Annotated in this window: 36 protein-coding genes (1 of these 36 running past the window's edge); 16 read left to right on the top strand and 20 right to left on the bottom strand. The window is 40.7% G+C overall.

What is annotated here, in order from left to right; genetic code table 11:
- The 7 genes from ACYQ3L_RS19695 to ACYQ3L_RS19725 all read left to right on the top strand — a co-directional run bounded on the left by ACYQ3L_RS19695 (nt 1) and on the right by ACYQ3L_RS19725 (nt 10154).
- A complete protein-coding gene (locus ACYQ3L_RS19695; RefSeq protein WP_379995340.1) occupies nt 1-891 on the top strand; it encodes a FimB/Mfa2 family fimbrial subunit in 891 nt (296 codons plus the stop codon).
- A 12-nt stretch (nt 892-903) separates the two neighbouring features.
- Entirely contained in the window at nt 904-2814 is a 1911-nt protein-coding gene (locus ACYQ3L_RS19700) for an FISUMP domain-containing protein (protein ID WP_379995338.1), read from the top strand.
- 66 nt (nt 2815-2880) lie between these two features.
- The gene (locus ACYQ3L_RS19705; protein ID WP_379995335.1) at nt 2881-5004 is read left to right on the top strand and encodes a fimbrial protein; all 2124 of its coding nucleotides are present in this window, start codon (nt 2881-2883) and stop codon (nt 5002-5004) included.
- Nucleotides 5005-5017: 13 nt separating this feature from the next.
- A complete protein-coding gene (locus ACYQ3L_RS19710) occupies nt 5018-5941 on the top strand; it encodes a peroxiredoxin family protein (RefSeq protein ID WP_379995333.1) in 924 nt (307 codons plus the stop codon).
- A 152-nt stretch (nt 5942-6093) separates the two neighbouring features.
- On the top strand, nt 6094-7218 hold the full coding sequence (locus ACYQ3L_RS19715; protein ID WP_379995330.1) for a clostripain-related cysteine peptidase: 1125 nt from the start codon (nt 6094-6096) through the stop codon (nt 7216-7218).
- 58 nt (nt 7219-7276) lie between these two features.
- Nucleotides 7277-7852: a DUF3575 domain-containing protein gene (locus tag ACYQ3L_RS19720; RefSeq protein WP_379995328.1), complete on the top strand. Its 576-nt coding sequence runs from the start codon at nt 7277-7279 to the stop codon at nt 7850-7852.
- 13 nt (nt 7853-7865) lie between these two features.
- The gene (locus ACYQ3L_RS19725) at nt 7866-10154 is read left to right on the top strand and encodes a tetratricopeptide repeat protein (RefSeq protein WP_379995326.1); all 2289 of its coding nucleotides are present in this window, start codon (nt 7866-7868) and stop codon (nt 10152-10154) included.
- Nucleotides 10155-10244: 90 nt separating this feature from the next.
- On the opposite strand, the gene ACYQ3L_RS19730 is transcribed toward ACYQ3L_RS19725, so the two are convergent.
- From ACYQ3L_RS19730 to ACYQ3L_RS19760, 7 genes are all read right to left on the bottom strand, one after another.
- A complete protein-coding gene (locus tag ACYQ3L_RS19730) occupies nt 10245-10841 on the bottom strand; it encodes a nitroreductase family protein (protein ID WP_379995324.1) in 597 nt (198 codons plus the stop codon).
- A gap of 101 nt (nt 10842-10942) precedes the next feature.
- Nucleotides 10943-11752 carry a DUF4249 domain-containing protein gene (locus ACYQ3L_RS19735; protein WP_379995322.1) on the bottom strand — a complete coding sequence of 270 codons (810 nt, stop codon included), beginning with the start codon at nt 11750-11752 and terminating at the stop codon, nt 10943-10945.
- A gap of 19 nt (nt 11753-11771) precedes the next feature.
- A complete protein-coding gene (locus ACYQ3L_RS19740) occupies nt 11772-14120 on the bottom strand; it encodes a TonB-dependent receptor (RefSeq protein ID WP_379995320.1) in 2349 nt (782 codons plus the stop codon).
- Between the two features lie 316 nt (nt 14121-14436).
- Nucleotides 14437-15105: a hypothetical protein gene (locus tag ACYQ3L_RS19745; protein WP_379995318.1), complete on the bottom strand. Its 669-nt coding sequence runs from the start codon at nt 15103-15105 to the stop codon at nt 14437-14439.
- A 399-nt stretch (nt 15106-15504) separates the two neighbouring features.
- Entirely contained in the window at nt 15505-16602 is a 1098-nt protein-coding gene (locus ACYQ3L_RS19750) for an ROK family protein (RefSeq protein ID WP_379995316.1), read from the bottom strand.
- A gap of 2 nt (nt 16603-16604) precedes the next feature.
- On the bottom strand, nt 16605-17765 hold the full coding sequence (locus ACYQ3L_RS19755; protein ID WP_379995314.1) for an MFS transporter: 1161 nt from the start codon (nt 17763-17765) through the stop codon (nt 16605-16607).
- An 18-nt stretch (nt 17766-17783) separates the two neighbouring features.
- Nucleotides 17784-19514, bottom strand: coding sequence for a class I mannose-6-phosphate isomerase (locus tag ACYQ3L_RS19760; protein ID WP_379995312.1), 1731 nt, complete (start codon nt 19512-19514; stop codon nt 17784-17786).
- Nucleotides 19515-19661: 147 nt separating this feature from the next.
- On the opposite strand from ACYQ3L_RS19760, the gene ACYQ3L_RS19765 reads away from it, so the two are divergent.
- On the top strand, nt 19662-20390 hold the full coding sequence (locus tag ACYQ3L_RS19765) for a GntR family transcriptional regulator (protein ID WP_379995310.1): 729 nt from the start codon (nt 19662-19664) through the stop codon (nt 20388-20390).
- A gap of 80 nt (nt 20391-20470) precedes the next feature.
- Here ACYQ3L_RS19765 and ACYQ3L_RS19770 read toward each other — a convergent pair whose 3' ends face one another.
- A complete protein-coding gene (locus ACYQ3L_RS19770) occupies nt 20471-21694 on the bottom strand; it encodes an IS4 family transposase (RefSeq protein ID WP_459952373.1) in 1224 nt (407 codons plus the stop codon).
- Between the two features lie 244 nt (nt 21695-21938).
- On the opposite strand from ACYQ3L_RS19770, the gene ACYQ3L_RS19775 reads away from it, so the two are divergent.
- Complete coding sequence (locus ACYQ3L_RS19775) at nt 21939-23510, top strand: sulfatase family protein (protein WP_380000097.1); 1572 nt, start codon at nt 21939-21941, stop codon at nt 23508-23510.
- A 74-nt stretch (nt 23511-23584) separates the two neighbouring features.
- Here the strand turns inward: ACYQ3L_RS19775 and ACYQ3L_RS19780 are convergent, their stop codons facing one another.
- The 5 genes from ACYQ3L_RS19780 to ACYQ3L_RS19800 form a co-directional block, all read right to left on the bottom strand.
- Nucleotides 23585-24346, bottom strand: a complete 762-nt coding sequence (locus ACYQ3L_RS19780; RefSeq protein WP_380000095.1) for a DUF3823 domain-containing protein — start codon at nt 24344-24346, stop codon at nt 23585-23587.
- A gap of 19 nt (nt 24347-24365) precedes the next feature.
- A complete protein-coding gene (locus ACYQ3L_RS19785; RefSeq protein WP_380000092.1) occupies nt 24366-26333 on the bottom strand; it encodes a RagB/SusD family nutrient uptake outer membrane protein in 1968 nt (655 codons plus the stop codon).
- Between the two features lie 12 nt (nt 26334-26345).
- Nucleotides 26346-29516, bottom strand: a complete 3171-nt coding sequence (locus ACYQ3L_RS19790; RefSeq protein ID WP_380000090.1) for a SusC/RagA family TonB-linked outer membrane protein — start codon at nt 29514-29516, stop codon at nt 26346-26348.
- A gap of 223 nt (nt 29517-29739) precedes the next feature.
- Complete coding sequence (locus tag ACYQ3L_RS19795; RefSeq protein WP_380000088.1) at nt 29740-32088, bottom strand: GH92 family glycosyl hydrolase; 2349 nt, start codon at nt 32086-32088, stop codon at nt 29740-29742.
- On the bottom strand, nt 32085-35594 hold the full coding sequence (locus ACYQ3L_RS19800) for a glycoside hydrolase family 38 N-terminal domain-containing protein (RefSeq protein ID WP_380000086.1): 3510 nt from the start codon (nt 35592-35594) through the stop codon (nt 32085-32087). Before ACYQ3L_RS19800 ends, ACYQ3L_RS19795 begins: the two co-directional genes overlap by 4 nt.
- Before the next feature lie 887 nt (nt 35595-36481).
- On the opposite strand from ACYQ3L_RS19800, the gene ACYQ3L_RS19805 reads away from it, so the two are divergent.
- From ACYQ3L_RS19805 to ACYQ3L_RS19825, 5 genes are all read left to right on the top strand, one after another.
- The gene (locus ACYQ3L_RS19805; RefSeq protein ID WP_380000084.1) at nt 36482-39667 is read left to right on the top strand and encodes a GH92 family glycosyl hydrolase; all 3186 of its coding nucleotides are present in this window, start codon (nt 36482-36484) and stop codon (nt 39665-39667) included.
- A gap of 498 nt (nt 39668-40165) precedes the next feature.
- Entirely contained in the window at nt 40166-41707 is a 1542-nt protein-coding gene (locus tag ACYQ3L_RS19810) for an alpha-N-arabinofuranosidase (RefSeq protein ID WP_380000082.1), read from the top strand.
- A gap of 7 nt (nt 41708-41714) precedes the next feature.
- On the top strand, nt 41715-42275 hold the full coding sequence (locus ACYQ3L_RS19815) for a DUF6144 family protein (RefSeq protein ID WP_380000080.1): 561 nt from the start codon (nt 41715-41717) through the stop codon (nt 42273-42275).
- Between the two features lie 177 nt (nt 42276-42452).
- Nucleotides 42453-45035 carry an alpha-L-arabinofuranosidase C-terminal domain-containing protein gene (locus ACYQ3L_RS19820; RefSeq protein ID WP_380000078.1) on the top strand — a complete coding sequence of 861 codons (2583 nt, stop codon included), beginning with the start codon at nt 42453-42455 and terminating at the stop codon, nt 45033-45035.
- Between the two features lie 533 nt (nt 45036-45568).
- Nucleotides 45569-47941, top strand: a complete 2373-nt coding sequence (locus ACYQ3L_RS19825) for a beta-L-arabinofuranosidase domain-containing protein (protein WP_380000076.1) — start codon at nt 45569-45571, stop codon at nt 47939-47941.
- A gap of 203 nt (nt 47942-48144) precedes the next feature.
- Here ACYQ3L_RS19825 and ACYQ3L_RS19830 read toward each other — a convergent pair whose 3' ends face one another.
- From ACYQ3L_RS19830 to ACYQ3L_RS19840, 3 genes are all read right to left on the bottom strand, one after another.
- Entirely contained in the window at nt 48145-50499 is a 2355-nt protein-coding gene (locus ACYQ3L_RS19830; protein WP_380000074.1) for a sodium-translocating pyrophosphatase, read from the bottom strand.
- 397 nt (nt 50500-50896) lie between these two features.
- Nucleotides 50897-51391: a GNAT family N-acetyltransferase gene (locus ACYQ3L_RS19835; RefSeq protein ID WP_380000072.1), complete on the bottom strand. Its 495-nt coding sequence runs from the start codon at nt 51389-51391 to the stop codon at nt 50897-50899.
- A complete protein-coding gene (locus ACYQ3L_RS19840; protein WP_380000070.1) occupies nt 51391-52281 on the bottom strand; it encodes a GumC domain-containing protein in 891 nt (296 codons plus the stop codon). Before ACYQ3L_RS19840 ends, ACYQ3L_RS19835 begins: the two co-directional genes overlap by 1 nt.
- Nucleotides 52282-52524: 243 nt before the next feature.
- Here ACYQ3L_RS19840 and mdh point away from each other — a divergent pair, with 243 nt between their 5' ends.
- Together mdh and ACYQ3L_RS19850 are read left to right on the top strand one after the other, a co-directional pair.
- Entirely contained in the window at nt 52525-53466 is a 942-nt protein-coding gene (mdh, locus tag ACYQ3L_RS19845) for a malate dehydrogenase (protein WP_380000068.1), read from the top strand.
- A 382-nt stretch (nt 53467-53848) separates the two neighbouring features.
- Nucleotides 53849-54421 (top strand): hypothetical protein, encoded by a 573-nt coding sequence (locus ACYQ3L_RS19850; protein WP_380000066.1) that lies wholly within the window; start codon nt 53849-53851, stop codon nt 54419-54421.
- 78 nt (nt 54422-54499) lie between these two features.
- Here ACYQ3L_RS19850 and ilvC read toward each other — a convergent pair whose 3' ends face one another.
- The 4 genes from ilvC to ilvB all read right to left on the bottom strand — a co-directional run.
- Nucleotides 54500-55546, bottom strand: a complete 1047-nt coding sequence (gene ilvC / locus ACYQ3L_RS19855) for a ketol-acid reductoisomerase (RefSeq protein ID WP_380000064.1) — start codon at nt 55544-55546, stop codon at nt 54500-54502.
- Between the two features lie 109 nt (nt 55547-55655).
- The gene (locus ACYQ3L_RS19860) at nt 55656-56390 is read right to left on the bottom strand and encodes an acyl-[acyl-carrier-protein] thioesterase (RefSeq protein ID WP_380000062.1); all 735 of its coding nucleotides are present in this window, start codon (nt 56388-56390) and stop codon (nt 55656-55658) included.
- Nucleotides 56391-56461: 71 nt separating this feature from the next.
- Nucleotides 56462-57013, bottom strand: a complete 552-nt coding sequence (gene ilvN / locus ACYQ3L_RS19865; protein WP_380000060.1) for an acetolactate synthase small subunit — start codon at nt 57011-57013, stop codon at nt 56462-56464.
- A 109-nt stretch (nt 57014-57122) separates the two neighbouring features.
- Nucleotides 57123-57671 carry the 3' portion of a biosynthetic-type acetolactate synthase large subunit gene (gene ilvB / locus ACYQ3L_RS19870; protein ID WP_380000058.1) on the bottom strand. The gene runs 1152 nt beyond the window's last position, so 549 of the gene's 1701 nt are visible here — the last part of the coding sequence; the start codon falls outside the window, past its right edge — the gene reads right to left on this strand; its stop codon occupies nt 57123-57125.

Consider the following 57671-nt stretch of genomic DNA (forward strand, 5'->3'; position numbering starts at 1 on the left):
ATGAAACTGTTGAAAGCTCTGCCTGTACTTATCCTATTGACATTCTTCTCCGGATGTATAGGCGACAACATGGACGACTGTCCTCCTCTTAATAATGTGATTTTGCATTTCAATTATTCCAGTTTTCCGGATCATATCAACCGGGTGAATGTCGGTATTTTTGATAAAGACGGTGTACATGTTCTCAATCAACAAGTTGACAAAGATGATCTTAATACATTCCAAGGAACTTATTTAACACTTAATACAGGAGAATATACTGCTATTTGTTGGGGAAATGCTTTCGATGATACCCGCATTACCTGCTTCGACCCCAATTCATCTATGCATGACGGGGAAGTTTCACATCCCAATTATGGAACATCCCTGCAAATTCCAACACATGATTCTCTATATTACGGGAAACACAATTTCACGGTTAAATCCAGAAATAAAGTTGAACATACTGTTCATTTCAAACCTTCACATATCAAGATACATGTATATGTGAAAGGCCTGGCTTCATTAGCTACAAATCTCCTGCCTTCAAATTATCCGGTAATAAGAATAAACAATCTCAATCCGGCCTGCAACTTCGAAATGCAAACAACAGGAATGAGCACGACTTACCACCCTACCGTAAAGATAGATAATACAGAAAAAACGGCCGTTGCTCGATGCAACACCTTACGATTTGAAAATGACAACCCTATAACGATAGAGCTTTTGGATAATGCTATAGGGAACAATATATTATGCACAGTAGGACTTCGTAAATTCATGGAAGATAACTCCATCACGGTTCAAGAAGGAGAAGAACTGACTATTCCAATACTGATTCAGTTTAAAAACGGAAATATAACGATAGAGCTTCTCAAATGGGAAGAGGTACCCGTTGAACCAGCAATTTAACATAACAGGTTAATGATGAAAAAAGTATTATTCTATATCATATTGATTCTCTTTACTCTGGGATTTTCCTGTCAGGATTATGATAAACCAAATAACATAATTAATGAAGGAAAAATGAAGAGCGTCACACTTTCATTGAAACTCCCCGGAGATATGCGGAAAGACGCATCATCCGCCACCAAATCGATGACGGAAGGAGAGGAACAGCATGTAAGAACAATTGAGGTACTTGCATTCATGGACGATGGCAGTGGAAATTATCTGTATGCATATAGGTCGAAAGGTGAAAATATATCTCTGCAAGATGGTGAAGGCACATTCAGAGTAACTCTTGCGGAATATTACAGACCTCAGGTCTTGATCATATTAGCAAACGCCTCTGTTGAATTAGATGCTGTTAATATTGCATTAAACGATAACATAAATTCTGTCATACCTCTTCTTACAGCCTCCAGCAGCACCGAATGGGATGCCAACAATAACAATTCAGGTATCCTACGCGATATTCCAATGTATTATAAGACAGCTCCTACCATAATCAGTAATACAACCTCTGCTTTGGGCACATTCGACCTAACACGGATGTTAGCCAGGCTGGACGTAAGGGCAAAGGCCGGTATCGCCGGCTTCCAATTGGTAAACGCGTGCATATTCAATCGAAAAGACAAAGGATATATCGCTTATAAAGATCATTACTGGGATGGGGCAAAAGTAATAAAGGCCGATGTGCCTGAAGATGCTGCAACAACAAAACTGAACAGCATCTTATACGAAGCAGATGCTTTTCATCAAATTATACAAAGTATATATACCTTCGAGACTAAAGGCGCAGAAAACAGAAGTGAAGCGACAGCTATTGTTGTCGGCGGTTATTATGGCTATCCTGCCAATTCATCCAAAGTAACATATTATCGTATAGATATTCCAACAACACTTAACGGAGATTTCAGCGGGGATATTCTCCGGAACCATCTTTATGACATAGAGATACAATCTGTAGATGACGAAGGAGCTGAAACCCCCGAGAATGCTTTTGATGGAGAAATAAAAATAACAGCGACGGTCACTCCCTGGAACCTGGCCAGGCAAAATGTAATATTCGAAGGCCAGTACAACCTGAAACTGGACAAAGCCTCTATTGATTTCAAAAACCATATTGAAGACCAGGAGATAGAAATAAGCACAACCCATCCGTCCGGAATCAGTATAAGCCCTATTACATACACTGACGAAAATGTGACCGGATGGCTTCAAATAACGCAGATAAGCACAAAAAAATGGAAAATATCCACTAATGGCGACAACTATCAGGCAAAAAGGCTGGCCCGGCTAACTGTAATCGCCGGTAATATGAATTATGTGGTAAAACTGGCTCAAAAAGGTTGTGGCAATAATGGAACGGCAGAATTGATGGAAATAACTGAAAATAGTGCCTACTATACTCATTTATACAATGGAAAATGCTGGATGGTTGAGAATTCAAGAGAAGAAAAACTTACCGGCAGTGGCGAACCGGGCTATGCTTCAAATAAATACGGAAGTATAGGGATAATCGTCGATCCTGTTTCCGAAATAAATAATTATCAACATTACTATACATGGGATCAGGCAATGCTTATCGACAATGCATGCCCCCAAGGATGGCATTTACCCACCCAGGCAGAATTCGACGCGCTTATCAGCGAAATTACATCACAGCCTTCTTTGGGTCAATTCTGGATCGGTCCAAATTACAACAACAGTATGTCCGGTTATTATTTAAATGCCAATAATGAATGGCATGATTGGGATATTAAAGGGCATTGGTGGAGCTCTTCAAATGACAATAACTCATATTATTATACAGGAAGTATCAACAATATGACTGGTCCGGCACTAACTGATGGAAGCAACTGGCTTTCGGTACGCTGTGTAAAAGACTAATATTCAATTCTATTATAATGACGATTTACATTCACATAGAAAATGAAAAATAAAAGATATATAAAAATGAGATACAGAATCCTTTATCTGCTGTTTATCTCTATATTGCCCCTGATATTCTCATGTCGCAGTGAAGAGACGGACTTTGAACCGGATGATATATCAAAGCATGCAATAAATTTTACTCTAAATATTCCGGGTCTGAATCTCCCATCCACATATTCCATGGACGAAACAAAGGAAAATGAAGTTAACGAAGTCGACGTGTTTATTTTTAAAGTAAATAATTTGGGCAACCAGACTTTTATCTATCATAAGAAAGCTACAAATATCAAAAATGCATATGGCACAGCAAAATTCCATGCTGTAATAGAGGAAGATACCGATTGCAATATATTACTGGTAGCCAATGCCCGGACAAAAGTAGATAATATTTCAAGTACCCTTACCGAGGGTGTATCTACAAAGGAGGAAGTATTATCTCTGCTGGAATATTCCAATGAGGGTAAATGGGAAGCCGACGGCTCCGGCATTTACAGGAACATACCAATGATAGCCGAAACCGGCAAAATAAATATCACAACAGGAATGCACATAACAAATGTATCCTTAGTCAGGATGCTGGCACGTATAGACCTAAAAATAAATGCATCTGTGACTCCTGCTACATTCAAATTGTCCAATATTTACCTTTGCAATTACAATACCAACGGATACATCGCCCCCACCTGGAACTCTCAGGGGGAACTTTCATCTGCTGCTGCAACCAGTCCAAACCTTCCGGCTTCTACCGGACGTAAGTTAGGAACAGGAAATGCGATAAAATATGAAGCCGGCGGATTAACCTCCTTCAATGGTGAAATATATGCTTTCGAGGCCGATGCCGCCAGCGATGATAATGGCTATGACCACGCCGACCGTAAAAATGCAACATGCCTGATCATAGAAGGAAAATACAACAGTGCAAGTAACTCGTCTTTCTACCGCGTTGACTTTACGTACCCCGAAACTGGTACAGGTATCGATAAAGGCGATTACATGCCTATTTTACGCAATTACAGATATGAAATAGAAATAAACGGCGTTACAGGCGCAGGACTACCCTCCCTGGAAGAAGCACTGGCGTCATATATGGTTCGTTCAAATCTGGATATTAAACCTATAATATATGATGAGGGACTCATAAAAGACATTGTTTTTAACGGACGATATATGCTTGGCGTAGATATAGGAGAGTTCTTGTCCTACTCAGGAAAAAATCTTAATGGAACAGAAGAAGCCTCAAAACTGGTAATAAGTACCGATGAACCAGAGGGCTGGAAAATAAAAATAAGTGACACGAATAATAAAACAAATCCGGACTGGCTAAAAGTAACCAATATACAAGGAAATACAGGCTCCACCCAGATAGGTTTGATCGTAAATACCTCAGCCGCAGATAAGGCGGAGGTCGGATATCTGGATATCCTTGCCGGAAACCTGGTAAAGAGAATAACCTATTATAGCGTCGACCCTCTTTTTGAATTCAAAGATCTCACAGATGGAGACATTATAGACTTCGGAGCTGAAAATCAAAGCCTGATTTATAATGTAAATATCAGGACAAATGCACGCTGGAAGTACTCGGCATCGGACGATACGAATAACAATGCCTTCCCTAACACAATTCTAAGTATGTCGCATCCGTTGGAAGCGCCGTACAATATAGGAGGGACTTCCGCCCAGGCAGCAGATATAACGTTCCACTTCATACCGTCGAGTGACGATACTCCTGTTGCGGGTACAAAGTTTGCCACAACACTGTCATTCTCTACGACCTTTACCGGCGATTCAGGAAACGATATTACGAAAACACTCACTTTCAAGAGAACAGTTCCGGCATACGTAGGTCTTTTCAGCATGGAACCCAACGACATAGATTTACCTTCAGCCAATTCTGTTGTAAAGATAACTGCTACAGCTAACGTAGCATGGAGCGGAATAGCCAAATACAATGGGACGATCGTATCTACTAACTCTACACCTGTTCCGGCAGCAACCAAAAGTTCCGGTTTTTCAAATGTTACAGTACGCGAGAATCTCGATTCTTATACCAAAGTCATTAATTTTTATATTAAATATACGGATACAAATGGTATATCTCAGGAATCGTATGTAGGCCAATTGATACAGAAAAAAGCCGGAGAATAAGATGAAAAAAAACATGATACATAATACCCTCGTATATATGCACACTATAGCGTTACTATCTGCTATTTCATGTTCACATAGCCAATCCCGGCCAATGGAGAATTATACTGAAATAGAACGCTGTTACTATCAGCTGAAATCGGTAAATACGGATGCTGACAAAGAAGCTATGAAATCATATGTGTGCGATTCCTTAAACTTCACGAAATTATACAATTCGCCCCTATGGGACACATTTATTGAAGACTGGATAAATCTCTTCGGAAACAATGTACGGTCTTTTCCGGCTGAAGAATTTACATATATTTCAAAGAGAATACTCGAACGTATTGCGATAGAAAGCCCTGAAGTCAGCAAACCATTGGTTCGTAAATCAGCCGATATATTAATGGAAATGGATCAGAAAAAAGTAACCGCCTGCCTGGCCGCATATTCCCATGGAATAAATATAAATGCAAATGAGGACAGCGAAATAGCCATGCGACTACTCACCGCTATCATGCTTCCGGGCACAAAAGCGCCTGCCCTGACAGGTACGAAACCGGCAGGAAATAACACAGAAGGAGAAAAAAGGCTTATTATCTTCTATGACAGCAATTGTCCCGATTGTGAATCATTATTAGCCAATGTAAGCAGCCGGTACAAAGAATTACTCAATAAGGGTATAGATATAATCAGCCTGTCAGCTGATACGGACGAAATATTATATACGAAACACGCCAAGAGGCTTCCCTGGAAAAATAAACTGTGTGACTATCAATCATTCAGTAGCGATAATTTCAAAAATTATGGAATAGCAGCAGTTCCGGCAATGTATTTAATTGATTCTAAAGGACTAATTGTAGACCGGTTCGAGTCATTAGATGAATTTGATTTGCTTAAACATGATGGATCTGATATAAATACAATAGACAATGAAGAAAAAGCCCTTCACTAATACTATGGATCATAAAAATTTGTCTTCATCCACATATCGGAAACACCGAAGTTGAAGATATGTGTAGTTTTGTAAAGTCTGAAATCCTGTGAGTCGGGAGATTCGCAGGATTTATTAAAAAAGAAATTAATCTCTTCTAAAAAATAATATTAATGACTATCGGCAGAAAAATATTCAAAACAACCATAATTATATTAACAGCGATACTATCCGTTTCCTGTATATATGATGAAGATATTCCCCCCGTAAACAGGGTAATACTCATTTATCTTGGAGGGGACAACAGCCTGTCTGACGAAGTCTACGAGAAAACAGAAGCTATCCGTCAGGGTTGGAATAAAAATATCGAAGGTAAGCTTTTGATTTACAGCGATCCGTCTGATGCATCTCCGCAGTTGATAGAAATATGCACATGCCGTGAAGGAAACCCTATAAAAGAAGTTATACACACATATGAAGAGGAGAATTCTGCTGACAGCAAAGTTTTTAATCGTGTTATAAAAGAAGTCAAAACAATGTATCCGGCACCGTCATATGGCTTGATCTTATTTTCACATGCTTCAGGATGGTTGCCTCAGGAAACATTGAAAAGCCCCAAATCGGTACTAATGGATAATAAGCAGGAAATGGACCTGGCAAATTTCGTTAATGCTATTCCCGACAACTCCTTCGATTTTATAATCTTCGAAGCCTGCTTTATGTCCGGTATTGAAGTTGCATACGAACTCAAAGATAAAACCGATTATATACTTGCTTCGTCTGCCGAAATAGTCTCCCCGGGATTTACCGGGATTTATAAACAGTCTGCCATAAGCTATCTGTATGAGTCTCCTGTCAACCTGAAAGGATTTGCACAATCGGCATTTAATTATTTCAACTCGCAATCGGGATTTCTCAATTCCGCAACGCTGAGTATAATAAAAACCTCTGAATTGGACGCACTCGCCAATACTGTAAAAAAGAGTTATGATATAAATAGGACGGTCGATTTAAATGCAATCCAGCATTTCGACAGATATTCATATCATTTATTTTTCGATTTTGAAGATTATTTTTCATCATATCTGCAAACCGATATACAAAAACAGGAACTATCAAAAGCTATTAATTCCTGTATTATCTATAAAGCAGCCACTCCGGCATTCATGGATGGATATAACGGTTTTGAGATAAAAAAACACTCGGGATTGACCACCTATATCCAACAGGAACAGTTTCCATATCTAAATACAGAATATCAGAAACTGAGATGGTACAAAAAAATTTCAGAAAATTGATCAGCTAAAGGTAAATATGCCGGAAAATGTAAGGAAAACCCAAAATATAAGAGATAAAATGATAAAGAGGTTGTTAAATACACGAGAGTTAAAAATCGTGTTGTTGGGAACGATACTGCTATTAGGCACTATAAACAAAGCAAGCGCCCAATTCTACTCCGTTAAGACAGATTTGCTGGGCTTAGCGACCACCACGCTGAATATAGAAGGTTCGGCTGTTGTCAGTAACCAATGGACACTTCATTTACATGCGCAATATAATCCTTGGACATTTCCAGATAACAAGAAGATGAAAAATCTGACATTCCTGCCTGGCACACGCTACTGGTTCAATGAGACCTACAGTTATAGTTATTTTATAGGTTTCAACGCAATTATCAGCAGGTACAACATCGGCGGGCTATTCGGCAGTGATTACCGCTACGACGGAATGGGTTATGGAGGAGGAATATCGTTCGGGTTTTCAAAACCCATTCAAAGGCGGTGGAACCTGGAGTTCGAGTTAGGCATAGGTGGTGTATATTCAAGTTATGATAAATATCCCTGCATAAAATGCGGGGAAAAAATAGATGAAGGGTCAGGATTCTTTCTGTCCCCAAATAAGGCTGCTATAAGTTTGGTTTATTTATTCTGATATAAAAGGATTTATGAAAAGAGAAGATTGTAAAAGAACAGAAAATAACGTTGAGGAAAAGAGCAGAAAACATGCAATAAGATCCTTAAAGTCTATAACTTACAGCATATTGACTGTCGGTTCTATTTCATTGGCCGTAATGTCGTGCCGTTCGGAAAAAATAATGACAGAAGCACTTTATATGCAATATAAGAATGTGAAACTCGAATTGCCGCCAGGAGATGAGATCGGGGATTCTTTTTCTTCGGGAGGTATGCTTTCCGAGATCGTTAATTATACAAATAAAGAAGATGGGAAAAGTAATGAGACGACGTATAGCACCACTAATAAGCTGGATGCAAATACCGTCTACCGTCTAAATGAAGTGGTGGTAACTTCCCGTTCCAGCTTCACTCCTGAACGGGATGGCCGTGTATCGGTAAATTTCCTTGTACGGGTTCCTAAAGAATTAATTTCATCAAACTGGAGCATTACACTCAGCCCCCAATTACTGCATAATGATTCTGTAGTACCTTTAAAAGATTTAATCATAAAAGGTGAAGAGTTCTACAATAAGCAACAAAGCGGTTATGAAGCTTATGGTGAATATCTGGCATCTATCGTGGACAAAAAGGATTATGACAGCGTATTTCTTGACAGGAAGGGTATCGCCCAGGATATATTTGACCGTCAGAGCCTTTATCTCGGCCTCTATAAATCGGAATGGAATGATATGATGGATTACCAGAAATGGAAAAAGATGATGGATGACCGTTATATGACATTCAATGCTAAACAGGAAGCCAATCGCCTGGCTTTGTGGCATAAGTACCAGAGGGAAGCAGAATTCCTTAAAGTAAAGAACCTGGCTACAGATAAAGATACTACCGGTATTAGTGCAAGCTTCAATAAAAAATTTGAAAAACGGGCAGGACTACTACCTCAATACAGGTTAAAGCGGGAGATCAAAGAAAAATCAGTACCCCGGAAATTTAAAGAAATGCATACAGAAGGACATACCGTCGAAGATATTAAAAGCCATGCCGTAAGCGAAAATGATTCTGTAGACATCTCAAAACACCGCTATTTCTATAATAAGATTATAGAGAATGAAATGAAGGACAGTCTCAAAAACTATAAATTCCGAGAACTGATCCCTTACGAAATCCGTAAAGATGTGAAGCTCGACAGTATAGCTGATCCCGGTTCTGACTTTGTATATCTCTACAATCATGAATATCCGGTAACTGCGGGACTGAAAAAAATCCGCATCACGATGAAAGGGCATGCACGCGCAATAGATGAAAGCGGATACACCTTCCCCGGAATGGATACGCTTACCTACCTTATATCATCTATAGACCAGCTGATAGATACAACGTTAACAGTAAAGAAAACCAAGCTGTATCGGAATATGTACAGCCTTTTGACCATTTATCCTAAATTTGCCACAGGGAAAGCCGTATTCAACGTGCGGCACGAAAATAACAGGATGCAGATCGATACCCTCATCAACACTTACAATGTTTTCACGAAGGAGAAAGGCTTGGATATGGATAGTGTGGTAATGACTGCCTCTACTGCTCTTGACGGATCTTTCGACAATAACGCATACCTCAGTAAACAGCGTGCAGACGCGATCAAAGACCATCTGAGAAGAACATACGGAGCCGGCATGGATATAGAAAATGTCTTCAAAGTACGATATATCGGAGAAGACTGGAACGGATTAGTAAGACTTCTCCAAAAAAGAGATGATATTGAACACAAAGGCGAGATATTACATATGATCTCCAATGCGACATTCCCCGATGCCTGCGAAGAAGAAATCAAAAAGCAATATAAAGAAGACTATAGAATCATACATGATTCTATTTATCCTAAACTGCATAAAGTGGAATTAGCATTCAATATGAGCCGCCCGGGAATGGTTTCCACAGATTCTATACAAAGCGAATTCCGAAGTGAATATTATGAGGGCTTACGCTTACTGAAAAACCGCCAATACTGGGAAGCTCTGGAAATATTAGCCAACTATCCGGATTACAATACAGCATTGTGTTTTACCAGTATGGGGTATAATGACAGAGCCTACAACCTGCTGGTACAGTTGGAACAGACAGCCAATGTAAACTATCTTTTAGCCATAGTTTGTTACCGGCTGAATAAGAAAGACTTAGCTGTAGAATACTTATTAAAAGCCTGTGAACTTGATAATTCCAAAATATACAGGGCGCCACGGGATATGGAAACCAAAAACCTGATAAATACATATAAACTAAAACCTAAATTGGATAAGATAGAAGCTGACGCTGCTATTTAGGTCCGGTTGTTGAAGGCGACAGGAAATACAGAAACAAAAACTCTCTAAGCATTTAAATTAGAGAGTTTTTTGTGTAACCGCCAAAATATACTACCATTTATTCATATGTATCTTTTTCTCATCATATTTATCCTTCACACTTTGCGGTCCCCTCGGATAGCCTACCGGGATGACCACCAATGGTAATATTTGAGAAGGTAATTTTATATTTCTACTCACAGTTCCCATCCGGTCCGGATAAGGATAAGCAGCCGTCCATACAGCACCTAGACCCAAGGCTTCAGCTGTCAGCAAAATATTTTGTGTCGCAGCGGAACAATCCAGATACCAGTAAGAGGATTTCGTTGTATCACCACAGACTACAATAGCCACAGGAGCCTGGGAAAGCATTTTAGCTGTCGGCAGCTCTTCGGCCAGCCTGTCCAGAATATCCCTTTCGTTTATAACAACAAATTCCCACGGACGTGTATCTTTACCCGAAGGCGCAGCCATTCCGGATCTAATAAGCGTTTGAATATCTTCGTTCGATACAGGCCTGTCCTTTATAAAGCTTCGGACACTCTTTCTTCCATGTATAACAGAAAGTATCGTCTCCTTCTTTGAAATTTTGTCATTATCCGATCCGTTACAACCTGAAAATAGCATAACTGTTATAAATGTACAGAGTAATACAGATTTACTTTTCATATTTATTTTATTGAATTAATAAAGCCGGTGGTTCCACAAAACCACCGACAATATATAAATTATTTTTTTAACTATTTTCTAATCGGATAATATATAGCTAATTACTCCTCCCATTTTGCTATGATAGACTTCCGGTCGTAAGAGTATGCGCTAAAGATACCCAAAGCTCCCCCTTTGATATTTGTTGTAGGATTGTTCAGGGAATTTTCAGCCTGACTCAGATTTTCGAAAAACGTATAAGACGGCTTATCCACACTCTGAAATTCAATCAACAACTCGTCATTCTGCTGGATAGGATCGACATCTTCATTCGCAGAAAATACCGTGAGCGGCATGTGCATATCGCTACCATCGGTATTTTCAGTGTTTATCACAATCTCACCGACATCTGCCCGCTGCTTACCATTTATGTACACCAGGCAACGGTAATACTCATTCTCTTTCCCAACCGGGTCTGTGAAATGCACCATCGGTAGACCATAATCCATTGCCAAAATCTTAGTTATTGTGAGCGAATCTAATTTCACCTGCTTCGGCATCCTCGATACAGCTGTATATTCTTTACCTTCATAATTCACATACAGGCTGTATGTCCGCCCTTCTTCCCCCTTCATTTTCTGGGCTACATACCATCCGGTATTATCCTGCTCCAGTATATCCGAATTCCCGGCATCGTCCGATATTTTGACAATAGCGCCTTTCAGGAACGGATAACCGCTATTATCGCCAAAATCCAATGTTTGGCTTACGCGTACCATCGCCAGTGTATTTTGCGGGACCATCCCTTCAATTACTATACGCGGAGGTACCGTACGGAGATCCACATCAATTTCTTTTTCGCAGGAATAGGCTGTAAAGATTAATAATACTATTGCAGCCGTCAATTTACATATTTTGAATATATTGGTCATAATATCTTATTAATTGGAGTTAAAACTTAAAATTCCATGTAATTGAAGGAACGAATCTGAATAATGAATACTGATAGGCCGATGTCTTGCTTGTATCGTCATTATTGGTACGGAAACGAATCATATAAGCATTTTCTCTTCCATAAGCGTTATAAAGGCTGAATGCCAGCTCCGATTCGAATTTCGAGGTCTTTTTCAACAGGCAGGTCGCCCCCAGATCCAGACGGTGATAGTCCGGCATACGGTAACCGTTTCTTTCGGCGTAATACATCACATCTTTTCCGTTTATCTGATATTTACCACTCGGGTAAGTAATCGCGTTACCTGTATAATATACCCACGCGGCAGACAGCGTCCACTTGCGGTTCAGTTCGTAAACTCCCACGATAGAGAGGTCATGTGTCCTGTCCTGATAAGCATTATACCATTTATCTTCATTTATTCCATCAATCTTTTTCTCCGATTTGGATAGTGTATAACCGACCCATCCGGTCAGACGTCCCAATTTCTTTTTAAACATCAGTTCAAGACCGTAAGCGCGCCCTTTACCATATAGCAGCTCAGTCTCTACCGCATTATATGTCTGAAAGTTAGCATTATCTTTATAATCTATCTGGTTCCGCATATCTTTATAATAAGTCTCTACACTAAATTCGAACATATTATTAGAAAAATTACGGAAATAGCCTATGGAAACCTGGTCGGCGACCTGCGGCTTAATATTATTCGAACTCGATGTCCAACGGTCGAACGGTGTACCCTGTGCCGCGTAAGTCAGCAAATGCATATTCTGGACTGTACGTGCATAAGCAGCCTTTACAGATGATACTTTGTTGAGTTTATACGCAGCCGATAGGCGGGGCTCGAGATTCACATAAGTCTTAACTACTTTACCGCCTTTATACCACACACTGTCGGTCACATTATTTTCTTCATCCAGGTTATAAAATTCACCTTTTCCTAACGCCATGAATGCAGACAGACGCAAACCATAGATAATTTCCAGTTTATCAGACAACTTAATTTCATTAGAGGCATATATTGCATTCTCCGAAGAATAACGGTGAAGCAGGTTCAATGAATTATTTTGCTCGGCATTCAGTTCATAATCACCGGGGCCTATATCATGATAGGTCGAACTTAACCCCATTTTCCACAGGCTGTTTTTATTGGGCTGAAAGATAAACTCCTGCCTTACTCCGTAATCTTTTATCTTTGCCCTACCATTCATATCCATCCCTATTTCCATTCCGAAATAGTAATTGTACTGATTGTAAAACACCGATGTACCCGAGTTCCATTTGCTATTGATAACCCTGTTCCATTTCAGATTACCGAACATATTGCCCCAGTTGATTTCAGCAGCATCTTTCAGCACCATTTTATCCCGTCCCAGATATCCGGAAAAAGAAAGCTGGTCTTTATCCGATAAACTAAAATGCACTTTGGCATTCAGGTCATAAAAATAGAGATAAGCATTCTGAGCGTCTTTAGCACCCGACAAACGGGCCATAGCATCGGCGTAGGTGCGTCTGGCACCAATGAGGAATGATGACTTACCTTTTTGGATGGGGCCTTCAACATTCAGCTTGGACGAAATAAGCCCGATACCTCCCGATACATGATAATCCTGATTGTCCCCGTTACGTTGCTGCACATCGAGTACCGAAGCCAGACGCTCCCCATATGGAGATGGCATGGCACCTTTATATAAAGTTACATCGCGAAGCACATCAGAATTAAACGTTGAAAAGAATCCCATCAAATGCGATGCATTATATAAAGGTACATTATCCAGCAGTATCATATTCTGGTCGGCACTACCTCCCCGTACATAAAAGCCGGAACTTCCTTCTCCTGCCCCCTGCACTCCGGGTGTAAGCTGGATCGTTTTAATAATGTCGCGTTCCCCCAATAATACAGGCAATTTATTTATCTTCTCTATTTCGAGCCGCTCCACACCTGTCTGAGGTGATGAAACGTTGGCGTCGGCACGTTCGCCCGAGACAACGATCTCTTTCAACCCGATAGCAGATTGCTTGAGTTCTATCTCCTGACGCATATCTTTAGAGAGAGAAATTTCAATTTCCTTTTTCTCGTAACCTATGTACTCTATCTGTAATGTATAATTACCTTTGGGAAGAGTCAATGTATAGTCTCCTTTCTCGTCGGAAGCAACACCCCGCCCCTGATTATTTTTCACGATTATAGGAACTCCGATCAGCGATTCTTTCGTCCGTGAATCATAAACTACTCCTTTTATTTTATAAGTCTGGGCATTTGTGAAGTTTGAAAATAAAAAGAATAAAATCAACCCGGAGAAAAATATAAATCTCACCCTTTGGGTTGAGTTAAAATGTAGTGTCATACGTTAATTAGTTTAATATTAGTACCTAAATTACTTCATAGGTTAAAATTACCTCTTCATTCATCTATAGACAACGATAAATCGATGAATTAATTTTATTTCCCGATGAATAATTAAGAATTATCTGTTAAATTTTCGCTTTCAGCAAGAAACAGAAAACAGAGATCATTTGACAAGTAAACGAGATACGAGATACAAGATTAAAACTTGTCTACTGGTTTACTCGTCTACTTGTATCTGTTTTTGTTAAAACCTGACACATCTGACACTTTTGTCAGTTAACAGTTAGCAGTCATCAGTTAACAGTCGTGGCGCGTTAGCACTTATTACTTAAAAACTCATCACTTATAACTGCCAGCAGGGCCTTATCTTTCTTCCTTTTATGTTCGGCTTTCCTTTTTTGGGAAGAAGTCAGTATTTTCATATCCCTTTCTATATGTTCGTTTTTCGGAGGATACCCGGTGATTGCCTCGGCACAGGTTTCCAATATTTCTTCTATCGCTTTTTGTTCCATACCATTATCTGTTTCTTCTGTTTTATCCAAGGGCCCGGATTCATTCTTCATTGCGCATCCCTCAGCTGCTTTCTCTTCCCTCCGGGGAAGCCGGGTGGGGCTTTTATCCTGTCTGTCCAGTAACATCTTTATTGTCCTCAGGTCGGGCGGGCATTCTTTTTTGGTAATTGTCTTTTGCTTAAAGACAAGTTCACCTGTATATTCACCGGGGACATAAATATCTTTTTCTACCGTTGTGTAATAACCTTCGAGCTTCTTTTTCAGCGACGCATGCACCATCGTCATCAGTTCGGCTTCACGGCGTGCTACCGCCTGTTCCACTTCGCTACGAAAATCGTCTCTGGTATTCATCCAGCTGTAAAAGGTCTCCCTGCTGATGTTTACCGCCTTGCATACCTGCGATACAGTAAAAAACTCCTCTTCAATCAGGTTTACAATCTTTTCTGTCAAATCTGCATTGTACTTTGCCATAATCGTTTATTTATATAGATAAACGGGATTTCTATTTATACAGAATTTTAACATTTTAGATGTAATTAGCGGATTTAAGGAAGATTCCTCTGCTCCTTCCACCTTCTGCCCTCACGCGATGCGATCGCGCGGGAGCAGAGGTTCACTCGTTTTACAGGGCCAAAGGTATGAATAATTAATCTGATTGAAGAAATATCTGTTATAAACTGATATTAGCTGAATATAAGAAATCCCGGCCGGCCTCTCCCAATACTACTGCATATAAGTCGCTTATAATGAATCTTAATAAAAAATTAACACATACAGATAAAATAAATATACCATGACAGTTGTAACACATCATGGTATATCTCTTTAAACAAACCGGAAACCTAAACCCTATCTCTTTTTACTTAAATTTTAATTATCCAATTGCTGCAACGCGTATGCATAAGCTCCATACATAACTGCTTCACTGGTCCCTATATGCGAAATAATCACTCCTGTCTTTTTCGATCTATTATAATGAACAAATTCGTCGCTTCCGGGAACTTTTATCTGTACGTCTTCGTTTTGTAAAAATCGACTTCTATCCCCTTCATCCATCAGATTATATATATCCATCTGTGTTTTAGAGAAAGAAGCTCCACCGAACATCCTTACGTTTCCCTGCAATTCTTTCATTATACCATTAAGTATATATTTCGAAGCCCCTGTGAGTCCACCGCCGATAACAAGGATACCGTCTACAATAGTGAGTGCATATGTCATCACATCACCTATCATTTCACCCATCTCCTCGAAACTCCTGATAGCTGCTTCGCGGTTGCCGGAGATATTCCCTTCTGCTATGTCATATATATCTTTAGGTGTAAGACCCGTACTATCCTGCCCCGATAATTCCTGATAAACCCTTTTGACGGCGCGTATGCTTACACTTTCTTCAACGATATATTCCGGGTATTTTTTGTTTTTCATTATCCAGACATCGGCGCCACACCCGTTATCTCCGGTAAGGAGCACTTTATTTATAACTACTCCCGCGCCAAAACCTGTTCCTAATGTTACACCTAATAAGTTTGAATAACGTTTCGGATTCCCGGCATTCCCCAGCCAGTAGTTAACCATCGGTAATGCTCCGTGCAAGGCTTCACCATACGCAAACAAATTTCCATCGTTGTTGATATATACCGGGATTTTAAATTTATTGTGAAGATACGGGCCTAACGCGACCCCATTGCGAAAAGCACTAAAGTTGGGTAAGTCTCCTATTATCCCATTCTTATAATCGGCAGGCCCCGGAAACGCAAAGCTTATCGCCACAGGTTCGGCTTCCAGGCCGGCCTTAATAGTTTCAAAGCCATGCACCAGCACTTCCAGGCATTTATCCAAATCGTCGGAGACAGCAGGCAGAACCAGATGCTCCCCAACTTCCTTATATGCCTGAACAGCTGAGAATACAAAATTTGTCCCCCCGGCATCGAGTGTCAATACTATCCGTTGATCGTTAATATACATAATTATGATTTTTTCTCAAATTTAAGCGATAATATATAGATATAAGCTGCACTTAGCAATAAAACACCGAAACTGATGCCGAGGCCGAAATGTTTCGCCACAACTCCTACTAACGGCGTCACTACAGCACCTCCGGCAACGCCCATTATCATCAATGATGATATTTCATTCGCCTTTTGCGGACGGTATTGCATAGCAACTGAAAATATGATGGAAAACACATTGGCACATGTCAGGCCGATTATAAATACAGCAGCAAACAACAACCATTTGTCTGATAAAAACATTAACATAAGAAATGCCGGTATGGCAATCAGCATATTGGTTTTCATAAACCTGGACGGATTAATCTTCAGGAGAAGAACCGATCCTAAGAACGCGCCGAATGTTCTTGCTCCGAAATAAAGACTGGAACCCAATGTAGCATCGTCAGTAGTAAAACCGAGCCTTTGCTCCAGCAATTGGGGAGTATTTACATTCATACAGACATCAATACCCACTATTAACAGAATACCCAGAAACATCTGTAAGATAAGGCTGTCTTTCAGTAATCCTAATGTATTCCCAAAAGAAGCCTGTTTTGTATCCACATTTTCTTCCCTCCTGATGGGAACAGAATATAACCAGACAAATGAGATAAGCGATGTTATGGCAAACACAGGCAGAATAAGTTTCCAGTCCCCGTAGTTCTTCACAGCCATACTGGCTATAATAGGCCCTACGAAAGAAGATACAGCCTTGATGAACTGCCCGAAAGTCAGAGTCCCCGCGAGCTTGCTGTCATGTACAATACTTGCTACCAAAGGATTCAGGGAAACTTGCAGTATGGTATTTCCAATCCCCAAAAGGGCGAATGAGAAAATCACCACGTAGAAATCGTAGAAGAAAAAAGGTAATATCAATGAAATACATTCGATCAGAATAGCCAGTAATACGGTTTTCTTCCGTCCTATCCGGTTCATTAACAATCCCGTCGGTATTGAAAATATCGCAAACCAGAAAAATACCATCATAGGTATAATACTGGATGTGAGTTCATCGAGGGAGAAGTCCTTTTTCAGGTAATTAGTCGAAAGTCCGACTATATCCACCATTCCCATCACAAAGAAGCTGAACAGGATGGGTATAAGTATTTTAATGGTATTTGATTTATTTTCAGTCATAAGTTTAGCTCGATATTGTTAAAACCGCACATATGCTTTTATTACAATACATTCCTGCCCCACGGATTTTCCGGTAGGGGTAATTGTATATTCTTCCAAAGCCGCCGGTATTATAAATGTTTCCGCATAATGTACAACAAAAGGTTCGAACACCCCTTTAGGGTCTTCTATTATAACTTCCTCACCTTCTACAAGGTTCAATACATTTACGCTATTATTGGTTTTATGAGATGTCTTTTTCGAAAAGCGGAATCTTCTTGTCTCAATAAATTCGTTCGGGTGCAATCCTGTTTTCTCTTCCAGCCACCCATCGCCTTCAGATACAGTAGAACATACATTCACCAGATTCTTGTGTGTATATTCCGTATCCCTTGTCCAGTCAATTACTTTTTTCCCCCTTTGCACATTTATCGGGCGAGGCTTCCCGTCAAGCCCCAATCGCTCCCAGTCCCAGAGTTTGAATGTAAACAGATTGGGAGTAGAACTGATTTCGAGCACAACCCCCTGTGGTCCGGAACAATGTACGGTTCCACCCGGTATCAGGAAGTGGTCGTGTTTCTTGGCAGGGATCTTATTTGCGTACTTGTCTGCATCGAATACGATCTCACCTTTTTCAGCCTTTTCCAGATCGCGAATCATTTCGTCCTTGTCTATCCCTGTTTTCAGTCCGAGATATACAACAGCATCTTCTTTGGCATCAACCATGTAGTAACTCTCGTCCTGTGTATAATGTATGCCAAAGGATTCGTGTACAAACTGTGTTGTCGGATGCACCTGAAGGCTCAGGCTTCCACCCTGTACAGTGTCCAGAAAATCGAACCGGATAGGAAACTCCTTTCCAAAACGGGATTCGACAGGTTCTCCTAATAATTCACGGCTTTTGAGCAATACCAAATTTACAGAAGGCATTTCGAAGACAGTACCGTTAACATCCAGAAACAGGCTATTCTCTTCGGGGACACAATCGAAACACCACCCATAATTCACATTTCCCTTATCCAGATCGAATGTCTCTCTCATCCACTGGCCGCCCCATGGCGCCGGATCAAAGAACGGAACTACCCGGAAAGGCTTCTTTATTGTTGCTTCAATACCATTGAAGAAAGTCTCCCTGTCTATCATTTTCGGTTGCTCTTTAACGTGAGTGTCCATCCAATACGAAACCTTGTTATATAAGGTGTTCTTATGCGCGTCACATATTTTCCAATCGTTAAAATATCCGCGTTTATGCTGCAAAGAAATGGCTTCATCTCTGTCGTCCAACCCCAAAGCCATAATACTGCGTGAACGGAATCGCTGCTGGATCTCCCATCGCGCCATATCAATATATATAACACAAGCTGAATCCGGAACAACAAGTGACGCCCCGCTACCGATGACAATGACAGTACCTTTACATTTTTTTATCTGATCCCGGGCTTCGGTCAATTTCTTCACATCGAAATAGTCTATCATTGACAGATTGGTAACATAGCCGAACAGGACATCATCGGTCATAAACCGTTCTGTCATTTTCCGAATCTCCTTTTCAGACTTAAACAAATCCCTTGTATTAAATATCAGGTCAGGTTCTATATTATTAACATGTGATATTACTTCTTCTTCGTGAACACCTACATACATATCTATACAGATAGTAGAACATGAACTTAACATATCTTTTAATGACTGTAAAATATCACTCCATCCCTCTATAATAGTCCCTTTAGTCTTTGTTGCAGGATATTTGTCATAATTAGGCTTCCTCATAGTATATTATTTATTAAACATTATTCAAAAAATATATTATGTTCATACATATATATCATTGTGCAAATATATGCATCTTTTTTTGTTTACCAATATTTTTTTGTGTTATTTTGTATAACAGTTAAACAATTCAATAAATAATAAGCTATGAAAATAGAAGTTAATCGTGAAAGTTCAAAGCCGCTCCACCTGCAAGCAGAGGAATTTCTTCGCAGGTTGATAGATGAAGAAGAATACAAAAACGGGAAGCTTCTGCCCAAAGAAATTGAATTGTCCAAACAATTTAATATATCCCGAAACACACTACGACAGGCGATCAACAAACTTGTATTTGAAGGACTGCTCGTACGCAGAAAAGGATATGGCACCAAAGTCGCGCGCAAAGGCTTTGTCGGTGGTATAAAAAACTGGCTGAGCTTCTCCCAGGAAATGAAAATGCTGGGGATAAAGATTAAGAACTTCGAACTCTTCATCGGAACCCAGAAAGTATATAAGGAAGTGGCCGATTTCTTCAATGTGGAAGTGGACACACGTTGCCTGAAACTTGAACGGGTTCGCGGAAGCGAAGAATACCCATTCGTGTATTTCATATCTTATTTCAATCCCAATATACCTCTCACCGGAGAAGAAAACTTCAATATTCCTTTATACGAATTGTTAGAACATAATTACAATATAGTTGTCAAAACATCCAAAGAAGAGATCTGCGCCAGATTAGCCGGAGACTTTATAGCCGATAAGCTGGAAATATCCCCCAACGACCCTATACTCATCCGAAAACGTTTTGTATATGATATCAACGATGTGCCAATAGAATACAACATCGGCTATTACAGAGCCGACAGTTTTACATATACGCTGGAAGCCCAAAGATAAATCCCCATAACAACCTTAAAATAAAAAGCCTTCTTCTCAGACAGGAGTGGTCGGAAGAAATTCCGATCACTTTTTGTTTTCTACGTTTTGAAGAAAATAGAAGGATCACCACCACACTGCACAACAATCATAGATATAATCAGGTTTCTCAATTCCATGGAAAATCTTCTTTTAGCAGTTTTATATCCAAGTTTATTAGCCTGTTTATATATCAAGATAAGTATAGCCACAATCAAAGTCATATATAGGATAACTTTTATTCCATTTTTATTGAGTGACACAAGAGTACTCACATTTAGTTCCTGCTTTATAAATCGGAAGAATACTTCGATATCCCACCTTCGCCTGTAAGCGTCCGTAATATCTTTGGCTGATAAGTTAAGCACATTGGTGATAAACCAAAATTCTTTATCAGGATCATCTTTGCTTTGTGCTACAATTAAGCGAAAAGGTACTTCTACCAGCTCTTCTTTGTAATGGATATTACCTCGTTTATTATTAATAGGCTTACCGGTATATAAATAAACTTCACTATCTTTCAAAAGCATCAAACTACCCAAGTCTAGATCAATATCATCGCTTTTCAAGGATTTTAGTTCAACATGTTTTCGATTCTCTTTTGCTCTTATTATAAAAGGGATAGATTCTCCGGAAAAATCTTTCATGGTTCTAGCTGACTGCAATCCTCTGTCCAAAATGTAAATATTGTGATGTCCGGTTTCTTGTTTCACATGACTTCTTATAACCTCAGGTAAAGCTGTTTCTTCGCCAGAGTATTTGGAGTCTGTAAATATCTTAACATCACAAGGTAAAATGCCATCAAAAGCAATGCTATACTTAACTGACTTCTTTCCGTTTTTATGGTCAATACCTTCTTCTAAGAGTTTGCTACAAGCTTCACTTACCATTGAAGAATCAACTCGTATCAGATTATATTCCTCTTTTTCTGTCGATGAATAGGCTGCTGAGAATTGTTCATAAATACATTCATATATTTGTTTGAAGAAGTCCGCATCAATCTTAGAAAGCCGTTCTGATATGGAACTTCGGCGAACACTCTCTGATTTGTCTAAGTTAAAAAGCATCTTGAAGACTGGATCATTAAAGGTATCCTCTAAGGTTCGCTGACTTAATCTGTCATTCTCTAAAATGCCATACATCAAAAGGTAAAACAATTTCTTGCCATGCAGAACTTTTGAATAATAGTCAACTTTTGTATTTTCGGATAAATGACTTAAAAGTGCCTCTGGAATAACTCCCAATAGTTGATTTATTCCAATCCTATGATCTTTAAATATTGCCATAAATATATGATTATCAATACTTAAAGATAATAAAACTATGTGATAAAAACAAACATAATCAGCTTAATATCAAATGATTATATAAAAAAATAGTCGGAAGATATTTCTTCCGACCACTCCTGTCTTCTCAGAAGGCTTTCTTTATTATAGTTTCTCCGGCTTTCCTTGATATATTAAATAAATAATTAATACATTTGTATATGTACATACATATAGTATTTACTAAAAAATAATTTAATATATCATGAAAAATTCACCTTTATATGCATTACTTGGTATCTCTGCGTGCATATGCAACGAAGTCATTGCCCAAGGTACAAAAAAACCGATGAATATTCTGTTTATCATGACCGACGATCATGCTTTCCAGGCATTAAGCGCATACGGCCACCCTATTTCGAAGCTTGCTCCTACTCCCAATCTGGATCGGATAGCACAAAACGGGATGCTCTTTAATAATGCATTTGTAGAAAACTCAATTTCTACTCCCAGCAGAGCAACCTTATTGACAGGGATGTATAGCCACCAACATGGGCAAACACACCTCGGCTACGGATTAAAGCCTGACAAAAAATTCTTTGTGGAGTATCTGCAGGATGCAGGCTATCAGACAGCATTATTCGGCAAATGGCACCTCAGTGCTCAGCCCAAAGGATTTGATACATATAAGATATTCGACGATCAGGGTGAATATTATAATCCAAGATTCAGAACACCACAGTCGGATGGCAAATATATACGTGAAGAGGGTTATGCAACCGATCTAGTAACTGATGATGCCTTAAACTGGCTTATATTCCGCGACAAAAGCAAACCGTTCTGTGTATTGGTTCACCACAAAGCTCCTCACCGAAACTGGATGCCCGACCTGCAATACCTCGATTTGTATGAAGACATTGAATTTCCCGAACCGGCTACTTTATTCGATGATTATAGTACCAGAGGCGAACAGATGAAAACACACGAACTATCTGTTGCCAGCCATCTCGGATATGCCTTCGACCTGAAGGTATCCCAACTTCAAAACGAACCTACACTGGATTATATCAAATCGAGTTTCGATATGGCTATAAGTACATTAACACCTGAGCAACTCAGAGTATGGAATGAATCATATGATAAGAAGAATAAGGATTTTCTGGCTAACAGGCCGCAGGGTAAAGAACTAGTCCGGTGGAAATACCAACGATATATCAAAGACTATTGCCGCACCATAAAAAGTGTGGATGTTCAGGTTGGCAGGTTACTCGACTATCTGGAAAATAACAACCTTATGGAAAACACTATTATTGTATATACTTCCGATCAGGGTTTCTATCTGGGGGAGCATGGACTCTATGATAAGCGCTTCATGTATGAGGAAGCTTTCAGGACACCGCTTATTATCGCTTTACCGGGAGCAAAAAAAGGGGCAGAATGTACAGAACTTGTTCAAAATATAGATTATGCGCCAACCCTTCTGGATGCCGCCGGAGTTAATAAACCCGATGATATGGCCGGAGAATCACTGATACCATTATTGACCGGAACTTCTGATAAATGGAGAGATAATCTCTATTATCAATTCTATGATTATCCCGCTGTGGGAATGACACGCAAGCATTACGGAATACGGGACAAAAGGTATAAACTTATACATTGGTACGGCAAAGGAGAACTAAAGGACAAGGATATCGACAGTTGGGAACTATATGATCTGAAAAAAGATCCGACAGAAATCATCAACATTTATAACGATAAAAAATATACAAAAGTAAAAGAACGGCTTCACATACTTCTCGAACAGAAAAGAAGAGAACTGAAAGTCACAGAATAGTATCATGGTGAATGTAAAAAGAAAGCAGCAAGACTGGGTCTTGCTGCTTTCTTTTAATAGTTTATTAATTCGTATTAACGGGCAGGTATGGAAACTTCTTTTACCTCTGTATAATTATAGCGGTTTGTTGCATCAAACGTAACGGAAGTGCGTACCCCGAATCTGATAAAATATTTTCGTGCATAGTCCGGGAAAGACTTTGATGCCGACGAAGTATTTATTGTAAAAGTAGTTCCGTTAGGTCCTAAAATTTCAGATGCTCCCACCCCCATTTTGGCGGGATCGCATTTAACCGAATAATTAGGACTATAGCTGAAATCTCCCACATAGTCGGTCTCGCTAATAAACAGCCATCCTTCAACCAAAGGTTTCTGATATGTCGCGTTATTAGATCCGTATGTAACTTTTACCTTGACGGTTACAGTTCTGTCCGCATTTACAACCGGTTCGCCATCCCATTCTATACGAAGGATAGGTTCCACCTCATACGTTTTTTCCACTGTACCGCTAATGGTCATTTTTTCTTCAGGTAGCGGGACGAATGCACCGGATGGTGTAATCCCATATTCACCTTTGAATACCTTGGTATTATTGAATGTACCATCCATTTTACAGTTAAAGTCATACGGTTGCGGTGTATCGCTCCAGCTATACTCCATCATCCTGATGCGCACACCGGTATTCCCAATAGCTGTCTGGAAAGGCTTATTTGTTCCTTTTTCGACAAACTTACCTCTGAATGTCTCTTTAGGCTCGGGATAATTGTCATCAGCGCACGATGCCATTCCCAAGAACATCAATAGAGACAAAGCAATATATATTATAGTATTTCTCATATCATCAATATTTTTGTTATTAATAACCTGGATTTTGCTTACAGTTCGGATTTTTAGTTATCTCACCTGTAGGTATTTGCTGATAATAATTCTTAGTATCAAAATTAAAAATATAGTTATTTCCGGCTTTTGATTCCATGAATCTTGAATCCAGAAAATATTTTTCAGCATCGGTGGAATAAAAGGCATATAAAACTCTGTAGCGCCTGTTGGTTTGTTCATCATATATGACTCTCCAACGTTTCAAATCCCAATAAGTTTTATGTTCGAAAGCAAGCTCTTTTCGTCTTTCTGTCCGTACAACATTAATATCACTTAACGTAGCGGAGCTTGCCAGCAAAGTCGCACCTGCACGTCTTCTTATAAGATTGATACAACGAAATGCTTCTTCGCGATAGCTCTCTCCTGTGGACGCTGTACTTACACCTGCGAGAAATAGCTCGTTAGCAGCTTCTGCCCTGTTAAGCAATACTTCCGCATAGCGGATTTCAATCCAACTCTGGCTCGACTTATTGCCATTATTATCTGTTTGGTTCGGATTCAAATATTTGCGAAGATAGAAACCACTGATATTTCCAAAATCCCATCCCGATACAATACCGCTTTCTCCTGCTCTCTTCATCTTACTCACACCATCTTTCAGCAAGATAGCATTAGCAGCCTGATTATTGAAAGAGAAATCGCTGGAAAGCTTCAGATTACTTGATTCTCCATATACTACGTTATAATCGGTGACACTTCCCTCGGGCATAAGCCGGCCAATACCTGTTCCTACAGTCCCTGTCCAGATTCCGCGACGTAAATCTATCATCTTACCCATGAACTGATCCATAGGGAGTATTACTGTTCCTCTCAGACGGGGTTCACAATTTGCGAAAGCGTCAAGCGGTGAATTATACAGTACATACTTACCGTTGGCATCCAGATTTTTCAATTTTCCATTAGTATCCTTATCTATACCGTCAAACATTTCAACAAAGTCTAAAGTCGGGCAAATTTCCGAATTATTACCTCCCGAAGATGTCTGCATCGGTTGTGTCGAGTCATCGAAACCATGCACCGATTCCGGATTTTTATAATACCTCACAAATATATTCTCCTTCGTATCTTTAAGGAATATATTAGTAAAATTAGTTGCTTGCGCAGTCTTATTTCCATCAACCCATTCTGCTTCATACAGGCCATAGGCCGTTGTTTCATCAAGTATTTTACTGGCTTCGTAAGCAGCTTTGAAATAATCATTTGCACGGGCAGACGGTATCCCGCATATTCTGACGCCATTATATACTTCACTGATAGTATTATACTTGGCTATAGATCCTGCATGAAGCATTGTGCGTGATTTGAATGCAGCGGCTACATATCTGTTTGCACGTCCTTTCTGATTCGTTTTAGGCAAATTATTTATTGCATAATCCAGATCAGACGCAATAAGATCCCATATGGCCTCTTCCGAATCGCGGAAAAGCTTAGTACCCTCAACATCGACACTCGCCGGATAATCGATTACATGATCCACCTTAGGCACACCTCCATAACGCTTAACAAGTGAATAGTATAGGAATGCTCTTATAAAGTAAGCCTCAGCCAGATAAGTATTATAGTTGGCCTGGGTATGTGCCGAAGCGTATTTGGGCAGAGTCTCTATAAATAAGTTCGCATCACGGATTGCCGAATAAGCATTATCCCAATAGCTTGCATGTTCGCCTTCTGCCCCTTTAGTATCACGTCCCAGAGCTTCACCGGTCAGGCACGATTGTTGCTTATATTTTGTATCAGTATTATTGAACAGGCCGCTTTTTTCATAATTGTACCGGAAATCTTCCATAGGAAGCGTGCTATACATCCGGGCAATATAACTCATCGTACCCTCTGTAGTACCGAATATATCCGGGTCCCCGATTATATTCTTAGGCGGGATATCCAAATCTGTACATGCCATGAAAAGGCCCAGACAAAGTAATAAAATATATTTTATTTGTTTCATAATATTAAATGTTTAGAATTTTACATTCATACCTACTGTTACAGTTTTGTTGAGCGGGTAACTATATCCATAATCACCTAATCCTCCCTTACTCTCGTCAGGATTTGTAAAAAATTCAGGATCGATATACTTTAATTTTGTAAATGTCAGTAGATTATATGAACTAACATACACCCTTACATTCTGTATATTCAAAGTTGAAAGCCATTTCTTCGGAAGTGTATATCCTAATTCGATATTCTTTAGCCTTAAATATGCCCCATTTTGAATATTAAATTCAGAATTATAATTAGGGCTTGTACCTGTATAGGCATAATATCCGCTTATCCATTCTGTAGCAGGATCGTAAGGACTTGCTGCCGGGTCTGACGGACGCCAGCGATCCAAAAACTGAGTAAGAGCATTTGTGTCTGCCCACAAAGGTTGATATAAGAACTGTCTTGGAGCGACATAACGTTTACCTCCGCCTTGCCAAAGCATAGTAAGATCTATTCCTTTCCAGGATGCAGATATAGTGATTCCGTAATAGATAAGCGGTGTCATACCGTTCATCGCAAGCGGATATACATCCAGGTCATTTATTTGTCCGTCGCCATTCCAGTCCTGATATTGATAATCTCCCATAGTTGTACCACGGCCGATGTAAACAGGGTTATGATATATCTGATCCCAGCTGGTGATACGTCCGTCTCCTCCATATCCCCACCATATATTATTGTAGCGGTCGTTGTTATTTTGGCGCCAGTTCAGATATGAGTTGCCTCGCTTCGATTGTTCGTAATAAATTGTTTTCACACGGGTAAATGACATATTACCTTTCACCTGATACTCAAAATCACCTATTCTGTTGCGGTGGCTGAGTTCCAATTCAAAGCCTCTCGTAAGGTCACTGTTAAGATTTTCCTGCGGTTGAGCAGCACCGACTATCCCCGGAATCGATTGTGCCCGGGTTGCTAATAAACCTGTACGTTTTCTCTGAAAATACTCGGCAGTTAGTCCAAAAAGACCGTTCCACGCATCCATGTCCAGACCGACATTCAGCATATCGGATTTATACCAGGTAATGGCTGTATTCGCCAATCCCTTATTGTTGGAACTATTAACAAATGATCCATCGAAAACATAACCGGAAGGTAAACCTGCACTATTGCCGCCCGAAGATGGATAGTAATATCCGGTCAGGAAATTATAGTCATTTGTTGAAGCATCATCAAGCATTCTACCGTAAGATCCGCGTAATTTCAGATTATCAATGAATTTAAGCGGCGATTTCTTAAAGAACCCCTCTTCCGATATACGCCAAGCTGCCATAACCGCCGGAGTTGTTGCCCAACGGGAATTATCCGGAAATCTTGATGAAGATTCATGTCTTAACGTAAATTCGGCCAGATATTTCCCGGCAAAGTCATACTTAACACGGCCTACATAGGCATTATACGCGTAATCGTAAAGAGATGAAGCGGCTGTAGACTGATTGATCTGCATTTTGTCTGTTATACCGGTAAATAGTTGATCCAACGGCAATAGAAGCTGCCTGTTTCCATAAAAATTATCTCCTTCTCTATGTGTATTTTCATAGAGTGCCATTGCCGATACATTATGCTTGCCAAATTGCCTGTCAAAACCGAGCTGAACATTCCACAGGGTACCATCTTTACCATAAAAATAACGGGCTACCCTGTTAGGCGCATCACTCTGAGCATTCCATGTCTTGGCCGCGCCGCCCGAGTCGTAAAGTTTATAAGCTTTCATGAATTCTTTATTGTCATTCAATGTATAATCGTAGCTATACATACCTTTCACATACAAGCCTTTAACGAACGGCATATCATATCTTAGCGAAGCATTTGACTGGAACCATTTACTTTTGTATGAATTAGCACCTGTCATATCCTTGTTCATCATAGTTACCGGATTTTGCAGACCGCCATTGGTCGGTTGCCAGTATTGACCTTCCTCTTCATTGTAGTATACTTTATCCATCGGTTGCATAAGCCACATGCCACGTATTATATCACTGGAACCATATACTGACGATTGCCGCTCATCGAGTAATCCGGCCAGATTGAGGTCGAACCGGAGATTTTTTGTAATCTGAGAAGAAATATTACTACGAATAGTATATTTTTCATAATTAATAGCATTTGTCTTCAAGAAACTCTCCTGAGTCTGATATCCAATGCTTGCATAATAGTTCAAAGCTTCTGTTCCACCCGTAGCACTTAATGTATGCATAGTCTGAGGCGCACTGCTGCGAAGAACCTCTTTTTTCCAATCGGTGCTCTGCATTGTGCCATTGCGGTAAGCATCGATCTGCTCATCTGTATAAGGACGGTTGGGACCGTCTACATTGTGCATTGTGCGCTCGTTGAATAAGGTCATCCAGTCTACGGCATTTGCCAGATCCGGAAAGTTTGTAGGCATCTGCCAGGACATATTTCCTGAATAACTAAGGTTGACCTTCCCTTTTTCACCTCTTTTGGTTGTAACCAAAATCACGCCATTGGCCGAGTTGACACCGTAGATAGCGGCCGAAGCATCTTTAAGTACGGAAATACTCTCGATATCCTCTGCATCCAAACGCGCCATATTACCGCGCGGTACTCCATCGATAACTATCAGCGGGGTTCCCAGGCCCCTTATATCCATTGAGCCACTGAACTGGCCTGGTTCCGATGAATTCTGAACCACACGCAAGCCCGCGACTTTACCGGTAAGCATATTCTGCACACTTTCATTTTTGGTAGTGATAATCTCTTCATTTTTAATGGCAGAAACCGCACCTGTCAATGTAGCTTTCTTTTGTACGCCATATCCTACTACCACTACTTCGTCCATAATCCTGCTGTCTGCTACCAACACAATATTAAGGGAAGCGAGGGAGGTTTGATTCCCCACTTTTATTTCCTGCGTTACATATCCGATAGAAGATATTACCAATGTAGAATTTGGATTTACCTTTATCGAAAAACTCCCGTCTACATCAGTCGCTATACCATTGGTAGTACCTTTCTCTACCACGCTTGCTCCTATAATGGCCTCATTCGTCGCATCTTTTACAACACCTGAAACCTCTGTTTTGCTTTGCTGCGAATAAAGATTTGCAGAGGCCAGCAATAATGTGGCACACATACAAATTTTAAGCAGGCTAAATAGATTTAAGAAGTTAACTTTAAATTTCATACTTCATAGTTTTTAATGTGTTTGATAAATCAATAATAAGTAACAGATAGAATTTGATGATATAGTTTCGAATCATAATTTATCCTTGTTTTTTTTACTTACTCAAATAATAAACAGGTCTATGACCTTAATTTAAATTTCATTTTCACTTAAGCATTGCTAAGTCGCAGCATCAAACGAATCTTTCATTTTCATGGATTGTTTTTTAGTTAATATTATAGAATCATTTATTTAGTTCTGTGTTAGGTGTATCTGATAGCCTGATAGACATGCGGCCGCCTTTGACCACATCCGAGAAAGGCAGTTGAACCGTATTGTGCGGCTTTCCATTCACATCTATAGACCGTATGTAAATATTATCTTTGGTATTATTCAGTGTTTCTATCACAAACTCCTTACCCGGATAATAATCCTTGTTGAGCCTTATTGTGATCTTATCGAATAACGGGCTCCCAATCTGGAATGCAGGGTTTATCTCGGTCAGGCCTTTTACATCGAAAAGTCCTATTGCCGCCATTACATACCATGCACCCAATTGCCCCTGATCTTCATCCTGTCCGTAACCGTATCCGTGTATGCCTTCTACTCCGTAGAATTCGTTACAGATAGCCCTCACCCATTTTTGAGACAGATACGGTTTCCCTGAAAAGTTGAACAACCATGAGATATGCAGATTCGGCTGATTGCCATGATTATAGTATGTATGCAAACCTGCGAATGCATCTATAGTCTCTCCTCCACCAAATATATTCTTTTGTGATATCTGGAATGTGCTGTCGAGACGTACATTAAAATCATCAGCCCCTATCAGTTTTATAAGTTCATCTATTTGATGAGGTACATAGTATGTGTACTGGATTGCATTACCCTCCTGAAATCCTATCCATGGTGCAAACGGATCGAAGTCTTTTATAAATTCGCCCTTGTCGTCGCGCGGACGTATCAGTTTTGTCTCAGGATCAAAGAGAGTTTTCCAGCCCTCCGATAACTTCGATAAAAGTTTATAATCATCCTCTTTATTCAAATGCTTTGCCATCTGAGCCACAGCAAAACTACTGAATGAATATTCCATTGTATGCGATGCTCCGAAACCCGAACCTTCGGGAGTAGTACGCATAGACAGGCCGGTTGTATAAGGTGAGTAACCCCTGTTTACGAACTGCTCCACATCCAGCTTACCTGCTCCTGCCAAACGGTCTTTTCCATCTACTTCATTCTTCAGGGCCGCCTCGTATGCAGTATTCACATCAAAGTCGCGGATACCGCAATTATAAGCTGCCGCAATAGCCAGACTGGTAAAATTAGTTCCTACACCCGATACATATTTGCTACAGGCAATACCATCGCCCAGCCACCCGGCATCTTTATAAACAAGAAGCTGGCTTTGTATCCAGTCCGAATAATATTCGGGATAAGCAACCGCCCACAATTGAGTAAGATTCCAGAATGCGCCCCAAATAGCATCCGTATTATAATGATTATGAACCGGTTTTCCTTTTTCATTCAGTGGTATCTGCCCTACCCCGCCATCATTCTTCGGATAAGCTCCGTTTACATCGCTTGCCAGTCCCCGGCCAAGCAGCGCATGATACAAACCTGTATAGAATTTCACACGATCGTTATATTCCCCGCCTTCCACTTCTATGCGGCCAAGATATTCTTCCCATGTATCCGTCGCATTTTTATGAGCTTTGTCGAAACTCATATTTTTAGCTTCGTTTTCCATATTCAGGCGTGCATTTTCAACAGATGTATAAGATAATCCTATCTTTACATTTACAGCCTCCTGCTCTTTGGTCTTGAATTTGAAATAAAGTCCGGCTCCGACACCTGTCTGAGTCTTCGAATCGGGATATACGGTATCTTTCACAAACGAGCCGAACGCGGTCGGTTTCTTATCCAGTTCGGCACTGAAATACATAGACACAGTAGCGCCTTTTTGATATATATTTACATAGACCGGTGTGGTAGTAACCCATCCTTCTATACGTCCGTCGTCGGTATATGTCACCGAAGCTTCTTTCACATAACCGCTTTCTCCCTGACGGTTACCGATATCGAATATCAGGTTAGCGTCCTCAGATGCAGGGAACGTATAACGGTGAAAGCCCACACGCTTTGTAGCCGTTAGTTCGGCTTTCACATTGTAGTCTTTGAGTAATACGGAATAGTATCCCGGAGAAGCGGATTCATCTTTTTTGTCGAAAGATGAGCGATAACCGCTCTCAACACTATCCAATGCTCCCGGAACAGTTTGCAGTTTGCCGACTGTAGGTGCTATAACAACGCCACCAATCTGGAACTCATGAAAATTAGCAAAACCCTCGATGGAAGTATGCCTTGCATCGTAACCGACAGCCTGCCATCCACCCGTATTTCCCAGATGCCCGTCTGTAGACGGGGCAAGTTTAGCCATACCGAACGGAACGGCAGCCGGTGTATAGAAGAACCAGCGTGAGTGCGCAGTACCGATGCCCGGATCGACATAATCCGACAAGAGAGGCTTTTTCTCGCAAGACGCTATTATACAAGAAAATGCAAGTACTGTGATTGGAATAATTCGTTTTATCATATTATAAAATTGTTTTTCGGTTTATTTTTACTGATAACTTTTAAAGTTATGCATTCATGAGGCTTAAGCCAGAAAGAAGAATCATCGAACTCACCCGTTTTTTGCTGGTTGTGGTCGCAGAAGTACACTTCATCAGCCTGCATTCTGCCCCAGATAAACGAAGAATGTACACTCTGGTCATTGAGGTTCAGTAACCGGATAATATAGCCTTTGCCATCATCGGAAGGCTTTATTGTAGAAACTGAAATCTGATTCTTACCTTTAAGCCTGAAAAGATTATCTATTCCGGCAGGTTTTTCAGAAACAACCGCAATCATTTTTTGCGCCTGTTCCGTACCTTGCTTTTTCAGTTGTTGATCGAACGGATCGAAAAACTCCAGTGAGTAGCGGAATGTCACGATACCTTCCTGAGAGGCTTTGTAATTCGTCCTCCATGAGTTATTCATCACCCACGAATATATCTTCGGAGAAATCAAAGCCGAAGACCACCAGCCAAGCCCGCCTCCTTCCTTACGCCATACATCGCTGGTCATCTCTCCCAGTTCTACGAAAGGAGCATCCGTTGTTGTCAGGTAGATACCATGGCTAAGATTGCTTGCACTGATGCCATTCTGTATCGAATAGTAATTTTTATTCACTCCTGCCAACTGGTCACGCTCGGGATGCATATCCCCCATTGCCAGATCCATTTTGATATCTGCATGGGCTATATTGAAAGGGAAAATAAAGCGGACATTTTCCGGCTTATAAATATTTTCTTTATCTATAGTGTTCAGGATATCTACGCGTCCCAACTGTTTATAGACCGTAATATCCCTCCATAACGAACGGCAACCCGGCGCATCCGACTCTACACGTAAGGTCGCCGCAACTTCGCCATCGTCCAGTACAATAATGCGTTTGATGTTCTCTACCCATTGGGGGTCCGAAGCAAAGCGCCCGGTATAGATATAATCATTCAAGCCCCGTTCGGATGCGTAATTATATTCCTCACCAACCTTTGTAAAAGAAGAAATCGTACCTTTCACCTTGTTTATTTCCACCTTTACAATGCCGTTATCCAGTATATTATCATTTATCATTGTGGATACATTCGACTTCTTTCTCTTATCATCAGTGATCTTATAAGCCACGGAGGAAAGGGCCGGAATGTCTTTTGCCATAAATATCCACCTGCCGTCATGCAATTTCTGTAAAGGAATGATCTCTCCTGATGGGCTTTCCAATACTTTACCGGTCAGGTCATTATCGTTATCAATCGTCACTATATCAGTTCTTTTCCACAGATTCGTATTGAATACATGTATATAGCCGCCTTTGTCGGATTTCATTTCTGAAAAGACATCGGTATAGAGTTTTCTCGACTGCATATCTGCATTATCCGCATATAATTTCTTTCCTGCCCACAGTTTTTTTGTAAATTCCGATTCAGGTTCAGGTCCACTGGCCGAGGCCCCCCAGGTATGCTCCGAAAACAAGACGACATTCTTCCATGCTTCCAGAAAATCGTTTGCGGGAAACGGCTTCGGATTAAACATACTCCATAGTATTTCCGTCTGGTTCAGACGCTCCGAGCTTTCCCGGTTCATTGCCAGTTCCCTGGCAGTAGAAGCTGCCCCGTCTTCCCATGTCGGGGTTATATCGCCACCGTAAACCGGAATCTCATCACCATATTGTTTTTCAAATTCTGTAAAAAGCTCTTTGGTAGTACCTATATAGAACTTAGGAGAATCGTATTTTTCATTCCACTCCTTTATTACATCCGGCATCCACTGATCGGGCGGCCCGTTATCTCCGTTTACCGTATAGCGCAGATAAGTAGTAGCATACGGATATTCCTTCGATTCCAAATCGGTAAGGTATTCCCATATAGGAGTGACTCCACAGGCCGAAAGTCTGTTTATCAACCAGCCATGAAACCATGAATATCCCCTGCCGGTCTGCCAAAACAGCACTTTTTCCTTACCAGACTGAGACAGCCAGTAAAACGGTTTATCACCCCACTTCACATGCAGGTGTGCAGCCCTGTCGTTACCAACCTTTCCATAGAAAGGCACATAGTTGGGTCCTGATGAATAGTATTTCACACCATTCTGAGCCATTGCCGTAACCATCCCCCACGATTGCCCGGGAACATCGCTCATCATCGCCGTATTGAATTCCACTCCCGTCAACCCGGAAATACGATGCGCATCATCGAACATGTGCATCAGTTCCTCCTGCTTGCAAATTCCGGTGAGTATGCTGCCCAAAGATGCATCGACGCCAATAATACCGTCTTTGATAGCCTGAATCATCTTATCACCTTTTTCCGTTCCTTTGTAATGATCGAGATATCCCATCAAAGCCCATGTAGCCTCCGAATTCCATTTGAACCGTGACCCCTCGGGATTATCGGCCGTACGCTCCGCCAGTTCCAGCGCCCGCTCAAAATTACGCCATTGCAGTTTCATTACATCATCCTGCGCATGTGTATAACCTATGTCCAAATGCGAATGAGGTAAGAAATACAGTTTCCACCTGCGGGCTCCCAAAACAGTATAACTATCGGCTAAATTGCCCTGTCTGCTGCGAAGATTCACCGATACTTCGGCGCTCTCCTCCATATAGCCTGCCGGAAACCGTCCCTCAATTACAGTTGTTCCTGTCGCGGATGGTTTGATGTTCTCCGTCCATTTCCGTCCGTTTATATCGAAATCGAGTTGACCTCCACAAAACAGGGGCGCATCAAACTTCAATGTATATTCACGGGTCGGCCCTTTATCCGTTTTCAAATATCCTTGTGAAGCAACTAAAGACATCTTGCTTAATGGGGCAAGTTTTGAGATCTGTTTGTTTTCCTTCCGGTAGAATCTTATCTCACTCAGTCCGTAATAATTTACATTCTGCTGCATGTCAGCAGCTTCCCTGATTATATATTTGTCTTCAGGGTCGTAATAATTACCGTTTCCATCAGCATCGGCTGTAAAACATATATATTTCGCCTTAATCCCTCCTGTATCAAATGTGAAATTCGCAGGCTCGGGATTCTGTCCTTTCGATTCATTTATAATATGGTAGTCCAGTCCATTGTTTTTCAAGAGTTTCCACGTCTTCCCATCAGCGGAGTATTCCATATATACTTTCTTCAAGCCCCTGCGTGTATGCTGGCTTTGGTTGTCATTCCATATTCTTATTAAATCGACATGTGCAGGATCTGAGTTTTTTCCTATCTCACACATAAACCAGACAATGCCCTCTCTGGTAAATCCATTAGCTCTCACCTTATGTGTAGAAGCCTGAGATGTCCACATTGTGTGCCCAAGATTATGCGCTATATGCATATCCCCGCTCATTCCCTCACCATTAACGGCCATCATAGCTGTCGCCCCCGGTAATTCGCTGCTTGCCGTTGCCTGAATCTGATCGGATGGAATCTGAGTATATACTTTTGTGCTTTGGGCGTATATCCCGACAGAGTTCACTAAGATTAAAAGAGAAAAGAATCCTTTTCTTATCATCCTCATATTTTTAGATTATTTGTTAGTATTAATGGTTAATCACGTATTTTTTTTAAATGCCTCATTTCATTAAAGAATAATTCCCCTGATTTGAATCATTACAGAATGAGCATTTCCCAGCATCTTAGCCTGTTTTCAAAATTGAAAGCACCCCTGTTCCTCCAAGTTAGTATACTTTGTTTTTTCTTTTACCTAGCTTTTCAAATATGTATGAACATACTTTCAGGTCGCTAATATATAAAATGTTTTTATCTTTAGCATTATATTTGATTATTTTTTTTCAATAAATAGAATTTTTCAAAATAACACATTAGATATAATCATCTGTAAATAAAGTATATAAACAACAACAAAACCTTATTACAATTATGTTAAATATTTATTTAACAACAATATTTCCTGTAACTACATAAGATTTAATTGTTCATACAATAATATAACCTTTACTATCAGAGATTCTTTCATTTCAGACAACCCAATTTATTAACAATAAAGGAATCTCATCTCTTGCCTCAAAAAGACACAGCATTATAAGCAACCTTTATTCAGGTATAATTCAGAATAAACATATTATAATAACACGCTACAGCTTCCTGTTAAATCATTAATACCCATATTTCCGCACTATATTCACTTAACACTCTCTACAAAAATACAAAATACCCTATCCATGCTTCATTCAAAAGATCATTAATGTATGAACATGATTAAATAGATAGAGAAAGAAAAGCAATAATAACAGAAACAAATAAATATAAAAAATAAGACTAATATTTTGAATATTAGAAAAAACTAATTTACTTTACAGCACAGAAATGTATGGACATACTTATACAGATAAGAAACTTAAGCTTACCTCAATAAAGATCTAACCCAATAAACACATAATTAATATGAAAAAAAGCATTTTATTGACAATCGCGATGTGTGTATTCGCAATCATGGCCTTTGCGAAGCAGATATCGGAAAACAAAGTCTGGTCGATAGGGACTTTAAACAATTCTTCGGCTGAATTTGCCTTAGGACCGGACAATTTCAGGCAATTCCTCGCCAATGACTTCGGATACGAGGACAAATTCTATTTAATAGGCCATTCAGACATAAAAAAGGAATTCCCATATGTACTCCCCGGCCCTACTGACACATGGGGCGGCACATGGCCAACATCCGGCTGGCGTACGCATCAGATAAATATATTGTTCGGTCTTGATAATGCCCCGGCAGATGGAGAATGGAAGCTTGTAATCAATCTCCTCGATTATGCCAAAACATTTCTCCCGTTGGTTAAAGTAAGTATAAATACGCAAGACGAAAAATTCCAGTTGGGAGACAAAGAAACTCTTGCCAAACAGCGTAAAGCACATACTCAGGAAGCAATAACGGATACATTGTCCATCACAGGTAAGCTACAGAATGCTACAAAAAAGACAATTGAAATACCTATCAACGCAAGTACCCTCAAAAAAGGAGGTAACCTTATATCGATAACAGTATTGGAAGGTTCCTGGATATTATTCGATGAAGTACATCTCGAAGGTCCCCGGAATACGAAAATCACAGAAGCCGGTAAGTTCTTCATCAGGGATGTATATCCGGCGACTTATGAAGTGAATACCGGAAAGAACCGGTATCAGCCGCTCATTGTAGATACTCAATGGCTCGATGCCTCATCTAAGATCAGTGTTCAACTTGATGGTAAAGAAATTCTAAGTCAGGTGATTGAAGCCGGAAGGTATCAACTGGAAGCGCCTATGCCTCAAGTAAAAAAAGCAAGAAAAAGCAACTACCGTATCTTAAGAGACGGTGTTGAAATAGAGCGTGGCACAATAGAACGTTCTCCACAAAAGCTACAAACTCCTGCCGACTATATAGATACCCGTATAGGAACAGCCCATTCACGCTGGATGATAGCACCCGGCCCATGGATGCCGTTCAGTATGGTCAAAATGAGCCCTGATAACCAGAATAATGGCTGGCAGGCAGGCTATCAGCCTTCCTTCGAAAATGTAGGCTGCTTCAGCCATATACACGAGTGGACATTGGGCGGACTTGGCGTTATGCCCGCAAACGGAGAATTGAAGACCCAAATAGGAGACGAACAAAAGCCGGATGAGGGCTACCGTTCCCGCATAAACAAACGCACCGAAGTCGCCGATATAGGCTACTATGCTGTAGACCTTACAGATTATAACATTAAAGCGGAAGTTACAGCAACTACACGTTGCGGGTTCGAACGGTTTACATTTCCAACCGACCGCGACGGAGCACGGATTATGATAGACCTGCATCCACCTACAGAGCAGAATTTCCAGTTGAAAGAAATAAAGCTCCGCAAAGTCAGTGATTATCGTATCGAAGGTTCAAGTCATCAATTTTCACCGAATGTATGGAGTTACGATGCAGATCAGGATTATACTGTACATTTTGTTATAGAGTTTGATCAACCGATCAAAAGCATGGGACGCTGGATTGACAAAAATGTATCGCACAACATACACGATTTAATCACCGGAACATGTAAGGACGCAGGTGTATTTGTCGAATTCGATCAGACAAGACACCCTGTGGTACAGGTGCGGTCAGGTATTTCATTCGTTAGCATCGCTAATGCGGACGAAAATCTCAGGACTGAAGTTAGTTCTAAATTCGGATGGGATTTTGATGCAATCCGTCAAAACCAGGTAAACACATGGAACGACATCTTCAACCGGGTACAAATCACGACTAACGACAGGCTGGAAAAGGTACGCTTTTATAATAATATGTACCGTGCATGCAGCCGCAATACGTGGAGTGACATAAACGGCGAATGGATATCGACTGACGGAAAACTACAAAAGGTTGCTGACCCGTCCAAAGACGCTATGCTGGGTTGCGACGCGTTCTGGAATACATTCTGGAACCTCAATCAGTTCTGGAATCTGGTCACTCCCGAATGGAGCAACAAATGGGTTAATTCGCAATTGGCTATGTACGATGCTAACGGATGGCTCGCCAAAGGTCCGGCCGGATTAAACTATATACCCGTTATGGTGGGCGAGCATGAAATTCCGTTGATTGTAGGAGCTTACCAAATGGGAATCCGTGACTTCGATGCGAACAAGGCTCTGGAAGCAGCTATAAAGATGCAAACAACTCCAGCTCAGAAGGTATTTAAAGGATTTGCAGGAAACCGCGACCTTGTCCATTATATGAAATATAAATACGTGCCATCGAATCTGGGACGCTTCTCCAATACAATGGAATATTCATACGACGACTGGACTGTCGGACAATTTGCCAAGGCCTTGGGTAATACAGAGGTATATAATACATTCAACGACCGCGGTTACTGGTGGAAAAATGTGATAAGCGACGAAGGATACTGCCATATGAAAGACAGCACCGGTAAATGGATGGAAAATTTCGATCCGTTCCGTAGCGGAGCCAACCATCACTATGTGGAAGGAAACGCATGGCAACTAACGTTCTTTGTTCCGCAGGATGTTCCGGCGTTGGTAGAAAAAATAGGAAAAGAACGCTTCCTTGACCGCCTCGAATGGGGATTCAATCAGGATGAAGCATGGCGCTACAATGCCCCTAACGACCAGTACTGGGATCACCCTATTGTACAGGGTAATCAGCAATCTATGCACTTTGCATTCCTGTTCAGTTGGGCAGGTAAACCCTGGCTTACTCAAAAGTGGAGCCGCTCTATACTTGACCGTTACTATGGATATGAACCGGCAAACGCCTATTTGGGTGATGAAGATCAGGGGCAAATGAGCGCATGGGCTGTAATGGCTACTATCGGGCTTTTCCAGGTCGATGGAGGAACGCACGTAAATCCTATCTATGAAATAGCCAGTCCTCTCTTCGAAAAAGTAGAGATCAATCTGGATGGGAAATACGGACGGGGACAAAAATTCGCAATTGAAGCGAAGAATGCTTCAAAAAAGAATATGTATGTACAGAAAGCAACATTGAATGGCAAGGAGTTGAACACATTCCATTTCCCTGCATCGGAGTTGCTGAAAGGCGGCAGCCTTGTCCTTGAAATGGGTAATACTCCCAATATGGACTGGGGTATAGGAAAATAAGTACTTCTTAAATTAATCTGAATCACAAATAAAAAAGTATTTTGGTATAACACAGCTTTCAAACTTAAAAATAATCCCTCAACAGAAAAATTGTTGGGGGATTATCATTTTTCCTACAAAGTGAAAACAAATATTAGTGGCAGATGTTTAAAATCAAAAAACGGATTGTTGATATTTCAATAAATTTCGCTCTCTTAAAAATATCTGAATTTCCCCGACAGAATATCCGGATACAGTATTTTCGTATATCCAATTATAAATAATATGTTTTATAACATTATTATTAAATGTCATATGCACACTTAATATTTATATTTTTGTTAACCGTAATAATTGTACAAAATACATTTATTGAAAATATTGATAAAAATCCGGTCAAAAACAGTATATATAAAGACCTGTGACTGATTTCTCTCCAACTATGATTAATTAGTCGCACCCGAAGGATGAAAAATTTGTCTATTTTCGGATTTGATTAAATTTATAACCGCTATATCAATGAAAAAAACACTTTTACTGGCAATTCTTGTCCTAACAAGCTTCACATCAGCCTTCCCGCAGCAGAAAGATGTATCTATCCGCATTTATCCCGAAAGAGGTAAGCAAACTATCAGCAAGCACATCTACGGACACTTTGCCGAACATCTCGGCACATGCATCTATGGCGGCTTATGGGTTGGAGAAGATTCAAAGATACCCAATACAAAAGGCTACCGCACCGATGTACTGAATGCCCTGAAAAGACTTCAGATACCTAATCTGCGTTGGCCGGGCGGATGTTTTGCCGATGAATATCACTGGATGGACGGGATAGGCCCGAAAGAAAACCGTCCGAAGATGGTCAATAATAACTGGGGTGGAGTTGTAGAAGACAACAGCTTTGGAACACACGAATTCCTCAATCTCTGCGAATTACTCGAATGCGAACCATATATCAGCGGAAATGTAGGAAGCGGTACTGTCGAAGAACTTGCCAAATGGGTAGAATATATGACATCCGACGGTGACAGCCCGATGGCAAACCTGCGCCGTAAGAACGGACGAGATAAAGCATGGAAAGTAAAATATCTGGGAGTTGGAAACGAAAGCTGGGGTTGCGGAGGAGACATGCTTCCCGACTATTATGCGGACCTGTACCGCCGTTATGCCGTTTACTGCCGCAATTTTGACGGAAATAAACTGTTCAAAATAGCCAGTGGGGCAAGTGACTATGACTATAACTGGACCGATGTACTGATGAAAAAAGCCGGGAAGAAAATGCACGGGCTTTCACTTCATTACTATACAGTTACAGGATGGAGCGGCAGTAAAGGGTCAGCAACGGATTTTACACCGGATGACTATTATTGGACAATGGGAAAATGCCTTGAAATAGAAGAAGTCATTCAAAAACATATGGCCATTATGGATGAATACGACAAAGATAAAAGAGTAGGGCTCATGGTAGACGAATGGGGTACTTGGTGGGACGTGGAACCCGGCACCAATCCGGGATTCCTGTATCAGCAAAATACTATGCGCGATGCATTTGTAGCCGCCCTCTCACTGAATGTATTCAACAAGTACGGCGACCGCATTCGGATGGCCAATATAGCCCAGGTAGTCAATGTCCTTCAATCCATGATATTGACCAAGGACGATAAGATGACCCTGACCCCGACTTACCATGTATTCGACATGTACCGTGTGCACCAGGATGCGACTTATCTGCCGATGGATATTATCTCGGGAACAAAAGAGATAAGAGGCCGTAATGTAGCATTAGTAAATGCTTCTGCCTCACAAAAGGACGGATTGACACATATTACGCTGGCAAACATAGACCTGAATGCCGACCAGGATGTGAATATAGATTTCTCAAAAATGAAGATAAATAGTGTGAAAGGGCAAATTCTGACATCGAAAAACATTGAAGACCACAATACTTTCGAAAATCCGGATTTAGTAAAACCTCAGACCTTTACCGGTGCTAACGTTAAAGATGGCAAACTGAATATCCAATTGCCTGCCAAATCGATTGTTGTTCTTGAAATAAAATAGTACAACCATGACTGTATCCAGACGAAATTTTATAAAAAAGGCTTGTTTAAGCGGTGCATGTATCTGCGGATTCAATACGCTATCCGGTGTTAATATCACCAACAACGCCGAAACGCCCGATGATGACCGAAGTGCCGCCATGTTCCGGAAATGGATATCGGAAATACTTACTAATCTGGATAACAATCTGCCTGAAACAGAAATCCGGAAATTAGTAAAATCTGCGTCCGTAGCCCATTATCAGAATTTAAACATGGATGTATCGTTAGCTCCTTATATAGGGAAAATGGATGATTTCATCCGATTCATAGAAAAAGAATGGGGCTGGATATTCAGTTACGAAGACAACGGAAAAGTTATACTGGCGGATGAGAATAAATCGGCTTGTGTATGTCCTCTTATCAATAAACATAAAGATAATAAATACCCTGCGTTATGTTTTTGCTCCGAAGGGTTTGCCGAAATGATGTTTTCGAAAGTGAACGGAAATCCGGTAAAGGCGACCGTCATTTCTTCTATACAACGGGGAAATGAAAAGTGTGTTTACCGCATAGTCCTAAAAGAGTAAATACCCGCAATTTAAGCTGGAATAAAAGACAGCACACCGGGTATAAAACTGACAGTATCGGACAACACCAACTCGGGATATCTTTTATCCCGGTTCCCCACCCGATTAATACATATTGATAAATATTTGGGATAACCTATTACAATATATCCAAATCAAATATAAATGTACGTTGAAATGAAAAAAGCAAGTATCTGCCTGTTAATTATTTTACTCTTTATTCCTGTATTTAAAACAATTGCCGGTGAACCCGCATCGGCTTATCTGTTCGCATACGCTACAGATAAGAATTCCAATCACAACGGTCTGCACTTCGCATGGAGTGTAGATAAGGAAAACTGGTTCCCCATAGGCCCCGAACACAGTTATGTGAAATGTGACTATGGACGCTGGGGCTCTGAGAAAAAAATGTTCTCTCCATTCCTCTTCCGGTCTCCCGATGGTATGTGGTATTGCGTATGGAGCATGAACGAAAGGGACGGGGCATTTGCCAGCGTTTCCTCTCCCGACCTTGTCTACTGGGGGCGGCAATCCTACCCTCTGGTCATGGAAAACGGGAATTGCCTTTCACCTGAAATCACTTACGACAATACAAATAAACTTTATACAATCTCCTGGCTAAGCTCGAATAATCAAGCCTATGCCGTAACTACGAAGGACTTTAAAGATTACAGCTCCACTAAGAAAGTTGCCGGCATTCCCAATCTGCGGGAAACTGCAATTATATCAGGGAAAGCAGAAACAGGGACACTGCACGAAGTTTCGTGGAAAGTGATTGACGGACTGATAAAAGCGCAGCAATTAGCAGCTTATAAAAGTATATTGAACGCCGAAAACTCAAGCTCGGACAAAGAACGTTTTGCTTCTCTAAAACCTGTTGATGCAACCATCACCGTAGATGCTTCCAAAACTAAAAAAATAAGCGACCTGCTATTGGGAATGTTCTTTGAAGATATAAACTATGCTGCCGACGGAGGCCTTTATGCGGAGCTTGTTCAGAACAGGGGTTTCGAATATGCCCTGAGCGATAAGGAAGGACGCGACAAAGACTGGAACAGCTACAAAGCATGGAATGTATCCGGCGATAATGCTGTACTCACAATCGACTCCGTATCCCCTGTTCATCCCAATAACAAGCATTATGCCGTACTTCAGGTCAGCCAGACAGGTGCAGGGCTGGCAAATGAAGGATTCGACGGTATCGCTGTAAAAGCCGGGGAGAAATATAACTTCTCGGTATTTGCACGCACACCGGAAGCAAAAAAAGGAAAACTAACTGTAAGACTGACTGATAAGAACGGGAAGATTTATGGAGAAACTACCACAAAAGCCATTTCCGGCGACTGGAAGAAATATGATGCCGTAATAACCGTTAGCCAGACTATCGCAGACGCAAAACTGGAGGTCATACCACAAATGACGGGCAAGGTGGAACTGGATATGATTTCTCTTTTCCCTCAAAAAACGTTCAGAGGACACAAAAACGGATTGCGGGAAGACCTCGCTCAGGTTATCGCCAATATGAATCCGCGTTTTGTCCGCTTCCCCGGAGGCTGTGTGGCTCATGGCGACGGACTGGGTAATATATACCATTGGAAGAATACAATAGGCCCGCCCGAAGCTCGCAAACCTCAACGGAACCTGTGGGGATATCATCAGACAGCCGGATTGGGGTACTTCGAATACTTCCGGTTCTGCGAAGATTTAGGAGCCGAGCCTGTTCCTGTGGTAGCGGCAGGTGTACCGTGCCAGAATTCGGCGCATCACGGTTGCTCTCTGGGCGGGCAACAAGGCGGAATACCGATGAGCGAAATGGGAGATTATATACAGGATGTGCTAGACCTGATAGAATGGGCGAATGGCGATGTAAACACTACATGGGGTAAAAAACGCGCGGAGGCGGGTCATCCCAAACCATTCAACCTGAAATATATCGGAATAGGGAACGAAGACATTATCTCCGATATTTTCGAGGAACGTTTCACCATGATATTCAATGCCGTAAAAGAAAAGTATCCCGAAATAACTGTTATAGGCACAGTCGGGCCTTTCTATGAAGGGACAGACTATGTGGAAGGCTGGGGTATCGCCGATAAATTACAGATCCCGGTGGTAGATGAGCATTATTACAATCCACCGGGATGGTATATCCACAATCAGGATTTTTACGACAAATACGACCGTTCGAAGTCGAAAGTGTATCTGGGTGAATATGCCGCCCACCTTCCGGGCAGGCCGAATAATGTGGAAACAGCCTTGGCCGAAGCCCTTCATCTGGCCAATGTGGAGCGTAACGGAGATATTGTAACAATGACTTCTTATGCGCCACTGCTGGCAAAAGAAGGACATACCCAATGGAATCCCGACCTGATATATTTCAATAATACAGAAGTGAAGCCGACTGTGGGCTATTATGTACAGAAACTGTACGGACAGCATTCGGGAGACGAATACCTGACAAGTAAGATAGAGCTTTCTGACAATAGGGATGCTGTTCAGAAACGTATTGCAAAATCAATCATCCGCGATAGCAAGACCGGAGATGTGATTGTGAAACTTGTGAATATGCTGCCTGTAGAAGTAAATACAAAATTAGACCTGACAAGTATCAGTATAACAGATCCTATAGCTTCAAGAACTTTGCTGACAGGCGCGCCTGACGATAAATCGGCCAAACCTGTATCAGACAGTTTCAATGCAGGGGATAACTGTAAATTACCGGCTTATTCTTTCACTGTGCTAAGGTTTAAGACAAATTAAAAAGTTTATCTATATAGTAAGCTATTAGCCCCTGGCTGTTAGCTTATAGTTCTTTGAAAAAATAATTAGTGGATTAGCAAATTAGCAGATTAGCAAATGAATGAAAAAGTGTAACCTTTGTTACCTTTTAACAGTTACAAGTTACTTCGCCCTTCGGGCAGTTACGAGTTACAAGTAGACAAGATGCGAGATACAACAAGATACAAGATACGAGTTGTTAACTGTTTACTGATATATCTGTTACTTTTGTTACTTTTTAACTATATATGGTTAACGAACGTAAAAATGACAAGATAAAAACACTGGAAAAACTGTCAGATGTGTCAGATTTTAACCAAACATAGTTAATAAATATAAACAAGATAATAAGTTAAAAGTTACAGATTACGAGTTTTGTCGCTTCGCGCCGCTAACGGCTAAAAGCTATCAGCTAATAGCTAAAATATCTGTTACATCTGTTACTTTTTAACAACATCTCGCAAATAAAGGTTAATTCAATACAGGTTTCCTGGAATATTTAGTTAAAACATAAAATGAAAAGAATTTATATCATTACCGGGCTTATCGTCAGCACATTGTGTATGAATGCCCAGTTGAAACCAAAAGTAGAAACTTTTAGTTTGCAGGACGTAAGATTGCTGGATAGCCCGTTTAAGCACGCGGAAGACCTGGATAAGCAATACCTGCTGGAACTGAAAGCCGACAGGCTATTGTCACCGTTCCTGCGTGAATCCGGACTGACACCTAAAGCCGAGAGCTATACCAACTGGGAAAATACCGGACTCGACGGCCACATCGGAGGCCATTACCTATCGGCATTGTCCCTGATGTATGCATCGACAGGCGACAAACAGATAAAAGAGCGTCTCGACTATATGGTTAGCGAGCTGAAACGCTGTCAGGATGCAAACGGCAACGGTTATATAGGCGGTGTTCCGGGAGGAAAAGCTATCTGGGAAGAAGTCGCAAACGGCAATATCAGGGCGGGAGGTTTCGACCTTAACGGCAAATGGGTCCCATTATATAATATCCATAAGACCTATGCCGGGCTGCGTGATGCTTACCTCTATGCCCATAACGATATGGCAAAGGATATGCTGATAAAAATGACCGACTGGGCGATTAATCTGGTGTCGAAACTATCGGAAGAACAGATACAGGATATGCTTCGCAGTGAACATGGCGGACTGAATGAGACATTCGCCGATGTAGCCGCGATAACAGGCGATAAGAAATACCTGAAACTGGCGCATCAGTTTTCACATCAGCTGGTGCTTAATCCCCTGCTCAACCATGAAGATAAACTGACCGGGATGCATGCCAATACACAAATACCGAAGGTGCTTGGATTTAAACGCATAGCCGATGTGGAAGGTAACGATTCGTGGTCGGAAGCTTCGCGCTTCTTCTGGGAAACGGTTGTGGAACGTCGTTCGGTAAGTATCGGAGGCAACAGTGTGGGAGAACATTTCAACCCGACGAATGATTTTTCGAGAGTGATAAAGAGTATCGAAGGCCCTGAAACATGTAATACATACAATATGTTGCGCCTGTCGAAAATGCTTTATCAAACGTCTCAGGATGAAAAGTATATGGACTATTATGAACGGGCATTATACAACCATATCCTTTCTACCCAGAATCCCGAACAGGGAGGATTTGTTTACTTCACCCAGATGCGTCCGGGGCACTACCGGGTATATTCCCAACCGCAGACAAGTTTTTGGTGCTGTGTAGGTTCAGGAATAGAAAACCATGCCAAATACGGGGAGATGATCTATGCGCATACGGATAATAAATTGTATGTGAACCTGTTCATCCCTTCCCGCTTAAATTGGAAAGAGAAAAAGACCGAAATTATACAGGAAAATTCATTCCCCGACGAAGCTAAGACCCAATTGACTATCAACCCTGAAAAAACGGCCGCTTTCACCTTAAAGCTACGTTATCCGGTATGGGTAAAGAAATGGGGGCTAAAAGTGAGCGTCAACGGTAAAGATTATCCGGTATCGCAAGACCCGGCCAGTTATATATCCATCGACCGTAAATGGAAAAAGGGAGATAAAGTAGTAGTGGAAATGCCTATGCGGATAACGGTAGAGCAATTGCCGGATAAATCGAATTATTACTCTATTTTCTACGGCCCTGTTACCCTTGCCGCAAAGACGGGAACCGAAGATATGACGGGATTGTTTGCCGACGACAGCCGGGGCGGACACATTGCTCACGGCAGGCAAATACCGATGAAAGATATGCCGATTATCGTCAGCGATCCGGATAAAATAGCTTCTTTGGTAAAAGCTGTACAGGGAAAGCCCCTGACGTTCCATCTATCGGGGCTCTATCCCGAAAAATATACGGCAGGACTGGAACTTATACCATTCTTCCGCCTGCATGAGTCGCGCTATATCATCTACTGGCCACAGGCAACAGCCGAAGAAGTGAAAGAAATACAGCAGAAAATAGAAGACGAAGAAAAGGAAAGAATCAAACTGGATGGGATTACAGCCGATAAAGTAGTCTGCGGGGAACAACAACCCGAATCGGATCATTTCATACAATCCGATAAATCGAATACAGGCTTTATCGAGGACATACACTGGCGTGAAGCAAGGGGTTGGTTCAGCTATCAGTTGAAGAATGCCGGCAAGAATGCCAATTACCTGTATCTGAAATATTTTGACCGTGACCAAAACCGCAATTTTGACGTTTTTGTAAATGGTCGGAAAGTGGCTTCACTGAGTCTGAACGGTGATGGAGGAGATAACCTCTTTACTTCTACCTATCCTGTTCCCGAAAGTGAAAAAGGCAAGGAGATACTCGAAGTAAAAATCGTGGCTGCACCAAATAGTGTGACAACCAAGATAGCAGAAGTGAGGATATTATCAGAAGACTATAAGCACTGAAAATAATTAAAGAGGCTATGTTAAGAGTAATTTTCATTATCTCTTTGTCATGTTGAACGGAGTGAAACATCTCATTTCCCGGAGGTCGAGATTCTTCATTACATTCAGAAACAACGTTCGGCAGAGCGAAGCGGAGCCAATGACAAAGAGAGTAATACTTTGTGAACTCAAAATTACTCTTAACACAGCTTTATCATTTATCCTTATTGCTTTACAATTCTCATTGAATAAAATGAACGGTAAACAAAGACTAATGCCACGGCAAGAAATACCAATCCGATCCATTTACAATAGTCGGGAATCTCAATCGCAATCTCTACAGCCAACAATCCGAATAATGTTGAGAATTTTATGATAGGATTCAACGAAACCGACGATGTGTCTTTATACGGGTCGCCGACAGTGTCGCCAACTACCGTGGCTGCATGCAGATCGGTATTACGCTCTTTTAATTCCACTTCGACTATTTTCTTCGCATTGTCCCATGCTCCTCCTGCGTTTGCCATATAGATAGCCTGGAATAAGCCGAATACAGCAATGGATATGAGATATGCGACAAAGAAGTTAGGATCGATAAAGGCAAAGGCCATAGTGATGAATAACAAGGCAAGGAAAATATTCCACATACCCACCTGAGCATACTGGGTACAGATCTTTACCACAGCTTTGGAATCTTCTATATCAGCTTCGTCTTTATCCAGATTGATATTCTTCTTTATGTACTCCACGGCACGGTATGCACCGGTAGTCACAGCCTGCATAGATGAACCCGAGAACCAGTAAACAACGGAACCTCCGCAGATGAAACCCAGCAGTACAGGAGCAGCTATAAGATCGATGTTCAGCAATCCGAGTTTTTCCAGCACCAGAATGATTGAGAATATCATTGTGGTAGCCCCGATCACGGCTGTACCGATAAGTACGGGTTTGGCGGTAGCCTTAAATGTATTACCGGCCGAATCATTTTCTTCCAGATACTCTTTCCCTCTCTCGAAATCAGGCTCGAAGCCAAAGTCTTTCTTTACTTCTGCCGATATGCCGGGTAAGTGTTCTATACGGGAGAGCTCGAATACCGATTGTGCGTTATCCGTTACAGGCCCATAGCTGTCTACGGCAATAGTAACCGGCCCCATTCCCAGCAAGCCGAAAGCTACCAGACCGAAGGCAAAGATAGAAGGGTGAGACATCATACTTCCCAGGTCCTGTGTAGAGATAAAGTAAGCCACAGCCATCAGTAAGGCGATTGTAAGCCCTTTCCAGAATGCGCTGAAATTACCGGCTACCATACCCGAAAGGATATTCAGCGAAGCTCCTCCTTCACGGGAAGCTGTAACCACCTCTTTTACATGGCGGGACGACGAGCTGGTAAAAGCTTTTGTAAGTTCAGGGATCACAGCTGCTGCCAATGTACCGCAACTGATAATAGACGCCAGTTTCCACCATAAGCCGTTAGGCATCTCATTCAGCAGGAAGTAACTGGCAATATATGTTGCCGCAATAGACACGACAGATGTAATCCATATAAGGGCTGTAAGAGGCACTTCGAAGTTGAACTTTGTTGAGTTCTTATATTTAGCGGTAGCAATCCCCTGATTGATATAATAAGACAGGATGGATGTAAATAGCATCATCAGACGCATAACGAATATCCAAACTATAAAGGCAGCCTGGTATTCCACATTCAATACTGCCAGTATGATAAATGAGATCAAAGCTACCCCAGTCACGCCGTATGTTTCGAAACCATCGGCTGTAGGTCCTACACTGTCGCCTGCATTATCTCCTGTACAGTCCGCTATTACGCCGGGATTACGGGGATCGTCCTCCTTAATATTGAATACGATCTTCATCAGATCGGCCCCGATATCGGCTATCTTGGTAAAGATACCTCCGGCTATGCGTAATGCGGATGCGCCGAGGGATTCTCCAATGGCAAATCCCAGTAAACAAGCCCCGGCCATATCCCCGGGTACAAATAAGAGGATAACAAGCATCATTATGAGCTCTACCGTGATAAGCATCACACCGACACTCATTCCGGCTTTAAGCGGGATATTTACTACATCCCACGGACGTTTGCGCAAAGAAGCAAACGCTGTTCGCGAATTGGCCAGTGTATTGATACGGATGCCATACCAGGCCACGCCATATGAACCGAGAATACCCAATATTGTCCAAAACAAGACAAAAGCAAGGAACGTCCCCCTGCCAACTTCTCCTTTTGCTACGATTTCCGGATTAGACAAAAATCCGAAATAGATAAGCATTACTGCCGAGATAATCAGCAATAGATAGAAGAGAAACTTGCCCTGCTGCAACAGATAGGTTTTACACGTTTCAAAAATCGTCTTCGATACGTTGAGCATCGATTGATGCGCAGGTAGCTTCTTGATATTGAAGTACTGCACCAGGCCAAATGCAATGCCGAGTAACAAAATTAAAAGGCCCCAGAGCAAAAGCGTATAACCGCTTCCAAGCTCAGGAACTTTTAAGTCTGCTTCACTGGCCATCAGGCCCGCCGGAAATAAAATAAGAGATAGGGCTAAAAGTTTCTTCATGCGTATTAATTTTTATTGATTAATATTCACTCTTATCACATTGTTAACAAATGCAACAAAATTATGATAAAACAAATACTATCGACTATATATAGTGATATACTTACTGTGTTTTATGATTTTATTGCTCTTGTTAGTAAAGTTAACTTGGCAAATATAGTATAATTATTAACAAATATTATATCCGGACCCATTTTTTATCGGAATAGTTCGAAACATAATTCATAAATTTCGTAAAAAATTGAAATAATAGATATAAAATGATTAATCGGTATCTTCGTCCGCTCAAAAGATATACAAGTGCAACCTATTCTGTGTAATATTAAATACCACACATTTATTTTTGCAAATATATATACGTTCAATGGAGAACAGATGGGAAGAAACTATTGTTCTGTCAGACCTTTTTATTCATTACATAATCTTCCATAAGAAAACCATTGCCAATGTCTATATCCTCACATTTAACAACTTCAAAGCCCAAACGCTTGTAGAAATCAATAGCTTTATTAAACCGATTCACATTCAATGACAATTCTGCGTTGCCGTACTTCTTAGCTATCCTCCCGACAGCATCAATAAAGAAACGCCCTACCCCTTTTCCCTGCAAAGATGGCAGCACATATATCTTATGGATCTTTGTAACATCAGCGCCCTTATAATCCAACTCATATGAAAGATAGCCCAAATACTCTCCACTCTCTTCTGCCAAAAGATAGTGATGACCTAACACCCCTATTTGTTCTTCCAAAGCTGAATTACTGTACATCATATCCATCATGTATCTGATCTGGCCGGACGTAAGGATACTAGCGAATGTAGGAGGCCAAATTCTGTCGGAAAGTGACTGAATGATAAAAATATGGTCTTTTGATGCTTCTATTATGTTCATTAGTCCTCCAATGTAAAAGATCTCATTCCGATACGGCTTCCATCGGCAAATATATCAACCCGGTAGGTACCCGGCATCAGGTATTCTTCTACATTCCAATACATGATTACGCCAACTTCTTCCCCACCGTATTCAATAATCTTCTTTATTGAATAATTGATATCCCTGTTTTCGTATGGAAAAACATTCGTACGGCTCTTGGTCAGGACATCATTATCCGGCTTCATTATACGCAGATAGATTGTCCGTTCCCCGGGTTCGGCGGTAATATTTTTAGTAATAGTGAAGTTTATAATGAGTTGCTCCACTTTATTAATTTTCTTCTGCACTTTACCCTTACTATTGGTAGCCTGCACACTGATGCCTGTAGCGTCGAGCTTGGCGGCCAAAGTAACTTTTTCTGTCAGATTCTGTTTTTGCTGCGACACTTCATTCAATGTACGCGTAGCCTCCTGGTATTTGTTAGTGATTTCACTTTTTTCCTTCCTCAACCGTTCGTTAGCCTGATTCAGTGAGTCAATCTGAATAATATATGATTTCAGGATTTTGCGAAGGCTGGCCAATTCATTGTTCAATCTCGCTATTTCGGCTTTGTTATCTGCTTTTACCGTTTTCAGTTCTTCCAGCAATCGCTGAACCTTTGCCTGCTCATTCGTCAGTTTCTGAAGCAAAGAATCGTTTTTGATATTCAGTTTGAAACCCTCATATTGCATAGTAAGATTTTCATACTCGTCTTCCAGTTGCTGCTTATTCAAACTGCTCTCTTCCTGCAACTCATTTATCTGCGTCTTTTGACTGAATATGTAATATCCGGCTATACCCATTGCTGCAAGTAACAGGATTATTACAATTAATAATATTTTAGAATTGTTTTTTTGTTCCGTGCTCATAATTATGTTAAAATATTAAGCGACTACAAATATAGATGTTTTTCAGCATATCGAGCAAATGGATAATATGCTTTCGCTTTTTTTAATAATTCCTGCTATTTTTGACGGCCAAAATCTTCTTTATATCAGAATAAGCATGTACATTTGCTAGTCTTTTATGACATCATCTCTATAATATATAGGATATGTCTGACTATTTGAAATCCAGGAATCAAATTATTAATTTATTATAAAAAAAATATTATGTCTAAAGTAACAGTCGTAGGTGCCGGAAATGTAGGTGCTACATGTGCAAATGTACTTGCATTTAACGAGGTAGCAGATGAGGTGGTAATGCTGGATGTAAAAGAAGGCATTTCGGAAGGTAAAGCTATAGATATGAATCAGACAGCTCAGTTGCTGGGCTTTGACACTCATATCAAAGGTGTAACTAATGATTATGCTGCTACAGCTGATTCCGATGTTGTAGTTATAACTTCCGGTATCCCGCGGAAACCGGGAATGACCAGGGAAGAACTTATCGGGGTGAATGCAGGTATCGTGAAAAGCGTTGCTGAAAACATCCTTAAATATTCGCCGAATGCTATCCTGGTTATCATCTCCAACCCAATGGATACAATGACATATCTGGCATCTAAGGTCACAGGCCTGCCTAAAAACCGTATTATAGGTATGGGTGGAGCACTGGACAGTTCCCGCTTTAAATTCTACCTGAGTGAAGCTTTAGGCTGCAATCCGAACGAAGTGGAAGGCATGGTAATAGGCGGACATGGCGATACTACAATGATCCCTGTTACCCGTCTGGCTACATATAAAGGTATCCCGGTTTCGGAAATCCTGTCCAAGGAAGTCCTGGACAAAGTGACTGCCGGCACAATGGTGGGCGGAGCTACTCTTACAGGCCTGCTGGGTACTTCCGCGTGGTATGCACCGGGAGCTGCAGGAGCATATGTTGTAGAATCTATTATACACAACCAGAAAAAAGTAATTCCTTGCTGTGTTACTCTGGAGGGTGAATATGGGCAAAACGATATCTGTATAGGTGTGCCGGTAGTCCTGGGTAAAAACGGATGGGAGAAAATTATTGATCTGAAACTGACAGCTGATGAAAAAGAAAAATTCGAAGCTTCAGCCGCTGCTGTTCACAAAACAAATGTTGTTTTGAAAGAAATCAACGCGATTTAACAAATCATATAAATTAAAATTGTAAAGGGCGTGTATTCAGCTTGAATACATGTCCTTTTTGCATATCGAGTTTTTTTGACTGGAAATATTTTTTATTTATAAATAACTTTCATATTTTTGTATACAATTTTTAGGCATTTTAAGAAAAATTGTAAGTGTTTACAATCTTTCTATTTTGAATAAAATGATTACTTAGAGACAAATAATAAGCCCGGATGATATTTTCAGCACAGAAGTGTTTGGGCAAAAAGTGATTTTCTATATTTAGAAAAGGGTATTGGAGGACCTATATGGATATAGGTATATATATTGGGGCAGTGCAATATAGAATGTTGAATAGGAATATATCCTTAGTAACATAATGGAATACAACAGCACAATAATGAAATCTTTTAAACTTAAAACGTTTAACAAAAGAGCTTTGGTTATCAGCACATTACTGATACTTACAGTTTTTTTATCTACCATTATCTACTTTTCTAACACTTTGATTGATAATGGCATCGATTCGTTCCTCATAATTGCAATTCCGGTTTTAGTATTATCCGTCGTCCTTTTATTGAAAAAGGCTTTCGTTAAAACATTTACAGTTACCATATCAAATACGAACCTGGTTGCCACTCATAAAGGCAGGGTAATTTACTCCACGCTGCTAAATGAAATTGTAATGTTTAAATACATCCGGAAAGAAAATATTGATACTCTGTTATTCTTTGCAACCAATAATCAACAGGCAACCTTCAGCATCGAATGCGTAGATCAACGCAAGCGGTTTCGGAAAATAGTAGAAACCATAAACTATACCGGTAATTACACTGCGAATATTCAAAGTGATGAAATTAGTACTATCTGGACTGATTATATAAACAAAGACATTGTTGCTAAAGAAGTTGTGATAAGAAAAAAAGCACCGCAATATTATCGCCAGGTACCATTGCACCAATTTTCAAATTAATTTGAAGGCTCTACCGATATAAAGCTAAAAGGCTGAATTTTAATAAATCCAGCCTTTTTTTATTGAAAATAGATTATCTTAATTATTCTCCGGTCTCAATTTTCTTACCACCGCTCCTGTACGCCACATTTCACTTTCGCGAAGATCTTTCAATTCTTCTTCCAGCTTTTCGCGATAATCAGGTTTCGAATTGGTGTCGATGGAACGTTGAGCCTCATTTCCGCAAGCTACCTCTTTATATAATTTTTCAAAGACAGGTTTTGTTGCATCATGGAAAGGTCCCATCCAGTCAAGAGCACCACGTTGGGCAGTAGTAGAACAGTTCGCGTACATCCAGTCCATACCCTTTTCGGCGAACAATGGCATCAATGATTGAGTGAGTTCTTCTACCGTTTCATTGAAGGCTTCTGAAGGCGAATGGCCGTTTTCACGCAATACTTCATACTGTGCGAGTAAAATACCTTGTATTGCACCCATTAATGTTCCACGCTCACCTGTAAGGTCAGAATATACTTCACGTTTGAAATCCGTTTCGAACAAATAACCTGAACCCACACCGATACCCAGAGCGATTACGCGTTCTTTAGCACGGCCTGTAGCATCCTGGAAGATAGCATAACTTGAATTCAACCCGCGACCTTCGAGAAACATACGGCGAAGGCTTGTACCCGAACCTTTAGGAGCAACAAGAATAACATCCACATCAGCAGGAGGGATAATACCTGTACGCTCTTTGTATGTAATACCGAATCCGTGAGAGAAATACAAAGCCTTACCGGCTGTCAGGTAAGGTTTCAGGCGTGGCCATACTTCTATCTGTGCAGCATCGGACAACAGGTACTGGATTATTGTACCTTTTTCAGCTGCTTCTTCTATATCGAATAAAGTTTCGCCCGGAACCCAGCCGTCAGCGATAGCTTTTTCCCATGTTTTACCACCTTTACGTTGACCAATGATTACATTGAACCCGTTGTCGCGAAGATTCAAAGCTTGTCCCGGACCTTGCACTCCGTAACCGATAACTGCGATGGTTTCATTTTTTAATACTTCTCTTGCTTTTTCCAAAGGGAATTCATCGCGGGTGGCTACTTGCTCTACAACGCCGCCAAAATTCATTTCTGCCATTTTTGTTTTGTTTAATTAATTAAAGAACTATATATATTTTATTTCAAAATTTAATGATTTCAAGTTTCAACATTATTAAATCAACTTTCCATTTTTAGTTTTGTATTTTTTACTTCCATGTGACCCTTGTAGAACAGACTGTCGTATCCCCATCCTTCATTTCAAGCACAAAGACACCGTCTCCTTCCGTTCGTTTAAGAATATCGAGTTTTGTCCCGTAACGGCCTTCCGAAATATAGTTTATCTCTATGCGGCGAATCTCTTTTTCCCTAAACATATCAATATCGAAAACATCTACAAAGTGCTCAATGTACTTCATGCTGTTAAGGTGTTTATTGATGTCCACATCGCTGTATTTAACTACAAAACCGGCAGCGATCTCATAATCATCCTTCAATGCCGGAACTTTAGTCATTCCCTCTATCGGATTCTCCTTCCGGGTAATATAATCGGACAATCCTTCCAATTCCAGGACATTTGTCGGTTTGCGTGTCACCAAATCGATAGAGGCCCAGAGTGACTTGGCAAAACCAATCTCCCTGCCTTGTTCGTCCTCGAATGAAAAATGTCGTTCAGTAAACAACCTGTTAACACTAGCCACCCATGTTTTGAGCACCATTGCCGTATCGTTTTTCGGATATTCAAATACTTCTATCGCTATCCGGGAAAGCACCCAAACCCGTTGCTGGGATGTCATTGCTGAATAGCCGAATCCGCGTTCTTCGGCATGCTTTGTCGCTGCCTGAAGCATAAATCCGCCAATCATCGGCAATGTAGCTTTTCCTCTGAAATCTGTTAAGTATGCGTCAATTCCGAATTCGTACCGGCCAATAGGAGTCATCATATTTATTAGTATATAAGTTAGTATTAAGTTAATAACGATTTGTAAAAATACTCAAATCTGCTAACAACTCATTACTTATCTTCACTGTATTTTTTATCCAGTTCGGCCAGCATATCGCTCAATCGTTCTATTTTGGATTTAGTGATTGCTACACGACCCGAACGGATAAACTGTAAGACTCCTATACTCTTACTCAATTCCTCAAACAGATCCTGTGTTTCCTGATAATGTCCGGTTTTCTCTAAAACCACACTATTTTCATTTATATCCAGAATTCGTGCGTTATATTTCCTGATAAGTCCTTCTACCGACTCGATTTTCAGAAAATCGGGAGTAGACAGTTTGTATAAGGCAATCTCCTGATGTATCAGCTCATCATTTGTATTATAATATGACTTCAGAACATCTACTCGTTTATCAACCTGCAGAACAACTTTCTTTATCATCTCCTCGTCGCAGAAAACAGTGATCGTAAACTTGTGTATCCCTTTCAATGCTGACGGTGATACAGACAGAGTTTCTATATTCAGCTGGCGACGGGTAAACACACTGGTTACCTGACTGAGCAGTCCGACTGTATTTTCCGAAAAAATGGTTACTGTATATAATGTTTTATCTTGCATAATTTTTAATTTGAAAATTTGAAAATTAGCATATTAGCAAATATCGAAAATAGAACGCATCCCTGATTCGTTTTTTAATTTGCTAATATCCGAATTTGCTAATTATTTATTATTCATTTCCCAATAATATATTTGTCACACATGTACCTGCCGGAACCATCGGATATACCATTCCTTTAGTCTCCACTTGTACATCCAGCAAATATGAACCCTTGTGATTCAGCATATCGGCTATGGCCTTATCCAATTCATCTCTTGTTTCCACTTTTTTAGCCGGAATATTATATGCTTCAGCTATTTTTACAAAATCAGGATTTTTCATCACTGTCTCCGAATACCGTTCATCAAAGAATAGCTCCTGCCACTGGCGCACCATACCCAGGAAATGATTATTCAAAATCACGATTTTAACATCAATATCCGTTTGCATAATGGTACCCAGTTCCTGTATAGTCATCTGTATACCGCCATCACCCACAAACAGGCATACTGTACGGTCTGGAGCGCCATATTTGGCTCCGATAGCTGCAGGAAGGCCAAATCCCATAGTACCCAATCCGCCGGAAGTAACTACACTACGACTGCGGTTGTATTTAAAATAGCGAACTCCCATCATCTGATGCTGCCCTACATCTGTAACAAGCACCGCATCATTGTC

It is taken from the genome of Dysgonomonas termitidis (assembly GCF_054657735.1).

Bases quoted from the DNA above. Each gene is read 5' to 3' on its own strand.
- ACYQ3L_RS19695 (WP_379995340.1), top strand. From the start codon at position 1: ATGAAACTGTTGAAAGCTCTGCCTGTACTTATCCTATTGACATTCTTC.
- ACYQ3L_RS19700 (WP_379995338.1), top strand. From the start codon at position 904: ATGATGAAAAAAGTATTATTCTATATCATATTGATTCTCTTTACTCTG.
- ACYQ3L_RS19705 (WP_379995335.1), top strand. From the start codon at position 2,881: ATGAGATACAGAATCCTTTATCTGCTGTTTATCTCTATATTGCCCCTG.
- ACYQ3L_RS19710 (WP_379995333.1), top strand. From the start codon at position 5,018: ATGATACATAATACCCTCGTATATATGCACACTATAGCGTTACTATCT.
- ACYQ3L_RS19715 (WP_379995330.1), top strand. From the start codon at position 6,094: ATGACTATCGGCAGAAAAATATTCAAAACAACCATAATTATATTAACA.
- ACYQ3L_RS19720 (WP_379995328.1), top strand. From the start codon at position 7,277: ATGATAAAGAGGTTGTTAAATACACGAGAGTTAAAAATCGTGTTGTTG.
- ACYQ3L_RS19725 (WP_379995326.1), top strand. From the start codon at position 7,866: ATGAAAAGAGAAGATTGTAAAAGAACAGAAAATAACGTTGAGGAAAAG.
- ACYQ3L_RS19730 (WP_379995324.1), bottom strand. From the start codon at position 10,841: ATGAAAAGTAAATCTGTATTACTCTGTACATTTATAACAGTTATGCTA.
- ACYQ3L_RS19735 (WP_379995322.1), bottom strand. From the start codon at position 11,752: ATGACCAATATATTCAAAATATGTAAATTGACGGCTGCAATAGTATTA.
- ACYQ3L_RS19740 (WP_379995320.1), bottom strand. From the start codon at position 14,120: ATGACACTACATTTTAACTCAACCCAAAGGGTGAGATTTATATTTTTC.
- ACYQ3L_RS19745 (WP_379995318.1), bottom strand. From the start codon at position 15,105: ATGGCAAAGTACAATGCAGATTTGACAGAAAAGATTGTAAACCTGATT.
- ACYQ3L_RS19750 (WP_379995316.1), bottom strand. From the start codon at position 16,602: ATGTATATTAACGATCAACGGATAGTATTGACACTCGATGCCGGGGGG.
- ACYQ3L_RS19755 (WP_379995314.1), bottom strand. From the start codon at position 17,765: ATGACTGAAAATAAATCAAATACCATTAAAATACTTATACCCATCCTG.
- ACYQ3L_RS19760 (WP_379995312.1), bottom strand. From the start codon at position 19,514: ATGAGGAAGCCTAATTATGACAAATATCCTGCAACAAAGACTAAAGGG.
- ACYQ3L_RS19765 (WP_379995310.1), top strand. From the start codon at position 19,662: ATGAAAATAGAAGTTAATCGTGAAAGTTCAAAGCCGCTCCACCTGCAA.
- ACYQ3L_RS19770 (WP_459952373.1), bottom strand. From the start codon at position 21,694: ATGGCAATATTTAAAGATCATAGGATTGGAATAAATCAACTATTGGGA.
- ACYQ3L_RS19775 (WP_380000097.1), top strand. From the start codon at position 21,939: ATGAAAAATTCACCTTTATATGCATTACTTGGTATCTCTGCGTGCATA.
- ACYQ3L_RS19780 (WP_380000095.1), bottom strand. From the start codon at position 24,346: ATGAGAAATACTATAATATATATTGCTTTGTCTCTATTGATGTTCTTG.
- ACYQ3L_RS19785 (WP_380000092.1), bottom strand. From the start codon at position 26,333: ATGAAACAAATAAAATATATTTTATTACTTTGTCTGGGCCTTTTCATG.
- ACYQ3L_RS19790 (WP_380000090.1), bottom strand. From the start codon at position 29,516: ATGAAATTTAAAGTTAACTTCTTAAATCTATTTAGCCTGCTTAAAATT.
- ACYQ3L_RS19795 (WP_380000088.1), bottom strand. From the start codon at position 32,088: ATGATAAAACGAATTATTCCAATCACAGTACTTGCATTTTCTTGTATA.
- ACYQ3L_RS19800 (WP_380000086.1), bottom strand. From the start codon at position 35,594: ATGAGGATGATAAGAAAAGGATTCTTTTCTCTTTTAATCTTAGTGAAC.
- ACYQ3L_RS19805 (WP_380000084.1), top strand. From the start codon at position 36,482: ATGAAAAAAAGCATTTTATTGACAATCGCGATGTGTGTATTCGCAATC.
- ACYQ3L_RS19810 (WP_380000082.1), top strand. From the start codon at position 40,166: ATGAAAAAAACACTTTTACTGGCAATTCTTGTCCTAACAAGCTTCACA.
- ACYQ3L_RS19815 (WP_380000080.1), top strand. From the start codon at position 41,715: ATGACTGTATCCAGACGAAATTTTATAAAAAAGGCTTGTTTAAGCGGT.
- ACYQ3L_RS19820 (WP_380000078.1), top strand. From the start codon at position 42,453: ATGAAAAAAGCAAGTATCTGCCTGTTAATTATTTTACTCTTTATTCCT.
- ACYQ3L_RS19825 (WP_380000076.1), top strand. From the start codon at position 45,569: ATGAAAAGAATTTATATCATTACCGGGCTTATCGTCAGCACATTGTGT.
- ACYQ3L_RS19830 (WP_380000074.1), bottom strand. From the start codon at position 50,499: ATGAAGAAACTTTTAGCCCTATCTCTTATTTTATTTCCGGCGGGCCTG.
- ACYQ3L_RS19835 (WP_380000072.1), bottom strand. From the start codon at position 51,391: ATGAACATAATAGAAGCATCAAAAGACCATATTTTTATCATTCAGTCA.
- ACYQ3L_RS19840 (WP_380000070.1), bottom strand. From the start codon at position 52,281: ATGAGCACGGAACAAAAAAACAATTCTAAAATATTATTAATTGTAATA.
- mdh (WP_380000068.1), top strand. From the start codon at position 52,525: ATGTCTAAAGTAACAGTCGTAGGTGCCGGAAATGTAGGTGCTACATGT.
- ACYQ3L_RS19850 (WP_380000066.1), top strand. From the start codon at position 53,849: ATGAAATCTTTTAAACTTAAAACGTTTAACAAAAGAGCTTTGGTTATC.
- ilvC (WP_380000064.1), bottom strand. From the start codon at position 55,546: ATGGCAGAAATGAATTTTGGCGGCGTTGTAGAGCAAGTAGCCACCCGC.
- ACYQ3L_RS19860 (WP_380000062.1), bottom strand. From the start codon at position 56,390: ATGATGACTCCTATTGGCCGGTACGAATTCGGAATTGACGCATACTTA.
- ilvN (WP_380000060.1), bottom strand. From the start codon at position 57,013: ATGCAAGATAAAACATTATATACAGTAACCATTTTTTCGGAAAATACA.